We start from the raw sequence: 57,671 nt of genomic DNA, 5'->3' as shown, positions 1-57,671 counted from the left end.
CCCTCTTCGACGAGGACTTCGTCCTCGTCACGCCGCTGGACCATCCGCTCGGCGGACAGCGGGACCTGCCCCGCTCGGTGCTGCGCGAGCTGAACCTGCTGCTCCTCGACGAGGGGCACTGCCTGCGCGACCAGGCCCTCGACATCTGCCGGGACGCCGGGCGCGGGGACGTCCCGGCGACCACCACGGCGGCCGGCCTGTCGACACTGGTGCAACTGGTGGCGGGCGGCCTCGGCGTCACGCTGCTGCCGCGCACGGCCGTCAAGGTGGAGATCTCCCGCTCCAGCGGCCTGCGCACGGCGTTCTTCACCGACCCGGCCCCCACCCGGCGCGTCGCACTCGCGATGCGCACGGGGTCGGCCCGGGCGGCGGAGTACGAGCAACTGGCGGCGGCACTGCGGGAGGCGATGGGGGAACTGCCGGTGCGGACCGTGCCCTGACCGTGTTCCGCCCTCGCCCCCGGCCGTCCGCGGCCCCGGTCGTCCGGCCGTCATGGCCCTCCGGTCGTCCGGCCGTCCGCGGTCCCGGCCGCCCGGTCGCCCGGCCGTCATCGCCCCGGCCGCCCTCGCGCTACTCCGTCCGCAGCCCTTCCGGACGCATCAGGCGGATCAGCGGGGGCAGGCTCAGCAGGGTCACCGCCAGGACGACCCCCGCGCCGATCCCGGTCATGGACAGGACGCTCGACCAGTCGACCCGCACCGTCGTGTCCGTCATCCGCAGCAGCACCGCCCCCAGCGTCAGCCCCACCGCGCACGCCAGGACCAGGCCCAGGGCGATCGGGATCGCCGTCTGCCACAGCACCGACAGGCTCAGCGTCCGGCGCCGCGTGCCGAAGGCGACCAGCGCCGACAGCAGCCTGCGCCGCTCCCGCAACTGCTCCAGCTGGGACACCAGCAGGCTCGCCCCGATCAGCGCCAGCACGCAGGCCGCGCCGACGAGCAGCCCGGTCCGGATCGCCGTGAACCGCTCGGACTCGTTCGCCGCCGACCACGTCATGGGGTACGCCAGCGGGTCGACGGCCGCCGCCGTGTTCCGCACCAGCTCGTGCGCCTCGGGCACCGACCCGTCGAGCCGGAGGTACACCTCCCCGCGCAGAGCGGGCCCGGCCGCCGCGGGCAGCGCCTTCGAGGTGAGCAGGAGCCCGGCCCGCTGGGCGCCGTTGATCCCGATCCGCGCCTCGGCCCGCTTCAGCTCCCGCGGCACGGTCCAGGCCACGGCGCGCCCCGGCGAACCGTCCCCGTAGGACGGGTCGACGTACAGGGTCCGGCCCGGCTTCGCCAGCTTGGGGGTCTCGGTGTCGTACTCCGCGCCCCGCACCGCGAACACGTCGCCGTCCCGGCACGAGGGCAGGTCGGCCATCTGCCGCAGCGCCGCGCAGTTCCCGACGGTCATCTGGACGCTCGCCTCCGGATTGGCGCGCCGGTCGCCGGCGGATCCCTCCGCGTAGGAGTACGCCGCACGCACGCCCCCGGTGGAGCGGAATTTCTCGGTCGCGGGGCCCACGGGGACGCCGGCGGGCAGGGACACCTGCATCTGCGCCCGCGTGAGGTCCAGGCCGGTGTCCTCGCGGTAGTCGCTCTCCACCCCGGCGAACAGCATCTGCAGCGCGATCGCCCCGGCCACCGCGACCGCGATGCCGTTGACCATCCGGGCTGCCGTTCCGCTGCTCAACTGGAGTCGGCGCACGGCCAGTTGCCAGGCGACACCGCCCCCGCCGAGCCGGGCGACGACCGCCTCCACCACCCACGGCAGCAGCGCCGTCACGCCGATCAGCAGCAGCAGGACGCCGCCCGTCACCAGGTACTGGTTGAAGTCGCCGCCCTCGCGGCCCTGGCCGACCATCGGGTACAGCAGCGCGAGCCCGCCCAGCGGCAGCAGCAGCCGCCACCACAGCCGGCGGCGCCGGGGCTTCGCGCTGCGCACCACGCCGAGCGGTTCGATCACCACGCCGCGCAGCGCGAACATCGTGACCAGCGCAGCCGCCGCGGGCACCGCGACCGCGACCAGCAGCGCCAGTGCCGGCGACGGGTTCAGATAGCTCGGGAACACGCTGACCCCGAACACCTCCACCGACCCGGCGACCTGCCGCCCGATCAGGAAGAAGCCCGCGCCGAACACCAGCCCCAGCGCCGCGCCCGCCAGCGCCTCACCGGCCGCGATCCGCCGCGTCATGCGGCTGTCGGAGCCCACCAGCCGCAGCGCCGCGAGCCGCCGGTCGCGCCGCTCGCCACCGAACCGTACGGCCGCCGCGATGAACACAGCGACCGGCATCAGCAGCACCACGAACACGACCAGCACCAGCAGGAGCAGCACCGGGTCCAGCGGTTCCGACGTCGCGTCCGGGTCGCCGAACCGGTCGAGGCGGGACACCAGGCCGTCGCCGACGTGCGGGGCCAAGCCGTCCGCGCCCCGGTAGAAGGCGAGTTCGGCGGAGCCCACCAGGCCCCTCTCGGCGATCGTGCCGACGATCCGCTCCGGGAGCCGCTCCCGCAGCAGCCGGCCGTCGTCCGACGCCAGCAGCCGCTCCAGCGCGGGGGAGACCACCATCTCGCCCACGGCGGGGAAACGCGTCACGCCGGGCGGCAGCGGCGCCCCCGGCCCCTCGGGCTCCAGGCCCCGGCCGCGTACCACCTTGTCGCGGAAGTCCGTCGAGAAGTTCGCGACGAGCAGGGTCCCGGGGCCCTTCGGCACCTGCTCGCCGCCGAGCGTGAAGTCGGTGCGCGCGCTCTCCCGCGCGTCCCGCGCCGCCAGCGCGCTCGGGATCGCCGTCGTCAGCAGCAGCAGCGCCACGCCCAGACCCACGCCGACCGCCGTCAGCAGGGCCCGCACCCAGCCCTCGCGCCCGCCGGTGAACGCGAACCGCGCCCCCATCGCCAGGTCCCTGGACCACTGACGCGCACTCATACGGCGCGCTCCATGTCCCGCGACCTGCCGTCCCGCACGACGATCTCCCGGTCGGAGTACGCCGCCACCCGCGCCTCGTGCGTCACCAGCACCACGGCCGCGCCCGCCGACCGGGCGGCGTCCGTCAGCAGGTCCATGACGCGCTCGCCGTTGAGCGAGTCGAGCGCGCCGGTCGGCTCGTCCGCGAACAGCACCCGCGGCCCGGTCACCAGCGCGCGGGCCACGGCGACCCGCTGGCCCTGACCGCCGGACACCTCGCCCGGCCGCTTCCCGCGCAGGTCGTCGACCTCCAGCCGCTCCATCCAGGCCAGCGCCGCCCGCTCGGCCTCCTTGCGGGGGCGGCCGTTCAGCCGCAGCGGCAGCGCCACGTTCTCCACGCACGTCAACTCGGGCACCAACTGGCCGAACTGGAAGACGAACCCGAACTCGGAGCGCCTGAGCGCGCTGCGCCGGGTGTCGCTCATGGTCGCCATCTCCCGCCCGTCGTACAGGATCGAGCCGGAGTCGGGCGTCACGATGCCGGCGAGGCAGTGCAGCAGCGTCGACTTGCCGGAACCGGAAGGACCCATGACGGCGACGACCTCGCCGGGGTGGATGGAGAAGTCGGCGCCGTCCAGGGCGGTCGTCGGACCGTACGCCTTGCGCAGCTGGTCGGCGACGAGCAGGGAGCCGGGCGGTGGGGTCATCGGGTCACCGCCTGCGCCAGCTTGTCGAGACGCGCGGCGGTCAGTTCCAGCCAGCGCAGATCGGCCTCCAGGTGGAACAGGGCGTGGTCGCAGATGAGTTGGTCGGCGAGGTCGCCCTTGCGCTTGCGGTCGGTGAGGATGCGCATCATGCGCAGGTGTTCGGCGCGCTGCGTGTCGAGGATGTCGGCGGCGTCGCGGCGGGTGAGGAGCGCGAGGACGACCTTGGTGTAGAGGGTCGACTGGAGGTACGGCTCGGGCTTCTCCGGCGTCGCGAGCCACTGCTCGACGTCGCTGACGCCGGCGTCGGTGATGGCGTACCGCTTGCGCTCGGGGCCGCCGCCGGGCTCGATGCCGTCGACCTCCACGAGGCCGTTCTTCAGCAGGCGGGACATCGTGGAGTAGACCTGGCCGTAGTGCAGGGGCCGGTCCTGACCGAACTTCTCGTCGAAGGCCCGCTTGAGGTCGTAGCCGTGGCGCGGGCCCGACTCGAGGAGACCGAGGAGTGTGTGACCGATGGACATGGGGCGCACTCTACACACCGTGTATACGTCGTGTGTATAGAGGGGGGCGAGAAGGCCCGTCCGGCTGGTGCGGACGGGCCTTCGGCGACGCGGCAATTCCTTGGCGACGCGGAGATTCCTTGGTGGCGCGGCGGTTCTTCGGGTTACGCGGCCGGTCAGTCCGGCGGTGTGGCCGGTCGGTCCCGCGGTGTGGCCGGTCGGTCCGGCGGCGGGCCGGAGGGGGAACCGCCCGGCGGGCGGCCCCGTCGCGGCAGCGGGCCCGTCTCCTTCGGCAGCCGGCCCGCGTCGGACAGCGCCTTGCGCAGCAGGAACTCGATCTGCGCGTTGGCCGACCGCAGCTCGTCCCCCGCCCACCGCGCCAGCGCCTCGTACACCGACGGGTCGAGCCGCAGCAGCACCTGCTTGCGCTGCTGCGGCCCGCGTCGCCGAGGAGTGGGCTCCTCGGGCGGATCGGCGTGGGCCGTCACTGGTAGAGGGTCCCGGTGTTGACGACCGGCTGCGCGGCACGGTCCCCGCACAGCACGACCAGCAGGTTGGACACCATCGTCGCCTTGCGCTCCTCGTCCAGTTCCACGATGCCCTCCTGGGCGATCCTGGCCAGTGCCGCCTCGACCATGCCGACCGCGCCGTCCACGATCTGGCGGCGCGCCGCGACCACCGCGCCGGCCTGCTGCCGCTGGAGCATCGCCGAGGCGATCTCGGGGGCGTAGGCGAGGTGCGTGAAGCGGGATTCGATGATCTGCACACCGGCCGCCTCCACACGCGCGTGGAGTTCGACGGCGAGCTTCTCGGTGATCTCCTCGGCGTTGCCGCGCAGCGAGAGGCCGTTCTCGTCGTGGGCGTCGTAGGGGTACTCGATGGCGATGTGCCGGACGGCCGCCTCGGTCTGCGTGGAGACGAACTCGATGTAGTCGTCGACCTCGAAGGTGGCCTGCGCGGTGTCCTCGACCCGCCACACCACGACCGCGGCCAGCTCGATCGGGTTGCCGTAGGCGTCGTTGACCTTCAGGACGGCGGTCTCGTGGTTGCGGACCCGGGTCGAGATCTTGGTGCGCGACGTGAGCGGGTTCACCCAGCGCAGCCCGTCCTGCCGGATCGTGCCCCGGTAGCGGCCGAAGAGCTGCACGACGCGCGCCTCGCCCGGCGCGACCATGTTCAGTCCGCACATCGCGAGGAACGCGGCGATGCCGATCAGGACGCCGCCGATGATCAGGGCGGCCTTGGCGCCGGTCGCGGAGACCGCCGTGGCGCCCACGATCATGCCGATCGCGACCAGCAGCCCCACCAGCCCCAGCAGCAGGGCGAGTCCGCCGCCGATGCTGTGGGCCTGCGTCTCCCGCACGCGCGGCGCCGGCATCTCCGGCACATCGGCGCCGACCTGGGTGTTCTGTGTGGACATGGAAGGTCCCCCGTTCCCGCACCGACCGTCGGTGCGTCATCGTCGTTCTATCTAAGTGATATCACTTTTCCTGTGCATGGCAACCCTGAAGCCCTCTCGTACGTCGGTTCCGGTGAGACGGGTGCTGATTGTCACGTCCGTAAAGGACGGGATCGGCAACCCTGTGCCACATCTCCCGGTGTTAGCTTTCTGAGCTGACCTGAGCGGCCAACCTGTGTGACTCCTGATCGCACATGAGTGAAGCGGAGCGGATCGGACCCATGGGACGAGCGGAAGACAGACGAGCGCGGCAGCGCGGCGGCCGTCGCGCCGCGCCCAGGCGCTCGTCCGGGACCCCGTCGGCCGGCGTCGGAGGCCGGGCGGCGGCCCGGCGGGCGGCGCGGGGCGGCGGCAAGAGCGGCATACGCAGGCTGTTCACCTGGAAGAAGATCCTCGGGACCTTCTTCGGCATGTGCCTGCTCGGCATGGGCGCCTTCATCGTGCTGTACATGATGATCGGCATCCCCCAGGGGAACGCCGACGCGGAGCTGCAGAGCAACGTCTACAAGTACAGCGACGGCTCGATGATGGCCCGCTCCGGCGAGCGCAACCGCGAGATCGTCGACCTGGCCAAGGTCCCCAAGGACGTCCGGTACACCTTCGTCGCCGCCGAGAACAAGACGTTCTACAAGGACGCCGGCGTCGACCTGAAGGGAACCGCGCGCGGCGTGTTCAACACGCTCGCCGGCCGCGGCGCCCAGGGCGGCTCGACCATCACCCAGCAGTACGTCAAGAACTACTACCTCTCGCAGGAACAGACCGTCTCCCGCAAGCTCAAGGAGCTGGTCATCTCGCTGAAGGTGGACCGCGAGAAGTCCAAGGACGAGATCCTCGCCGGCTACATCAACACCAGCTACTACGGCCGCGGCGCCTACGGCATCCAGGCCGCCGCCCAGGCCTACTACCGCGTCGACGCCGAGGACCTCGACGTCGCGCAGGGCGCGTACCTCGCCGCGCTGCTCCAGGCGCCGAGCCAGTACGACTGGGCGGTCGCCTCGGACACCGGCAAGGCCCTGGTCACGGACCGCTGGAACTACGTGCTGGACAACATGGTCGAGGAAGGCTGGCTGGACAGCGCCAAGCGGCAGGAACTGAAGTTCCCCAAGCCCGAGGAGCCGCGGGGCGCGCCCGGCATGGAGGGCCAGACCGGCTACCTGGTGAACGCGGCCAACAACCAGCTGGAGAGGCAACTGGTCGCCGAGGGCGCCGCCGAGAACCTCAAGCAGGCCGAGACGATGGTCAACGCCGGTGGCTGGACCATCACCCTCAACATCGACAAGAAGAAGCAGAAGGCGCTGGAGAAGGCCGCCAAGACGCAGCTCACCAGCAAGCTGGACCCGAAGAAGCGCAAGGTCGACCGGAACGTCCAGGCCGGTGCCGCCTCCGTGGACCCGAAGACCGGCAAGGTCGTCGCCATGTACGGCGGCGTCGACTACTTCAAGCACTACTTCAACAACGCGACCCGCACCGACTACCAGCCGGCCTCCACCTTCAAGCCGGTCATCCTGGCCGCCGCCGTGGAGGACGACGCCGAGACCCAGGACGGCACGCCGATCACGGCCGACACGATCTACGACGGCACCAGCAAGCGCCCCGTCGTGGACAACGGCACCAAGGTCGGCTTCGCCCCCGAGAACGAGGACGACCGCAGCTACGGCGACGTCACCGTCCAGACGGCGATGAACAAGTCCATCAACTCCGTCTTCGCGCAGATGGGCGTCGACGTCGGCATGGAGAAGGTCGTGGAGACCGCCGGCAAGCTCGGCATGGACATCGAGGGCATGGAGGCCGTGCCCGCGCAGACCCTGGGCAGCATGGGCGCGAGCCCGCTGGAGATGGCCGGGGTCTACGCCACCCTCGCCAACCACGGCAAGCAGGTCACGCCGACCATCGTGAAGTCCGCCAAGCACCAGACCCGCACGGTCACGATGCCGGACGCGGTCGGCGACCAGGTCATCAGCCGCGAGGCCGCCGACACGGTCACGTCGGTGCTGACCGGCGTGGTCGACGACGGTACGGCCAAGGTGTCCGTGCGCGACAACCCGCTGCGCGGCGGCCAGCAGGTCGCCGGCAAGACCGGTACGTCCGACGACAACAAGTCGGCCTGGTTCACCGGCTACACGCCCGACCTGGTCACCTCCGTCGGCCTGTTCGGCGAGGACGCCAAGACCCACGCGCAGACCAAGATGTACGGCGCCGGCGGCCAGCCCCGCGTCAACGGCGGCGGCTTCCCGGCGCAGATCTGGTCGGCGTACACCTTCGGCGTGCTGGACGAGGTCAGCGAGTTCGACCTGGAGACCAAGCAGGGCGCGGGCGTCGAGCCGACGGAGAGCCCCACGCCCAGCGAGGAACCGTCCAGCGAGGAGCCGAGCGAGACGCCGACGACCGAGGAGCCGAGCGAGACGCCCTCCGGGACGCCGACGACCGAGGAACCCACCGGGACGCCGACCCAGTCCCCGACGGGCCGGCCCACGGCCCCGCCACCGACCGGCGAACCCACCGGCGACATCACCCTCGACCCCGTGGAACCCGGCAGCGACGAGCGGGACAAGGACGAGCGGTAGCCCGCACGGGAAGACGAGCGGCAGCCCGCACGAGAGGAGGGGCGCCCGGCACAGTGCCGGGCGCCCCTCTCCTCGTGTGTCAGCGGCCCCTCAGCCGCGGTTCAGCTCGAACCACACCACCTTGCCGGTGCTCAGCCGGGTCGCGCCCCAGCGCCGGGCCAGCCGGTTCACCAGGTACAGCCCGCGCCCGCCCTCGTCCGTGGCCCGCGCCTGCCGCAGCCGCGGCAGCTGCGGCACGTCGTCGCCGACCTCGCAGCGCAGCACGTCGGTGCGCAGCAGCCGCAGCGTGACCGGCCGCGAGGCATACCGCACCGCGTTGGTCACGACCTCGCTGACGAGCAGCTCCACGGAGTCGGTGAGGTCCTCCATGTCCCAGCGGGCCAGTGCGCGGCGCGCCAGCCGCCGGGCCCGGCCCGGGGCGGCGTCCTCCGGCTCCAGGAACCAGTACGCCACGTCGCTCGGCGCGATCCCGTCGAAGCGGGCGGCGAGCAGCGCGATGTCGTCGTCCCGGTCGCCCGGTCCGAGCATGTCCAGGACCTCGTCGCACAGCGCTTCCAGGGGCGGCGGATGGTCCGGGCCGGTGAGCTGCGCGGTCGCGGCGAGCTTCTCGCGCAGCTGCTCTATCCCGGTCCACACGTCCCGCAGCCGCGACTCCACGAGCCCGTCGGTGTAGAGCAGCAGGGTGCCGCCGGCCGGGGCGTCCAGCTCCACCGCCTCGAAGTCGACGCCGCCGACCCCGATGGGCGCGCCCGCCGGGACGCGCAGCACCTCGGCCCGGCCGCCCAGGTGCAGCAGCACGGGCGGCGGGTGGCCGGCGTTGGCGATGGTGATGCGGTGCGAGACCGGGTCGTACACCGCGTACAGGCAGGTCGCCATGCGGTCGGTGCCGAGCCGCTGCGCCTGCTCGTCGAGGTGGTGCAGCACCTCCTGCGGCGGCAGGTCGAGGCCGGCCAGGGTCTGCGCGGTCGTGCGCAGCTGGCCCATGATCGCGGCCGACGTCATCGAGTGGCCCATGACGTCGCCGACGACGAGGGCGACGCGGCTGCCCGGCAGCGGGATCGCGTCGTACCAGTCGCCGCCCACGCGGGCCGTCTCGGCGGCCGGCAGGTACCGGGAGGCGAGGCGGACGCCGGTCGGCTGCGGCAGGGTCTCCGGCAGCATCGTGCGCTGCAACTCGTCGGCGATGTACGCCTCGCGGCCGTACAGCACCGCCTTGTCGATGCCCAGCGCGCTGTGCGTGGCGAGCTGCGCCGCCACCAGCAGGTCGTCCGTCTCGAACGCCAGGCGCTCGGGGCGGCGCAGGAACAGCGCGGCGCCGATCACCCGGCGCCGGCCGCGCAGCGGCGCGAGGATGGCGCGCTGGCCGCCGGGCACCACGAACTCGTTGCCCTCGCCGAGCAGTTCCGGCAGCGCGGCGCGGGCGGCCGGCGCGTCCGTGAAGACGGGCCGCACCCCGCGCAGCACCTCGGCCAGCGCGCTGCCGGGACGCACCTCGCACAGCTCGCTGCCGACCGTGTCCAGCTCGGACGGCTCCGGCTGCGCGGCGGGCATGAAGCCGCCCTCGGTGTCGCGCTCGGCGGGGATGCGGTCGGTGCGGCGCAGGCGGAGCACCAGCGGCCCGGTGGGCCGCTCGTCGCCCACGGGCAGCGGGTCGCGCAGATAGACGAGGATCGCGTCGGAGAACGTCGGGACGGTCGCCCGGCACAGCCCCATCACGATCTCGTCCAGGTCGATGCCCCGGGCGATCCGGCGGGTCGCCGCGCCGACGAACCGCAGCCGGTCGCCGTCGCGCCGCATCGGCGTGGGACGGCCTCGCTGCGGGACCTGTCCGGTGCGGCGCTCCGGTCCCTCGGGCGGCTGCGGCGCCTCGCCCGGCTGCCCGCCGGGCTGGGCCGGTATGGCCTCCGGGGCGGGGCGCGGCCGGTGCGCCTCGGGCTCCGCGGACTGCTCGGCGCCCGGCTGCGAGTGCTCCGAACCGGCCGGTGCCGGCGCGGCGCCGGACGCCGCGGCGCCCGGCACGGCCGACTCGCCGCCGGTACGGGCCTGCGGCGGTAAGCCGGCGCCGAGCGGCGGCGTCGCGGTATGCAGGAGCGCCCCGCGGGGGTCCGCAGGGTCGGCGCCCGTCTGGGGGCGCTCGTAAGAGGTCGGCTGCTCCGTCACGCGTGTCGAATCCATCCGTCCGGGGCTGCGCGCCGCGCGTGCAGTTCGTCCCGCCGAAATTCCGATACCCGGAATGAGTGCCCCAGGAACGGAATTCCCGCGTGGTCAGAGGTTGCTTCTGTGCGACCGGCAGGCCGGCCGCGGCTCCTGCCGGTGGTGCCCTCGTACCCCTCGCTCACGTCCAGCCGCCCCTCGGTGACGATCGGTCAAGCCCAGCGCGTGCTCCGGTGATTGCCACTGCGCGCCCTTGCGGAGGAAGATCCTACGTTTCTTGCCCGGGGGCGCATCAAGGGTCTCATGAGGACACGTGCGCGGGCGTACGGTCCCAGTCATCCGGCAGAGACGGTACCCCCCAGGACGGATTCGGTCTCCAGTCCTGCCAGCCGTCCGCGAAAGGCGGTCCCCAGGCGCGGATGACCTCGACCGCGTCCCGGCCCGCCCGCCGCACCCGTTCGGCCAGCCGCGCGTCCATCAGGCCGTCCCGCTGGGCCTGCGCGAACTCGTCCTCGTCGCGCCAGTGCCAACTGCGGTCCGGGTGCACGGAGATGTCCAGGAAATGGTCCTCGGAGTCGACGCCGCCCTCCCAACGGGCTAGCGGCTCCTCCAGGTTCACGTACCAGTTCTTGAACCGCCAGCCCGGCTCCCAGAACAGCCACACCGACCACGGATCGCCGGGCCGGGCCAGCTTCAGCACGCCGGTGCCGAACCACCGGTCGCGCTGCACGGTCCGGGGCTTGGTGTAACGGGAGGCGAGCGGCTCCAGATGCGGGGGCGTGCCGTCGGCGAGCGCCGGTTTCACGCACTCCGTGCCGGGCGCCAGCCACACCGCGAGCAGCTCCGCGTCGTCCCGTACGACGGTGACCGGGCGCGCGATGTGGAAGCGCTCGCCGGCGTTCTCCCGGTAGCGCCACAGGATCTGTGTCCCGGGGCTCCAGAAACGCGGGGCTCCGCCCGCTTCCGCTTCCGCGCTCACCACATCACCGTCCGCCATGCACAGATATTAGGTGTCACCGGAAGACGACGCTGCGGCGCGCGTCACGGTTCGCGCGCCGGGGACACCGCGCCGCACGCCGCCGTCACGGCCGGGTCATCCGCAGGACGTCGAGGGCCTCGTCGAGCTGGCGCTCGGTCAGGTCGCCCCGGTCGACGTAGCCGCCCTCCAGGACGACCTGACGGATCGTCTTCCGCTCGGCGAGGGCCTTCTTGGCGACCTTGGCGGCCTCCTCGTAGCCGATGTACTTGTTGAGCGGCGTCACCACCGAGGGCGACGACTCGGCGTACTCGCGGGCCCGTTCGCGGTCGGCGACGATGCCGTCGACGGTGCGGTCGGCGAGGAGGCGGGAGACGTTGGCGAGCAGCCGGACGGACTCCAGGACGTTCTTCGCGATGACCGGCAGCATCACGTTCAGCTCGAAGTTCCCGGCGGCGCCGGCGGTCGCCACGGTCGCGTCGTTGCCGACGACCTGGGCGGCCACCATGAGCACGGCCTCCGGCACGACCGGGTTGACCTTGCCGGGCATGATCGACGAGCCGGGCTGGAGGTCGGGCAGGGAGATCTCGGCGAGGCCGGTGCGCGGCCCCGAGGCCATCCAGCGCAGGTCGTTGGCGATCTTCGTCAGCGACACGGCGATCGTCCGCAGCTGCCCGCTGGTCTCCACGACGCCGTCCCGGGCGCCCTGCGCCTCGAAGTGGTCGCGGGCCTCCGTCAGCGGCAGCCCGGTGACGCGGGCGACCTCCTCGATGACGGCGGCGGAGAAGCCGGGCGGGGTGTTGATGCCGGTGCCGACGGCGGTGCCGCCCAGCGGCAGCTCGGCGAGCCGGGGCAGGGAGGCGCCCAGGCGCTCCACGCCGTACCGGATCTGCGCCGCGTAGCCGCCGAACTCCTGCCCCAGCGTGACCGGCGTCGCGTCCATCAGGTGCGTCCGCCCCGACTTCACGACGTCGGCGAACTCGGCCGCCTTGCGCTCCAGGGACGCGGCGAGGTGCTCCAGGGCGGGGATCAGGTCCCGGGTGACGGCGGCCGTCGCGGCGATGTGGATCGAGGACGGGAAGACGTCGTTGGAGGACTGCGAGGCGTTGACGTGATCGTTCGGATGCACGTCCCGCCCGAGCCGCTCACTGGCCAGGGTGGCGATCACCTCGTTGGCGTTCATGTTGGACGAGGTGCCGGAACCGGTCTGGAAGACGTCGACCGGGAAGTGCTCGTCCCAGCGCCCCTCCGCGACCTCGGCGGCGGCCTCCTGGATCGCCCGCGCGACGTCCTCGTCGAGCACCCCGAGCCGGGCGTTCACCTTGGCCGCGGCGCCCTTGACGCGCGCCAGCGCCTCGATGTGGGCGCGCTCGATCCGCTGCCCGGACACCGGGAAGTTCTCGACGGCCCGCTGCGTCTGCGCCCGCCACTTGGCGTGGGCGGGCACCCGCACCTCGCCCATGGAGTCGTGCTCGATCCGGTAGCGCCCGTCGTCGTCCGTGGTCGTCATCGTCGTACCTCCGAGTTTCACAGCAGCCGTGCCGTTCGAGCGTATTCCCGCGGTGCCCGCGCCCCGCCGAGGTGGAACGGCGGGGCGCGGAACGGGTGCGGGGGCTCGGCGCCGGCTCAGCTGCCCTGGAGGGAGACGTCGTCGAGCAGGAAGCTCGTCTGCAGGGACGAGTCCTCGCTGCCGGTGAACGTCACCGTCACGGTCCGGCCCTTGTACGCGGTCAGGTCGACCGTGCGCTGCACGTAGCCGCTGCCCGCGTTCACGTTGGACAGCGTGACGAGCGTGGTGCCGTCGGCCTTCACCGTGAACCTGTCGTACGCCGTCGAACCGGTCTCGTCGGTGTCGATGTGCAGCCAGTAGGTCAGCGTGGCCCGGGTGCAGCCGGCCGGCACGGCCACCGCCTGGGCGATCGACTCGGTGCGCGTGGTGCCGTACCCGGACAGCCAGGCGTACCGGGTCCCGGTGTGCGCGGACTGGCCCGTGTGGGCGCCGATCGCGCCGGTGGCGCCGGTCCAGGGCGCGGTGCCGCTCTCGAACCCGCCGTTGGCGACGGCGCCGGCGGTGTCGCAGCCGCCGGTCCCGGTCCCCACGGCGCGCTGCCAGAGGGTGTACGCGATGCCGTCGGAGGCGCGGTCGAGGCCGGTGGTGTTGATGTTGGTCAGCGTGTCGCACGACCGGTGGTAGCAGGGGTCGTAGGCGGCGCCGGCCGTCCCGCCCCACTTCGCGGCCTGCGCGGAGGTCTTGCGGGCGCTCGCGCCCATCGCGTAGCCGGAGGTCGGGATGCCGTACTGCTCGAAGGGGTAGTCGTCGCTGCGCCCGGCGCCCTCGGTGTTCTCCTCGGGCTGCAGGCCCAGCGAGTCCCAGTAGGCCTTCATGGGGGCCGCGGCGGCGGAGGTGATGTGGTTGACGAAGTAGCCGCCGTTGACGGAGGCGACCATGTCGAAGTTGTAGTACGCCTTGATCCTGGCGCGTTCCGTCGAGGTCAGCGAACGGACGTAGAAGTCGGACCCGTTGAGGCCCTGCTCCTCGTCGGTCCACCACGCGAAGCGGACCCGGGCCGCCATGGCGGGGTTCTGCTGGGCCAGGGTCAGGGCGTTCTCCAGCAGGGCGGCCGAGCCGGAGCCGTTGTCGTTCATGCCCGGGCCGGCCGAGACGCCGTCGAGGTGCGCGCCGAACATGATCACGTTGCCCGCGTCGCCCTGCGGCCACTCGGCGATCAGGTTGGGCCCGGCGCCGCTGGTGCAGCCGGAGGTGCACGGCTGCTCGGTGACGGTGTACCCGGCGGCCTGGAGCTTGCCCTTCACATAGGCCACGGAGTCGCGGTAACCCTGGCCGGTGGAACGGCGGTTGCCGCCGTTGCGGGCGGCGATGGCGCTCAGTTCGTTCAGGTGCGCCTTAACCTTCGTCACGTCGACGTCGGGTGCGGCGCTCACGGTGGCGGCGGGGGCGGCCGGCGCGGAACCGGCGGCCACGGCGGGGACCGTCCCGCCGAGCAGTGCGGCGAGCGAGACGCTCGCCACGGCCCATCTTCGTATCACCTTGTCTCCTCCGGTGGTGGCTGTGGGGTGGAGCCACGAGAACCCCGACATGGCATGCGCATGTCGGGGCGGCGAGAAGACTCACAGGCGCGGAGGGGGCCGTCAACGCAACGGACGGCGCGTCGGCCAGGTTGTCCGAAAGAAGCACGCGCGTTCCGCTATCCGGATACGCGAGAGGGCGGGGGCGACCGTCGCCCCCGCCCCTGCGGACCCGCTTACACCAGCCCCGGACCCCGCACCGGAATGCTGGTGAACGTCGGCGCCGGAGCCGGGTCCTGGAAGAAGTCGTTGCCCTTGTCGTCCACGACGATGAACGCCGGGAAGTCCTCGACCTCGATCTTCCAGACCGCCTCCATGCCGAGCTCCTCGTACTCCAGGACCTCGACCTTCTTGATGCAGTCCTGCGCGAGACGCGCCGCCGGGCCGCCGATGGAGCCCAGGTAGAAGCCGCCGTGCGCGGCGCAGGCGTCCGTGACCTGCTTGCTGCGGTTGCCCTTGGCCAGCATCACCCTGGAGCCGCCCGCCGCCTGGAACTGCTCCACGTAGGAGTCCATGCGGCCGGCCGTCGTCGGGCCGAAGGAGCCGGACGCGTAGCCCTCGGGCGTCTTCGCCGGGCCCGCGTAGTACACCGGGTGGTCCTTCAGGTACTGCGGCATCTCCTCGCCCGCGTCCAGCCGCTCCTTGATCTTGGCGTGCGCGATGTCACGGGCCACGACCAGCGGGCCGGACAGCGACAGCCGGGTCTTCACCTCGTGCTTGCTCAGCTCGGCGAGGATCTCGTCCATCGGCCGGTTGAGGTCGATCTTCACGACCTCGCCGGACTGGATCAGGTCCTCCTCGGTGGTGTCCGGCAGGAAGCGCGCCGGGTCGGTCTCCAGCTGCTCCAGGAACACGCCCTCGGCGGTGATCTTCGCGACGGCCTGGCGGTCGGCCGAGCAGGACACGGCGATCGCGACCGGGCAGGACGCGCCGTGCCGCGGCAGGCGCACCACGCGCACGTCGTGGCAGAAGTACTTGCCGCCGAACTGCGCGCCGATGCCGATCCTCTGCGTCAGCTCGAAGACCTTCTCCTCCAGCTCCTTGTCCCGGAAGCCGTGCCCGAGCGGCGAGCCCTCGGCCGGGATCTCGTCCAGGTAGTGCGCGGAGGCGTACTTCGCGGTCTTCAGCGCGTACTCGGCGCTCGTGCCGCCGACGACGATCGCCAGGTGGTACGGCGGGCAGGCGGCCGTGCCCAGCGAACGGATCTTCTCCTCCAGGAACTTCATCATGGAGGCCTCGTTCAGGACGGCCTTGGTCTCCTGGTACAGGAACGACTTGTTGGCCGAGCCGCCGCCCTTCGCCATGAACAGGAACTTGTAGGCGCCGCCGTCGGTCGCGTACAGCTCGATCTGCGCCGGGAGGTTGGAGCCGGTGTTCTTCTCCTCCCACATCGTGAGGGGAGCCATCTGCGAGTAGCGCAGGTTCAGCTTCGTGTAGGCGTCGTAGATGCCCTTGGACAGCGCCTTCTCGTCCTCGCCCGCGGTCAGGACGTTCTGCCCGCGCTTGCCCATGACGATCGCCGTGCCCGTGTCCTGGCACATGGGGAGCACGCCGGCGGCGGCGATGTTCGCGTTCTTCAGCAGGTCCAGCGCCACGAACTTGTCGTTGCTCGACGCCTCGGGGTCGTCGATGATGCGCCGCAGCTGCGCCAGGTGCGCCGGCCGCAGGTAGTGCTGGATGTCGTGGATCGCCTCCTCGGCCAGCTTGCGCAGGGCCTCCGGCTCCACCCTGAGGAAGGTCCGCCCGTCGGCCTCGAAGGTGGAGACACCCTCGGAGGTCACCAGCCGGTACGGGGTGGTGTCCTCTCCCATGGGGAGCAGATCGGTGTACGCGAACTCAGGCATCTCGCCCATTCCTCACTCGACGGACTGCGGCTGACCTCCGTTGGCAGCGCCCACCAGCGTAGAACCTGTGGCGGGCGGCGGGCTTGTGAGGTAAGGCTCAGTCGATGACGGCGACCCCTGTTCGCGATCTATCGCGTTTGGGTACGCTGCTGTCGTGGACCTACAGAAGCACGACCCAGCCGCCGACCCGCGACCGGGCTCGGCGGCGCCCCCCGCCGAGATGCGCGCGTCGGACGCCGAGCGCGACCGCGTCGCCGACATCCTGCGCGAGGCCCTGGCCGAGGGCCGGCTCACCCCCGACGAGCACGCGGAGCGGGTGGAGGGCGTGCTCGCCGCCAAGACCGTCGGCGAGCTGGAGGTCTTCGTCCAGGACCTGCCCGCCGCCCACGGCAGACCCGCGGCGCCGGCGTGGAGCCCGGCGCCCAACCGCCCCACGGCCGGTGCCATCCCGGTCGACCCCGACGACAGCGTCGTCGCGGTGTTCAGCGGCGCCGTCCGCAAGGGCCGCTGGCGCACCGGCCGCCGCATCCATGCCTACGCGGTGTTCGGCAGCGTCGAGATCGACCTCAGCGAGGCGCTCTTCGACCACCAGCAGGTCGTGATCAAGGCGATGTCGGTCTTCGGCGACGTCCAGGTCCGCGTCCCGGAGAACGTGTCGCTGCGCGGCATGGGCGGCGGGGTCCTCGGCAACTTCGAGGTGGACACGACGGACTCGCCCGACGCCGAGGCCCCCGTGGTCTACGTCGACGGCTGGGCCGTCCTCGGCAACATCGAGGCGCGGCCCAGGCGCGGCAAGCTCGTCGCGGACATCCTCGACCGCGTGACGGGCAAGCACGCGCCCTAGTGGGCCGCGCCGGGACGTTCCTGGCTGTTTCCGGGCTACGCGGCGGGCCTCACCCCGCAGGACTCGCCGTTCAGCCGGAAGACCCGCGGGTCGTGCACCTGGCCGCTCGACGTGCCGTTGAAGCCGAACCTGGTCGTGGCGCCGGGGGCCAGGGTGGAGTTCCAGCTCAGTGACTTGGCCACGACCTGCGGGCCGGTCTGGGAGACGGTGGCGCCCCACGGGTCCTTCACGCGCTGCGTGTCGCCGTACGTCCACGTCAGCTGCCAGGGGCCGACCGTCCGGGCGCCGGTGTTCTTCACCACGACCTGGCTAGTGAAGCCGCCGTCCCACCGGGTCGAGGTGTAGGTGACCTCACAGACCGGGCTGCGGTCGCCGCCGCCGTCGAGGTCGTCCACGTAGGAGGCCACCCAGGCGAGCGGGGCGTTCCAGTTGATGGTGATCTCGTTCGTCGACCACGACTCGATGTCGTCGATGTAGCACATCGCGGGCGCGCAGCCCTTCAGCTTGCTCTGCGCGACCGGGTCCTGGATGGCGTCGTTCGGGCCGCCGGCCAGCGAACCCGGCGCCGGGTTCGGCAGGGACGGGTCGAGCTGGTTCGCCCAGAAGCGGTGGTGCTGGTTGCGCGAGTCCCGCTCGCCGTATCCGGTGACGTACGACTGGTTGAGCGGGTTGCGGCCCAGCAGGTAGTCGAGCCCGCGCAGCACCGCGTCGCGGTACACGCCCTTGCCCGTCAGGTCGTGGGCCGTGCCCAGGACCACCATGTTGTTGGCGACCTGGCTGTTCGAGCCCCACACGTAGTGCCCGTCGGACGGCGCGTACGGCAGGCCGTACGCGGTGTCGGCAGAGTCGGCCGCGTACCCGTCGGCCGCCCGCGTCACCATGGTCCGCACCGACTGGAGCTGTTCGGCCGTCAGCTTGCTCGGCACGGTCGCCAGGTTCAGCGCGCCCAGGCCCGCCACGGAGCCCCACGAGATGCCGCCGCGCGGGAAGACCAGGCCGGTGTTGCCGTGCAGCGGCGAGCGCAGTACCTCCTGGCGGTAGGTGTCCTGACCGGTGGTGAGGAACAGCTCCGCCGCGGCCCAGTAGAACTCGTCGCGCACGTCGTCGTCGGGGTAGGCGCCGCCGCCCGTGCCGTCATCGGGGTCGGCGTACACGGCCGGGTGGGCCTTGGCCGCGTTCCACGCGGTGACCGCCGCCGTACGGCACTTGGCCGCGAAGCCGGCGTCGTACGGCGCGAAGAGACGGGCGCACTGGGCGGCCGTGGCGGCCACGTTGAGCGTCGCCGCGGTGGTCGGCGGGTGCAGCTCACGGGGCTGCGGGTCCTGGTCGGGGCGCAGCGGCAGGCCGGTCCACGCCTTGTCGTGGAGCTTGTGGTGGGCCATGCCGGCCAGCGGCTCGCCCTGCGGCACCATCATCCGCATCAGGAAGTCCAGCTGCCAGCGGGCCTCGTCCAGGATGTCGGGCGTGGCGTTGCCGTGCTCCGGAAGCTTCAGCCTGCCGTCGCCGAGCGGGGTACCGTCCGCGTGCTCCGCCGTCAGCGTCCGCTCGAAGGTGGACATCAACTGGGCCACGGAGATGCCGCCGTTGACGACGTACTTGCCGTGGTCCCCGGCGTCGTACCAGCCGCCGGCCGCGTTCAGGCGGTAGTCGCACACGCCGGGCTGGCAGGGCACGTCCTTGTCGCCCTGGTTGGGGCTCACGCCCACGTGTCCGGCGGGGCGGGCGTACTTCTCGCCGACGATGTCCGCGTCGATCTCGATGCCGCTGCGGTTGTGGTAGAAGTACGCGAGCGCGTCGGTGCGCAGCGAGTCGTAGAGGTCGTCGCCGATCGAGAACGGCTCGCTCTCGTCCTCCCCGACCGTGACGGTGTAGCCCTCACCGGGGGTGGTCACGGAGCTGAAGTCGAAGGTGTGGACGTTCTGGCGCGAGGTGGGGTCCACGCCGGCCGGCTTGGTGGTGCCGCTCGCCCGCCGGGTCCCGTCGGCCGCGTTGACCGTCCAGGTCAGGGGCTCGGTGGCGTCGGTGACGAGGGTGCCGCTCTTCGGGCCGTTCGTGAGGTAGCCGACCTGGTTGACGCGGACGGGTGAGCCGGTGTCCGGCACGTACGGGGGCGGTGCGGTGCCGCCGCGCAGGGACACGTCGTCCACGCAGAACGTGAACGCCTCGTCGCTGCCGCCGATCTGGAAGGCGAGCTGGGCGGCGTCGTGGTCGGCCGACGCCGTGAAGGTGTGGGTCACGGGCTCGGCGCTCGCCCCCACCTGCTGCGCGGCGGAGAGCTCCGTCGTCCAGGGATCGACGGCCATCTGCACGTTGGTGCGTATGGTGACCGGCACCGTCGACGTCGCCGTGTAGCTGAGCGTGTATCCCTCACCGGCCGTGAGGGCGAGCCCGTTCTGCCCGATGATGGCGTCCCACGGGTTGGCCGTGCCGGCGGGGACGTCGGCGCACAGGCGCCCGTCGACCACGGCGCCGGGACTGTTCTCGGTCCACCACCACGGGGCGGTCCCGGCGCTGAAGTCGCCGTTGACGATGAGCTCCGGTGGCTCCTCGACCGGCTCGGCGGCGGTGGCGGGGGACGCGGCCAGGGCCCCGGCGAGCAGGCCGGCGAGGGCGGTGACGGTCAGCGCGAGGCGGCTGTGCCGGACCGGTCTGCGGGACGTACGGGACGTACGGACCCGATGCGGATGTGGAAGCTGATGAGGCGACACGCCATGGTCCTCTTTGGGGAGTAGGGGTGTGCGACAGCTCTGAGGTACGGGAGCGCACACAGAGATGGGAGCGCTCCCAATGTCGGGAGTGAGGGGTGCGGCGTCAAGACGTCGGACAGCGATCGGCCCGTTTCTTCCCCCAACTCGGCTTCCTCGTGCGGTGAATGCGAACCGTGCGGCTTGTCTTGCCAAGGGGGCGCGGCGGCCCTACAGTCCTGGCCGAAGCGAGGAGTGGGAGCGCTCCCACTCCCGCGCCGCCCGGGAGCGCTCCCGAGTGCGGCGTTCTCGCGGTTCCGGCTCCACGCACGTGCACCTCCCGTTCTCCCGCTCCCGACGGAAAGGCCGGCGCACAGTGAGGCAGTTACGAAGAGACGGACGGCAGCCGCGAGACGGACGGCACCCGCGACGACTCCTGGCCGCGGTGCTGACCGCGGCGCTCGTCGCGGTGGGCGGCCTCGCGGGCGGGGCGGTGGCCCAGGCCGCCCCGGCGGCGGACGCCAGGACGGCCGGGGACGCGACGCACAGCGCCGCCGCCGTGGGCGACGACTGGCTGCACACCCGGGGCAACAAGATCGTCGACGCGAGCGGCAACGAGGTCTGGCTCACCGGGGCCAACTGGTTCGGCTTCAACGCCTCAGAGCGCGTCTTCCACGGACTGTGGTCCGCCAACATCACCGACCTCACCAAGTCGATGGCCGGCCGCGGCATCAACATCGTCCGGGTGCCGATCTCGACGACGCTCCTGCTGGAGTGGAAGGAGGGCCGGGCGGCCGTCCCGTCCGGCATCAACACCTACGCGAACCCCGAGATCGCGGGCAAGACCTCGCTGGAGATCTTCGACTTCTGGCTGCGCCTGTGCGAGCAGTACGGCATCAAGGTGATGCTGGACGTGCACAGCGCGGACGCCGACAACTCCGGTCACACGTACCCGGTGTGGTGGAAGGGCTCCATCACCTCCGAGCAGTTCTACAGCGCGTGGGAGTGGGTGGCGGCCCGCTACAAGGCCGACGACACGCTCGTCGCCATGGACGTCAAGAACGAGCCGCACGGCAAGGCGAACGAGACCCTCCGGGCCAAGTGGGACGGCTCGACCGACCAGGACAACTTCAAGTACGCCTGCGAGACCGCGGGCAAGCGCATCCTGGCGATCAACCCGAACGTCCTGGTGCTGTGCGAAGGCATCGAGGTCTACCCCAAGGCCGGGGTGAGCTGGACCTCCACGACGCCGACCGACTACCACTCCACCTGGTGGGGCGGCAATCTGCGCGGCGTGCGCGACCATCCGGTCGACCTCGGCGCCAACAGCGACCAGCTCGTCTACTCGCCGCACGACTACGGCCCGCTCGTGTTCGCCCAGCCCTGGTTCACCGGCAACTGGGACCGCACGACCCTCGAACGGGACGTCTGGGACCCCAACTGGCTGTACCTGCACAAAGAGAACAAGTCGCCGCTGCTCATCGGCGAATGGGGCGGATTCCTCGACGGCGGGCCGAACGAGAAGTGGATGACGGCGCTGCGCGACCTCATCGTCGAGCACCGCATCCACCAGACCTTCTGGTGCGTCAACCCCAACTCCGGTGACACCGGCGGCCTGTTGCTCGGCGACTGGAAGACGTGGGACGAGGAGAAGTACGCCCTGCTGAAGCCTGCCCTGTGGCAGCACGGCGGCAAGTTCGTCGGCCTCGACCACGAGGTGCCGCTGGGCGGCGCGGGCAGCACCACGGGCATCAGCGTGGCCGACGTCTACGGCGGCGGGACTCCCGACCCGAGCGACACCACCGCGCCGAGTGTGCCGGCCGGCCTCACCGCCACCGCGAAGACGGCGAGCAGCGTGTCCCTCTCGTGGTCCGCCTCGACGGACAACGTGCGCGTGACCGGGTACGACGTCTACCGGGGCACGACGAAGGCGAACGCCACGCCGGTGACCGGCACGTCGTTCACGGACACGGGCCTCACGCCCTCGACGGCGTACCGCTACACCGTGCGGGCGCGGGACGCGGCGGGCAACGTGTCGGCCGCGTCGGCGGCGCTGAGCGTGACGACCGAGGCGGACGGCGGTGGCGGCGACCCGTCGGGCGCGGTGAAGGTCCGCTACAAGAACAGCGACGCCTCCGCGACGGACAACGCCGTCCGCCCGTCCCTCCAGATCGTCAACTCCGGCTCCGCGGCGGTCGATCTGAGCAGGGTGTCGGCGCGCTACTACTTCACCCGGGACGGCGGGTCCCCGTCGGTCAGCGCGTGGTGCGACCACGCGGTGGTCGGATGCGCGCAGGTGAAGCTGAGGGTCGTCGCCCTGACCACGCCGGTCGCGGGCGCGGACGCCTACCTGGAGGTGTCGTTCGCCGGCGGCTCGCTCGCGGCCGGCCGGGACACCGGGGACATCCAGCTGCGGATGAGCAAGTCGGACTGGTCGAACTTCAACGAGGCCGACGACTACAGCCGGTCGACGGCCACGGCGTACGCGGACGCTCCGAAGATCCCCGCGTACACGGCCACGGCCCTGGCCTGGGGCGCACCGCCCGCCTGACGGGCCGGCACGTCCCCACCACCCACCCCCTGGCCGACGAGCGGAAGGGACTGTTCCGTGCGCGCGATCACCCTCCTGAAACCCGGAAGAGACCACAGGACCCCACGGCGCTCTCGCCGTGTCACCGCATACGCCGTGGCGGGGACGGTCGCCGCCGGGCTGCTCCTTCCGCTGTCACAGCCGACCACCGCCTCCGCGGCGCCGGCCTTCAACTACGGCGAGGCGCTCCAGAAGTCCCTCGCGTTCTACGAGGCGCAGCAGTCGGGCGAGATCCCCGGCTTCAACCGCATCGGATGGCGCGGCGACTCCGGCCTGGACGACGGCAAGGACGCCGGCCTCGACCTGACCGGGGGCTGGTACGACGCCGGTGACCACGTCAAGTTCGGCCTGCCGATGGCCTTCTCCGCGACCATGCTGGCCTGGGGCGGAGTGGAGGAGAAGGCGGCGTACACCTCCTCGGGGCAGCTCGTCCACCTGAAGAACAACCTCCGCTTCGTCAACGACTACTTCATCAAGGCACACCCGGCCCCGAACGTCCTGTACGGGCAGGTCGGCAACGGCGCCGACGACCACAAGTGGTGGGGCCCGGCCGAGGTCATGCCGATGGCACGGCCCGCGTACCGGATCGACGCGTCCTGCCCCGGCTCCGACCTCGCCGGCCAGACCGCCGCCGCCATGGCGTCGTCGTCGATGGTGTTCGCGGACAGCGACCCGGCGTACGCCGCCGAACTGGTCACGCACGCCAAGCAGTTGTACGCCTTCGCGGACCAGTACCGGGGCAAGTACAGCGACTGCATCACCGACGCGAAGTCGTACTACAACTCGTGGAGCGGCTACCAGGACGAGCTGGTCTGGGGCGCGATCTGGCTCTACAGGGCGACCGGCGACGCGGCCTACCTGGCGAAAGCGGAGTCGGCCTACGACAACCTCTCCACCGAGCCCCAGACCAGCACCCGGTCCTACCGCTGGACGCTGTCGTGGGACGACAGTTCGTACGGGGCGTACGCCCTGCTGGCGCAGCTCACCGGCAAGCGGAAGTACGTCGACGACACCAACCGCTGGCTCGACTGGTGGACGGTCGGCGTGGGCGGCCGGCGGGTGCGGTACTCGCCGGGCGGGCAGGCCGTGCTCGACAGCTGGGGATCACTGCGGTACGCCGCCAATACGGCCTTCGTGGCGCTCCAGTACGCGGACTGGCTCAGCGGCGACAGCGAGCGCAAGAGCCGCTACCACGACTTCGCGGTGCGGCAGATCAACTACGCGCTCGGCGACAATCCCCGCAGGTCGAGTTATGTCGTCGGCTTCGGCCCCAACCCGCCGACGAAGCCGCACCACCGGACCGCCCACGGCTCCTGGACGGACCAGCTGAGCAGCCCGGCCGACAACCGGCACACGCTCTACGGCGCCCTGGTCGGAGGGCCGAGCGCGCCGGACGACACCTACACCGACGACCGGTCGAACTACGTGAACAACGAGGTCGCCACCGACTACAACGCGGCCTTCACCGGAGCTTTGGCCCGCCTCTACGGCGAGTACGGCGGCAGCCCGCTCGCCGACTTCCCGAAGGCCGAGCAGCCGGACGGGCCCGAGATCTCCGTCCAGGCGTCGGTGAACGCCACCGGGCCGGGCTTCACGGAGATCAAGGCGTACCTGGTCAACAAGTCGGCGTGGCCGGCGCGGGCGCTGACCGACGCCTCGCTGCGCTACTACTTCACGCTGGAGCCGGGCGTCACCCCGGACCGGATCAGCCATTCCACCAACTACAACCAGTGCGGGAAGGTCTCCGGGCCGACGCGGGCCGCCGAGTACGGGGACGACGTCTACTACGTGACCGTGGACTGCTCGGACACGACCATCGCCCCGGCGGGGCAGTCGGCGTACCGCAAGGAGGTGCAGTTCCGGATCAGCTCGACGGGGGCGTGGGACCCGTCGAACGACTGGTCGTACCCCACGTCGGCGACGACGCCGGGCACGACGCCGGTGGACGCGCCCCGCATCGTGCTGATGGAGGGCGCGGCGAGGCAGTGGGGTTCGGACCCCGACGGCACGACGCCGACGCCGACTCCCACGCCGACGCCGACGCCCACCCCCACTCCCACTCCCACTCCCACTCCCACGCCGAGCCCGGCGGGATCGTGCGTCGTGACGTACAAGGTCACCCAGGCCTGGACGGGCGGATTCACCGCCGACGTCGCGGTGAGGAACACCGGCACCACCGCACTCGACGGCTGGAAGCTCGGCTTCGCCTTCAAGGGCTCCGAGAAGATCGCCGGCGCCTGGAACGCCACCACGTCCCAGAGCGGCGCCGCCGTGACCGCCACCAACGTCGCCCACAACGCCGCGCTCCCGGCGGGCGGCACGGTCGCCTTCGGCTTCCGGGGCACGGGCACGCCCGCGGGCACACCGACGGGCTTCACGCTGAACGGGAGGGACTGCGGGCTCGCCTGAGGCGGTCCGGGGCACTCCCGGGGCACTCCCGGGGCACTTCGGGAACGATCCGGGGGCGCGCCGGGGGTGCTGTTCGAGGGGCGCTCAACTGCCCTTGCGGAACGGGCGGTTCGGCACACTGTGCATAGGCGCGCGCACAGCGGGTAGGCCTTGCTGCATCGTCTCTCGCTCGCGAAGCCGTCGTCAGGAGTAGACCGTGCTGCAACCGCCGCATTCGTCCTTGCAGGCAGCTGCCGTCCCGGCCCAGCGAATGCCCGCGCGCGACAGGGACCAGGACGCTCCCTGGCACACCGAGGCGGTGTGCCGACGCGACGAGGCCGGCCTGTTCTTCGCGCCGTCCAAGGAGCCCACCGCCGCCCGGCTCTCCCGGGAGGAGGCGGCCAAGCGCGTCTGCGCGCGCTGTCCGGTCATGGTCGAGTGCCGCGAGCACGCCCTGCTCCAGCCCGAGCCCTACGGCGTCTGGGGCGGCCTCACCGCCGCCGAGCGCCGCGTGGTCCTCGCCCGGCGCCGCCGCCGCGAGATGGAACTCAAGAAGGCGGCGCGTGCGACGGGCCGCATAGCGGCGGCGGGCTGACACGCGGCGCGAGCAAGCCGGACAAGGACGAGCAGGGCAGAAAAGGACGGGCAGGCCAAGGGAAGGGGCACCCCCTCCGCACAGGGGGTGCCCCTCTTGGTGAGTAACTGCGCTGAGCGGAGTTACTTGGCCCGGTCGAAGTCGATCGCGCTGTACGCCCGCAGCTTGCTCAGCCGGTGCTCGGAGTCGATGCGCCGCACCGTTCCGGACCGCGACCGCATCACGATGGACGACGTCGTCGCCGTCTCGGAGCGGTACCGCACGCCCGTCAGCAGCTCACCGTCGGTGATGCCGGTCGCGGCGAAGAAGACGTTGTCGCCGGAGACCAGGTCGTCGGTCGTCAGGACGCGGTCCAGGTCGTGGCCGGCGTCGATCGCCCGCTGCCGCTCCTCGTCGTCCTTCGGCCACAGCTTGCCCTGGATGGTGCCGCCCAGGCACTTCACGGCACAGGCCGAGATGATGCCCTCCGGGGTGCCGCCGACGCCGAGCAGCAGGTCGATGCCGGTGCCTTCGCGCAGCGCCAGGATGGAGCCGGCCACGTCACCGTCGGAGATCAGCTTGATGCGCGCGCCGGTCTGCCGGACCTCGTCGATGAGTCCCTCGTGCCGCGGCCGGTCCAGGATGACGACCGTGACGTCCTCGGGCGTGGCCCGCTTGGCCTTGGCGACCCGGCGGATGTTCACGGACACGGGCGCGTTGATGTCCACGAAGTCGGCGGCCTCGGGGCCGGTGACCAGCTTGTCCATGTAGAACACGGCCGACGGGTCGAACATCGCGCCGCGCTCGGTCGCCGCGAGGACCGCGATCGCGTTCGGCATGCCCTTGGCGGTCAGCGTGGTGCCGTCGATCGGGTCGACGGCGATGTCGACCTCGGGACCCGTGCCGTCGCCGACGCGCTCCCCGTTGAAGAGCATCGGGGCCTCGTCCTTCTCACCCTCGCCGATGACGACGACGCCGTTCATCGAGACGGTGGAGACGAGCGTCCGCATGGCGCGCACCGCGGCACCGTCGGCGCCGTTCTTGTCCCCGCGACCCACCCAGCGGCCGGCGGCCATCGCGGCGGCCTCGGTGACCCGCACCAGTTCGAGGGCGAGGTTGCGGTCGGGAGCCTCGGAGGGCACGTCCAGTTCGGACGGCAAATGATGATGCTCGGTCATCGGAGCGCACCTTTCTGTACGACGACGGCCGGATGAGGGTGTTGGGCCCGACTCTATCGGCACGCGGACAAAATGAGCAGGGCCCCCCACGGATGAGCGGACCGGGCACCTGCGACGATAGGGGCTGTGGCAGGTAGGAATGGCAAGCAGAAGTCGACCCTGGACATGGTTCTGTCCCTGGGGGTCATCTTGCTCGCGGCGGGAGTGATGTACCTCTTCATCCCGCACGACGACGAGAAGGAACCCGCCGTCGAGCGAGTGGACTACCGCGTCGAGCTGCTCACGGCGCGCAGGGCCGCGTCGTACCCGGTGGCCGCGCCCGTCGGGCTGCCGGACAGCTGGAAGCCGACCTCGGTCCGCTTCGAGGGCGCCAACTCCGACATGTGGCACCTGGGCTTCCACGGCCCCGACGGCCACTACGTGGTGATCAAGCAGTCCACGGCCGAGCCGGGCGAGTTCGTCGACGAGGCCACGCAGGGCTCGGAGGCGACCGACGCGACCGAGGAGATCGACGGCCGCACCTGGACCCGGTACAGCGGCGGGCGGTACGACGCGCTGGTCCTGAAGGGCGAGGACGGCGAGACGACGGTCGTCGCGGGCACGGCTCCGTTCGAGCGGCTGACGACGATGGTCGAGGCGCTGGAGATGAAGTAGCCGCCGCGGCGGCATGGACGTGCGCAGGCCCCCGGCGGTGAGCCGGGGGCCTTTCGTGTGCGCGGGGTCGTGCGCGGGACCGGCGCGAGGCCGGTCGGGCGGTTCAGACGGTGGTGACGACCTCGTCGTAGGCCAGGCGCGGGGAGCGCGGGAACCAGGCGTCCGGGCCCGGCTTGCCGATGTTGACGACCATCAGCGGGGTGTGGTCGTCGTCCAGGAACTCCTTGCGCACGCCCTCGAAGTCGAAGCCCGTCATCGGGCCGGCGGCGAGACCGGCGGCGCGGACGCCGACGATGAAGTACGCGGCCTGGAGCGCGGCGTTCACCGTCGCGGAGCCCTCGCGGACCGGGCGCTCGGAGAAGAACGCGTCCTTGGCGGCCGGGAAGTGCGGGAAGAGCTGCGGCAGCTCCTCGTGGAACTCGTTGTCCGCGGAGAGGATCGCGACGAGCGGGGCGGTGGCGGTCTTGGGCCGGTTGCCCTCGGCCATGTGCTGGACCAGGCGCTCGCGGGCCTCGGGGGAGCGGACCAGGGTGATGCGCAGCGGGCTCTGGTTGAACGCCGTCGGACCGTACTTGACCAGGTCGTAGATCGCCTGGACCTGCTCGTCGGTCACCGGCTCGTCGGAGAAGGTGTTCGCGGTGCGGGCCTCGCGGAACAGCAGGTCCTGGGCGGCGGGGTCAAGAACGAGGGACATGTCTGCACTTTCACTCGATGTCGGTTCCGAAGATCGGCTGACGGCATCGACAGTACGCGATGGAAGTTCAACGTTCAATTAATGAGGTGCGGGGGTGGCCCTTCTCACAACGCCGGGGCGGGCGGGAGCGAGGCCGCGCTACTCGGTCCCCTCGTCGCCCTCGGCCCCGGCCTCCTCCGCCAGCGCCGCGTCCAGCCGCGCCCGCGCCCCGTCCAGCCAGCGCCGGCACACCTTGGCCAGCTCCTCGCCGCGCTCCCACAGCGCGAGGGACTCCTCCAGCGTCGTACCGCCCGCCTCCAGGCGCCGCACCACCTCGATCAGCTCGTCCCGTGCCTGCTCGTACCCGAGCGCCTCGGCCACGGCCGCCGGCTCCGTCACGTCGTCCACCTCGCTGGTCATCCCCTCACCCTATGCATCGACTCGTACGGAGAACTCGCCCTCGGAGACCCGCGCCCGCAGCGCCTCCCCGGCCTCCACCTCACCGGGATCGCGCACCGCGTGCCCGTCCGCCCGCTGGAGCACCGCGTACCCGCGCTTCAGCGTCGCCGCCGGGGACAGGGCCACCACGCGTGCGTGCGTGTGCGCCAGCTCGGAGTCCGCACGGTCCAGCTGGTGCCGCAGACAGCGCCGCCCCCGGTCCAGCAGCGCCGACACCTCGTCGGCCCGCGTGTCGATCATGCGGTGCGGATCCTCTATCGAGGGACGCGCCAGCGCGTGCGCGAGGCCGCGCTCCTCCCGCGCCAGATAGCCCTCCACGCAGCGCCGCGCCCGGTCCCGCAGCATCCGCACGCGCTCGTACTCCTCGCCCACGTCCGGCACGACCTTCTTGGCCGCGTCCGTGGGCGTCGAGGCACGCAGGTCGGCCACGTGGTCCAGCAGCGGATTGTCCGGCTCGTGCCCGATCGCGGACACCACCGGCGTACGACAGGACGCCACCGCGCGCACCAACTGCTCGTCGGAGAACGGCAGCAGGTCCTCCACGCTGCCGCCGCCGCGCGCCACGACGATCACATCGACCTCGTCGAGCGCGTCGAGCTCCTTCACCGCCTGCACGACCTGCGGGACCGCGTGCACACCCTGCACCGCGACGTTGCGCACCTCGAAGCGGACGGCCGGCCAGCGGTGCCGCGCGTTCTCCAGGACGTCCCGCTCGGCGGCCGACGCCCGCCCGCACACCAGCCCGACCAGCTGCGGCAGGAACGGCAGCGGCTTCTTGCGCTCCGGAGCGAACAGCCCCTCCCGCGCGAGCGACTTCTTCAACTGCTCCAGGCGCGCCAGCAGCTCCCCGACGCCCACCGGCTTGATCTCCGCGGCCCGCAGCGACAACTGCCCGCGCGGCGCGTACCACTCCGGCTTCGCGTGCACCACCACGCGCGCGCCCTCGCTCACCACGTCGGCGACCGCGTCGAACACCTGCCGGTAGCAGGTGACGCCGACGGAGATGTCGTACGACGGGTCGCGCAGCGTCAGGAACACCACCCCGGCGCCCGGGCGCCGCGAGAGCTGCGTGATCTGCCCCTCGACCCACACCGCCCCTAGCCGGTCGATCCAGCCGCCGATGAGACGCGACACCTCGCCGACGGGCAGCGGCGCTTCCGCGGACGTGTTGACAGCCATGCCGGTGAGCGTAGTCGGCCCCACCGACAGCGCCCGCGCACCGGCGGCCCTCGCGCACCGGTCCACCCGGAGGCGATCTTCGAGCCGCCCCGCGCGGCCTTACGATGGACCGCATGACTGCTTCGTCTGGCCGCCGTGTCCTGCTCGCCGCCCCCCGGGGCTACTGCGCGGGTGTGGACCGCGCCGTGATCGCCGTCGAGAAAGCCCTGGAGCAGTACGGGGCTCCCGTCTACGTCCGGCACGAGATCGTCCACAACAAGTACGTCGTGCAGACCCTGGAGAAGAAGGGCGCCGTCTTCGTCGAGCAGACGGAGGAGGTGCCGCCGGGCAACATCGTCATGTTCTCGGCGCACGGCGTGGCCCCGACCGTCCACGAGGAGGCCAAGCAGGGCCGCCTCGCCACCATCGACGCGACCTGCCCGCTCGTCACCAAGGTCCACAAGGAAGCCGTCCGGTTCGCGAGCGAGGACTACGACATCCTCCTGATCGGCCACGAGGGCCACGAGGAGGTCATCGGCACCTCCGGCGAGGCCCCCGACCACATCCAGCTCGTGGACGGCCCCGAGGACGTCTCCAAGGTGGAGGTCCGCGACCCGTCCAAGGTCGTCTGGCTCTCCCAGACCACGCTCTCCGTCGACGAGACCATGGAGACCGTCGACGCCCTCAAGGAGAAGTTCCCGCAGCTGATCTCGCCGCCCAGCGACGACATCTGCTACGCCACGCAGAACCGGCAGCTCGCCGTGAAGCAGATGGGCGCCGAGGCCGAACTGGTCATCGTCGTCGGCTCCCGCAACTCCTCCAACTCCAAGCGGCTCGTCGAGGTCGCCAAGCTCGCCGGCTCCCGCGAGGCGTACCTGGTCGACTTCGCCGACGAGATCGACGAGGCCTGGCTGGAGGGCGTCTCCACGGTCGGCGTCACCTCGGGCGCGTCCGTGCCGGAGGTACTGGTCGAGCAGGTCCTGGAGTGGCTGGCCGAGCGCGGCTTCCAGGACGTCGAGCTCGTCAGGGCCGCCGAGGAGTCCATCACCTTCTCGCTGCCCAAGGAACTGCGCCGCGACCTGCGCGAGGAGGCGGCGGCGCTGGTGGCGGAGCGGGGCGGTACGGGTGCGGCGGGCGCCGCGGGCTGACCTGGGCCCGGGGTCGGGTCACGCTGAGCGAGCGGTGACTGTCAGTCGTTCGTCGTAACGTAAGGCCATGCAGATCTTCGGTGTGGACATCGGCGGATCCGGGATCAAGGGTGCCCCGGTCGATCTCGAGCGGGGCGACCTCGCCCAGGAGCGCCACAAGGTGCTGACCCCCCAACCGGCCACGCCGGACGCGGTGGCCGACGGCGTGCGCGAGGTCGTCGAGCACTACGGCTGGACGGGCCCGGTCGGCATCACGTTCCCGGGCGTGGTGACCGGCGGCGCCACGATCCGCACCGCGGCCAACGTGGACAAGTCCTGGATCGACACCGACGCGAGAGCCCTGCTCGGCGACCGCCTCGGCGGCCTGCCGGTGACCGTGGTGAACGACGCCGACGCGGCGGGCATCGCCGAGATGCACTTCGGCGCAGGCCGGGACCGCCGGGGCACGGTCGTCCTGCTGACGTTCGGCACGGGCATCGGCAGCGCGCTCTTCCTGGACGGCGCCCTCGTGCCCAACACCGAGCTGGGCCACCTCGAACTGCACGGCCACGAGGCGGAGAAGCGCGCCTCCAGCAAGGCCCGGGAGGACCACGACCTGTCGTGGGAGGAGTGGGCGCACCGCGTCCAGAAGTACCTCGCCCACGTGGAGATGCTGTTCTCGCCGGAGCTGTTCATCATCGGCGGCGGCGTCAGCCGCAAGGCCCACAAGTTCCTGCCCCACATCGAGGGCATCAAGGCGGAGATCGTCCCGGCGCAGCTGCAGAACAACGCGGGGATCGTGGGGGCGGCGATGCGGGCGGCGGAGGGTCGGTAGGCGGTAGGCCGGGCGTAGGCGGCCGGGCTTTGCGGGAGGTGCTCGCGGGGGGTGTCGCGGGGGCGGCTCCTGCCCGGGAGCGATCAGCGTCGGGCGCGGTCAGCCGGTCGTACGAGCGCGGGCGGCGGCGCGGCGCCGGACGAGGCGGATCCGGCGGGTGATCACGATCACGCCGGCGACGAGCGTCCCGCCGTACAGCCAGCCCGCCTCCGTGGCCAGCGCGGACACGAGCCCCATCAGCCGGTCCCCGGCCCCGTCGCCGCGCGGCGCCACGGGCAGCAGCCCCAGCGCGAAGGCGATCGGTACGACGACGGGCGCGGTCAGCAGATCGCTGGGCCGCACCCACAGTGAGGTCAGTACGCACACGGGCAGGAACAGCACGCCGTAGACGGTGAGCGAGGCCCCGAACAGCACCTGGTCGAGCACGCCCAGCAGGAACATCACGGCGACACAGAAGAGACCGCCACCGAGGCCGGTCAGCCGGGGATCGGGGAAGCGCAGCCCGGCACCGGGGGTGGGGGCGGGGGTCCGGCGGACGTCGGCGGTCCGTCGGGTTTCGGGGGCCCGGCGGGTCTCGGCGGGGCGGCGGGTGTCGTCGGCCGGGCGCCGGACGCCGGCCGGGCGGCGAGCGTCGGCGGGCCGCCGGGGCGTGCCGGGGCGGGGTTCGGAACGGGGCTCGGAGCGGGGCTCGGAGCGGGGCCGGGGCGGGGATCCGCCGACCGACCCGGACCGGGTCCCGGAGCCGGTCCCTTGGCCGGGGGAGCGGCTCCCTTGGCCGGGGCCGTCTGCGGCACCGGCGGGATCGGGGGCCGGCCGGGCCGGGCCCTCGCCCGTTGCCCCATCCCTCGTCGCCCCGCCGCCGCCCGTGGCCCGGCCCGTTTGCGGGGGCAGCGGCGGGTGGCCGCGTCGCGGTCCGTACTGCGCAGGTCGCGTCCTGTGTTGCTCCACTGGACCAACTTAGGTCGGTTTATGTGCCGAATCACCCATCAGACACGCCGACGGGACCGCTTGGCCAGGCGTTCGACGGGTCGCCGGGAGGGGGTGCGGCACGCCGTAGACTGGTGGATCGGCCCCCAGCCCACTTGGCCACTCCGTCCCTCCTCCTCACGTACGGGAAGTCGCAACGTGTCGCTCACGATCGGAATCGTCGGTCTGCCGAATGTCGGCAAGTCGACCCTGTTCAACGCCCTGACCAAGAACGACGTGCTGGCGGCCAACTACCCGTTCGCCACCATCGAGCCGAACGTCGGCGTGGTCGGCGTCCCCGACGCCCGCCTCGCGAAGCTGGCCGAGATCTTCGGCTCGCAGCGCGTCCTGCCGGCCACGGTCGACTTCGTCGACATCGCGGGCATCGTGCGCGGCGCGTCCGAGGGCGAGGGCCTGGGCAACAAGTTCCTGGCGAACATCCGTGAGTCCGACGCGATCTGCCAGGTCATCCGGGCCTTCAAGGACGAGAACGTCGTCCACGTCGACGGCAAGGTCTCGCCGAAGGACGACATCGAGACGATCAACACCGAGCTGATCCTCGCCGACCTCCAGACCATCGAGAAGGTCCTCCCGCGCCTCCAGAAGGAGTCGCGGATCAAGAAGGACCTGGCGGCCAAGGTGAAGGCGGTCGAGGAGGCGAAGGAGATCCTCGAGAAGGGCGACACGCTCTTCGCGCACGGCATCGTCCAGGGCACGGAGCGCAACGAGCTCCTCCATGACCTGCACCTGCTGACGACGAAGCCGTTCCTCTACGTCTTCAACGTCGACGAGGACGAGCTGGTCGACGAGGACTTCAAGAACGAGCAGCGCGCGCTGGTCGCCCCCGCCGAGGCGATCTTCCTCAACGCCAAGCTGGAGGCCGACCTCGCCGAGCTGGACGAGGCCGACGCCATGGAACTGCTGGAGTCGGTCGGCGCGGAGGAGCCCGGCCTCGCCACGCTCGCCCGGGTCGGCTTCAACACCCTCGGCCTCCAGACGTACCTGACGGCCGGCCCCAAGGAATCCCGCGCCTGGACGATCAAGAAGGGCGCCACGGCCCCCGAGGCCGCCGGTGTCATCCACACCGACTTCCAGAAGGGCTTCATCAAGGCCGAGGTCATCTCCTTCGACGACCTGATCGAGACCGGCTCGGTGGCGGAGGCCCGCGCGAAGGGCAAGGCGCGCATGGAGGGCAAGGAGTACGTGATGCAGGACGGCGACGTGGTGGAGTTCCGCTTCAACGTGTAGCCGGCGAGCGCGCACGTCAACAGGGGTCGGCTCCTCCGGGGTCGACCCCTCTGCGTGGTGGCGGCCTGTGTTTTGACAAGGGTGTCGAATATGTCTGCGCCAAGCAGGTCACTAATATCGACGTTACTAACATCGACGTTAGTGTCGTGGGTGGAGGCGCAGGCATGGTGGACTTCGTGGGTCGTCGGCAGGAACTGGCGACGTTGGAGCGAGAGCTGCGGAAGGTGGCGGCAGGGGTCGGTGGGGAGCGGCCCGGTCGGTGCGTGATGTTGCGCGGGCGGCGCCGGGTGGGCAAGTCGCGGTTGGTCGAGCGGTTCGCGGAGCACTCCGGGGCTCCGTTCCTGTTCTACGCGGCGACTGGTGCGTCTCCTAAAGATGATCTTGCGCGGCTGGCCCGGGACGCCCAGGCGTCGACGTTGCCGATGGCACGACTCGTGGCCGCCGCACGGCCGGACAGCTGGGACGCCGCGTTCGACGTTCTGGCCGCGGCGCTGCCCGCAGACCGTGCGAGCGTGCTGGTCATCGATGAAGTGCCGTACTTGATGGATGCCGAAGGTGCATTTGAGGGGATCCTGCAGCGGGCCTGGGACCGGGTGCTGGAAACCAAGCCGGTGTTGCTGGTCCTCATCGGCTCCGATCTGTCGATGATGGAGGCACTGAACGGCTACGGGCGCCCCTTCCACCAGCGCGGCCGGGAGATGGTGCTGGGACCGCTCAACCCTGCCGAAGTGGGGCAGATGCTCGGGCTGGAGCCTGCGGAGGCCTTCGACGCGGCGTTGGTCACCGGCGGGCTGCCACTGATCTGCGCGGAGTGGCCGCGAGGCGCAGGGTTGTGGGACTTCCTCGGCGAGGCGTTGAGTGATCCGGTCTCGGCTCTGCTCGTGTCGGCCGAGCGCTCACTCGCTGCCGAATTCCCCCCGCAGGCCCAGGCGCGTAAGGTGCTGGCGGCCATCGGCAGTGGCGAGCGGACATTCACCAACATCGCCCGCGCAGCCGGCGGGATTGGGGCCACGCCCTTGCAGCGTGCGCTGGAACTGCTCATGGACAAACGGGTCGTCGCCGCGGAACTGCCCGTATCGCTGCGCCCGTCGAAGGATCGCCGCTACCGGGTGACAGATCCCTACCTGAGGTTCTGGCTGCACCTGCTCGGCCCTTCCATGGAGGAGATCGAGCGGGGACGGGGCGATCTGACCCTGGCACGCATTCGGGAGAACTGGACCAGCTGGCGTGGCCGGGCGATCGAGCCGCTCATCCGCGAGGCACTTGCCCGGATACTGCCCGACGACCGGCTTCCCGCCGCCCCCGTTGTGGGCGGATACTGGACCCGCTCGAACGACATCGAAATCGACATCGTCGGAGCGGACCGTGCCCCGGTCGCCAAAAGGCTGTTCTTCGTGGGCTCCATCAAGTGGCTGGAGCAGTCGCCCTTCGACCGGCACGACCTGGCAGCTCTTTATCGGCACCGGGCCGCACTCACCGACGAACTCGTTCCCGCCGTGGCGGTCTCACGGAGCGGCGTCGGTTCTCCGGGTCCCGATGCCGCATACGGTCCCGGCGATCTGCTCGCCGCGTGGCCGTTGTGAGTGGCGGAGGAAGGAACCTCGGGAAGCCGACGCCCACAAGGGTCAGCTTTCGTCCTCACCGTCCTCGTTCCGTGCACCGGGTGTGGCGGGCCCGTGCGGGCTTTGCCAGGTATCCCGGTGGTACAGAGGCGTCATGTCGTCCTCGTTCGCCTCGTACCGACCTTGATTCGGTTCACCTGAGCCGCTTGCCGCCGTCCTCGGCGTGAACGTGTCCTGGCCCACCGTTGCCTCTTCTGCTCCGCCTGCGGCCTTGTCTCCGGGTCCTCTACCGTGACCGTCACGGAGTCAACAGAGCATGAACGCAAGGGGGTTCAGTGGAGGCCGAACTGGCTGCGCTGGTGGCGTCCGGGGCCACCACGTTGGTGGGGCTCATGGTGTCGGAGACCTGGACACAGGCGCGAGAGCGGGTGGTGCGGTTCTTCGCGCGTGGTGGGGACGAGGAGGCGGTCGAGGAGGAGCTGGACGTACTTCAGGGGGAGTTGGTCGCCGCCCGGGACGCGGAGGACGCGATTGCCGTCGCGGATCTGGAGGCGGAGTGGCGCGCACGGCTGCGGCGTGCGGTGCAGGCCGATCCCGGGGCCGCTGAGGAACTGCGGGCGTTGCTCGCGGAGTTGGCGCCGACAGGGGCGGTCACCAACAACATCAGCGGCGGTACGCAGTACGGGCCCGTCTTCCAGGGGCAGCGGATCGACCTGTCCGGCGTGACGTTTCACAGCGGTGGCGCGCAGGATCCGCACGTGGGGCGGGGCGAGGCTGAGGAGTAGGGTCCCGCCGTCCCAGCAGGCCGTATGAATATGCCTCCAGCATATTCATACGATTTTACTACCGGACCTCGGCGTCGTTACTCTCTCCTGCCCGGTCGATCTTGGGTGATCGGCCATCGTTGACGTACCGAGGAAGTGCACGTGTACAAGGGCTTCTTGAAGAAGACGGTCGTCCCCTTCTGCGTCCTGGCGGTCTCCTACGGAACCGCGGAAGTGCTCCGTTGGATGTGGGTGACGCCCGCAGGCGCGTAAGCGTCCCGGAGCAGCGGGCGGTCACGGGCCCGCCGCCTCCTCCGCGTGGTGGCGGGCCCGGTCCGGGCCGGTGCGGAGACGGATGGTCCGGGCCAGGCCCGCCAGGGCGTCCGCCACGCCCATCGGGTGGTCGATGTTCCGGGCCACCTCCAGTGCTTCCTCGTATTTCCTCAGCGCCGCGTCCAGGCGGCCCGACTCGCGCTGGACGTCCGCCAGGCCGAGGAGGGCGCGCAGGCGCTCGAACGGGTTGTCGATGTCCGACGCGACCCGCTCCGCCATCGTCAGGTGCAGCAGTGCCTCTCCCCGGCGTCCGGACTGCGCGTAGGCCGTGCCCATGCTGATCAGCACGTCGGCCACGCCGAGCGCGTCGCCGCCGGCGCGATGCGCGGCCAGGGCCCACTGGAAGCAGGCGAGCGCGCGGTCCGTCTGGCCCTTCGCCTGGTACACGACGCCGACGTTGGTTTCCAGAGTGGCCAGATCGCCGCGACCGCCGTGCTCCAGCATCAGCTTCCGGGACTGTCCGTAGCACTCGAGGGCCTCGTCGTAGCGCTCCTGGCGGCACAGGAGTTCCGCCCGATTGTTCAGCGCCTGCGCCAATCCGTAGGGGTCCGGCAGCTTTTCGTAGAGGTCCTGCATGAGCCGGACGCGTTCGTCGGCCGCGGCATACTCGCCGGCGTAAAACAGCACGGCTCCCTGAACGTTGAGGCATTCGGCCTCGCCCGCCCGGTCGCCGATCTCGCGGTACAGGGCGAGGGACTGTTCGAGGTCCTGCATCGCCCTGCCGCCGTGGCCGCCCGCGAGGTGGGCGCGTCCCGACTGGAGGAGCGCGTCGGCCCGGCCGCCCGTGTCCCCGGCTTCCCGGTAGAGCGCCAGCGCCTCGGTCGCGCAGCGCAGGGCCTCGCCGTGGTTCCGCTGGGCCAGCAGGTCCGCGCGGTCGGTGAGGGTGCGGGCGAGCGCGGAACGGTCGCCGCAGGCGCGCAGCACCGGTACGGCGGCGTCGAAGAGTTCCGTCGCGATGTCCGGCGTGCCCCACAGCTTGAGGGTTCTCGCCAGCACGCGCGGGAACAGCGCCGCGTACGCCGGGTGTCCGGCGGCGGCCGTGCGCGCGGCGGCCAGCAGGTTGGGGCGCTCGACGGTCAGCCACACCGTGGCCTCGTCCTTGTCGGAGAAGGTGAGGGCGTAGCGGGAGTCCGCGGTCTCCGGTGTCGGCGGGAGCGGTCTGCGGTGCGGGTGGGTCAGGCGGTCGGCGCGGTGGGCCGTGGTGAGGTGGTGGGCGACGAGGCGGCCGGTCGCCGCGTGCCGGGTGTCCTCGGGATCCGTGAGCCGGCCGACCCGCAGGCCGAAGGCGCGGGTGAGGTCGTGCAGCCGGTAGCGCCCGAGCACGGGTTCCTCCAGCAGGCTGGCGTCCAGCAGTTCCTCGACGCACCTCTCCAGCGGGCCCATGTCCGTGCCGAGGTCCCGGCCGGCCAGCGCCGCCGCCGCGGGGAGCGTGATGTCGGGGCCGGGGTGCAGGGCGAGCCGGCGGAACAACCGCTGCGCGGGCGCGCCGAGTTCCTCGTACGAGAAGTGGAACACCGTGGACATCAGGCCGTCGAACTCGTTGAGCGGGTCGGCCGCGCGGGCCAGCCGGTCGAGAAGGTGCCGCAGGTCCCACGCGTGCCGGTGGCGGAAGCGGCTCGCGAGGAGCTGCACCGCGAGCGGGAGGCAGCCGCAGGCGTCCACGATGTGTTCCAGTACGTCCCGTTGGCCGGACACGCGTGAGGCGCCGACGATCCTGGTGAACAGGGCGCTCGCCTCCGCCCGGGACAGGGCCTCCACGGGCAGGGACGACGCCCCGTCCAGCCCGGCCAGCCTGCTGCGGCTCGTCACGATGACGCGGCAGCCGGGCGATCCGGGCAGCAGCGGCGCGACCTGGGACGCGTCCCGGGCGTTGTCGAGGACCACGAGCGCGCGGTGCCGGGCCGTCCACTCCCGCCAGCGGGCGGCCCGCTCGTCCGGGGTGTCCGGCAGTTCGCCGGTGTACCCGGCCGACTGCAACAGGGTGGCCAGGGCGTCGGCCGGGTCGAGCGGCTGCTGGCCGCTGAAGCCCCGCAGGTCGACGTAGAACTGCCCGGCCGGGTACGCCCCGGTCCCGGACAGCCGGTGCGCGGCGTGCAGGGCCAGCGCGGTCTTGCCCACGCCCGGCATGCCGTGAACGACCGTGATCGGCAGCGCGGTCGGGGGCGTCGAGGGCGTTGGGGCGGTCCCCCCGAGCGTGTCGAGGAGGATGCGCAGCTCCGCCGTGCGGCCGGTGAAGTCCCGGGTGTCCCGGGGGAGGCAGTTGCGGGGCGCCGGGTCGACCGGCGCGGGCGGGCCACCGCGTACGGGCGCCGCTCCAGGATGCGGCGGCCCTGCCTCGGTCCGGGTCACCGGGTGGGGTTCCGTCTCGGTTCCGGTCATCGGGTGGGGTCCCGTCTCGGTTCCGGTCATCGGGTGGGGTCCCGTCTCGGTTCCGGTCCCCGCATGGGGTCCCGTCCCGGTCCCGGTCCCCGTGTGCGGCCCTGTTCCCCCAGTCCCGGCCCCGCCCCCGCCCCCGCCCCACATCAACGTGGCGTCCTGTTCGAGCATGCGGACGTGGAGTTCCCGGAGTTCCTTGCCCGGCTCGATGCCCTGGTTCTCCCGGAGGCCGGCACGCGCCTTCCGGTACGCCTCCAGTGCCTCGTCGTGCCGTCCGGAGCGGTACAGGGCCAGCATCAGGGAGCTGATCACCCGCTGGGCGAACGGAGTCTGCGCGGCCAGTTCCCGGAGTTCGCCGACGAGGTCCGCGTGCCGGCCCAACTCCATTTCCAGGCCGATGCGTTCCTCCCGTACCCGGCGGTGGTCCTCGACCAGCCGGGCGCGCACCGCCATGGCCCACGCGTTGTCGGCGAACTCGGTCAGCGGCTCGCCCCGCCACAGGGATTCGGCGGTGCGCAGCATCGCCACGGCGACGTCCAGCTCGCCCCGCGCGGCGGCGGCCGACGCGTCCTTCCGCAGCCCCTGGAAGCGCAGCAGATCGAGGTGTTCCGGCGCGGCCCGCAGCTGGTACAGCCGTGCCGAGGGCCGGTGGACGCTCGCCAGGTCCTCGCCGACCGCCCGCTTCAGCCGGCCGCGCAGCCGGGACAGGTAACTGTGCAGGGTGTCCACGGCCGTCGGCGGCGGCTCGCCGTTCCAGAGGCGGTCCATCAGGGTGTCCGCGGTGACCGGTTCGCCCCGGGCGTGCACCAGTACGGCCAGCACGCAGCGCTCTTTGAGCGAACCGAGTCCGTGTTGCCGACCGCCGTGCCACAGTTCGAGAGGTCCCAGAGCAAGAAGGTCCACCATCACCCCCGACGGGCGTGCTTCTTCCTGCCGGCTTCGGCAGTGCCCGCACGTGTGTGCGGCACTCGGTTCACTGTTCTGCGGGTGCAGGGGCGGTGGACAGGGGCGCACCGAAGCGCGACGGGCGCACGGGCCGTGACGCGCCGCGTCCAGGGCTTCCACCGGAGTGCAGGATTCCTGCAAGCCCGCCGTCCACCCCCCGGGGCACATCCCCCGCACGGCGGCGAAACGTCGCCGCCGCGGTCGTCACGAAGAAGAACCACACGAAGAAGAACCGCACGCAGAAGAACCGGGGGAGTTCAAGGATGAGCGTGACAGTGCCCGAGCCGCTCTGGCGCCATGTGCCGGTCCGTCTGGACGTCGAGCGGTGGGCGACCCGCCGGACCCGCAAACGGGTCCTGGTCGTGGTGCACACGGTGATCGCGGGTCAGCGGCTGCTCGACGCGATACGCCTGCTGGAGGGGGACATCAGGGTGCAGACCTTCTTCACGCAGGCACCGGACGTGTTCGGCAACGGGGTGGCGGAGTTCCTGGACCGGCTGGGGGGTCTGGTCCTGCCGTGGAGCCAGGCGGTCCAGACGACCTTCGACCTGGCGCTGGCCGCCAGCTACGGCAGTCTGCACGAACTGCACGCGCCCGTGGTGGTCCTGCCGCACGGCGCCGGGCACAACAAGGTCACCCCGGCGGGGCAGGCGGGCCGGCCGGTGGCCCAGCGGGGTGTGTACGGGCTGAGCAGGCAGCGGCTGGTGCGGGACGGCGCGGTGGTGCCGGAGGTGATCGTGCTGGCCCATCACGAGGAGGTGACCAGGCTGGGCCATGAATGTCCCGAGGCGGTGCCGGTGGCGGAGGTGGTGGGCGATCCGTGCTTCGACCGCGTCGCCGCCAGCATGTCGTCGCGGGCGCTGTACCGGGAGGCGCTGGGTGCCGGGGCGGACCGGCGGCTGGTGCTCGTCTGTTCCACGTGGGGGACCGACTCGCTGCTGGGGCAGGGCTGGGAGATCCTCGAACGCCTGGTCGCGGAGCTGCCGGCGAGCGAGTACCGGGTCGCCGCCCTGCTGCACCCGCACATCTGGAACGCCCACGGCTACTGGCAGGTGCGCTCCTGGCTGGCCGAACTGGCCCGCTCCGGGCTGGTCCTGGTCAGTCCGTACGCGGACTGGACCGGCGCCGTCGTCGCCGCCGACTACGTGGTGGGCGACCACGGGTCCGTCTCGCTCTACGGCGCCATGACGGGCGTACCCGTGCTGATGGCGGGCCGGCCCGACGCCGACGTGGACCCGGGTTCGCCGCTGGCCGAGCTGATGTCGTTCGCGCCGCGGCTGCGCGGGGACCGGCCGGTCTACCACCAGCTCAAGCGGAGCACCGCGGCCTGCGGTGCGCACCGGTACGAGCGGGTCGCCGCCCGGATCACGTCGGAGCCCGGCCAGTTCTCCCGCAAGATGCGCGCGCTGCTCTACCGCAAGCTCCGGCTGCGCGCGCCCCGCAGGCGGACGACCACCGAACCGGCGGGCCTGCCCCGCACCGTGCGCTACGACGCGCCGGGCAGCGTGGCGGCGCCGTGGTGACGCCGACGGCCGCACCCCGGGTGGCGGACGGGGGGCCAGGCTTACGAGGGCCTCTGCGCCGGGTCCGTACGGTGCTGCACCCCGTCACCGGGAAGGCGGCGGTCGACGAGCACGTCCGGGTCCGGCTGACCCCGGGGGAGGAGGAGCAGCGGGCCGCGCCGCTCGGCGACGTGCTGGTCGCGCACGCAACGGGTGGTGCGCGCAGGGCCGCGGAGGTGGCGGCCGCCCATCCCGGCGCCCTGGTCGTGGCGGTTCATCGCGGCGGCCGCTGCTGGATACGGCTGAGCCCGGACGGAACCGTGCTGCACCTCGAAGTCCGGGGCGGCCAGGGCCCGCCGGAGGAGGTGTGGGAGGGCCTCGCCTCGCTGGCGCACTCCTGGCTGGCGGCCGGACTGACGGGCGCGGCGCTGCGGTCCGTGACCCGCTTCGTGGTTCACGCGTCGGGCGCGTCGCCCTCCAGCCGCAGCAGGCACCGCCGGGTGGCCTCGGCCTCCTCCGAACTCGCCCTGCCCACCGAGGAGTAGAGCTCCAGCGCCTCCCGGCAGTGGTCGCGGGCCACGTCCCGCTGCCCGCGCCGCTCGGCGAGTTCGGCGAGGCCGCCGAGGGCGCGGGCCGTCTCGTAGTTCGCGGCCATCGCACGCAGGGTCCCCAGGGCGGAGGCCAGCAGGCCCTCCGCCTGGTCCAGACGGTCCAGACGGTCCAGACGGTCCAGACGGTCCAGACGGTCCAGACGGTCCAGGCGGTCCAGGCGGTCCGGGCCGTCCGGGTGGTCAGGGTGGTCAGGGTGGTCAGGGCGGTCGGGACCGTCCAGATGGTCCGGGCGGTCGGGGCCGTCCCGGCCGTCCAGACCGTCCCGGCGTTCCGAGCCGTCCCGGCCGTCCCGGCCGTCCAGTGCGAGGTGCGCGCGGCCCAGTGCCAGGGCCGCGCGTGCGGCGTTGTACGTGTCGCCCGCCTCGTGCAGCGTCGCGCGGGCTGCGTCGGCCTCGGCGACGGCTTCCTCGGCGCGCCCCGCGGCGAGGGCGACGTCGGCGAGGTTCAGCCGGGCGAGACCGCCGGCCCGCCGGTCCCCGCACTCCGGCAGTTCGGCGGCGGCCCGCGCGAACAGGTCCGCGGCCTCGTCCAGGCGCCCCAGCCGCTGGAGCGCGAGGCCCCGGTAGTTGAGCGTGCGGGCCCGGCCGAGGCGGTCGCCGCTGTCCCGGAACAGCCGCGCCGCGCGCTCGAACATCAGTAGGGCACGGTCGTGGCGCCCCGCGCCCAGCTCCCCGACCCCGCCCGACGTGAGCATCCGGCACTCGGCCGCCACGTCCCCCAACTCCTCGGCCGCCGCCAGCCCTTCCTCGTGCGCCGCGCGCCAGTCGTCGTAGAACTTGCGCCGCAGGAACAGCGGCCACAGGGCGTCGGCGAGCTGCCAGGCGACGGTCGGGAAGCCCTCGGCGCGGGCCCGGCGGAGCACCGCCATCAGGTTGGGCAGTTCCCGCTCCAGCCAGTCGAGGGCGGCCTCGGCGTCGTCCCCGACGTCGGCGGCGGCCACCGGCGGCGACGCGTAGTCGCGGGCCATCGTGCGGTGCTGCGGGTCGACGATCTCCTCGGCACGGGTCGCCCCGGCCAGGTAGTGGTCGGCGATGCGCCGCAGGGCGTCGGCGCGCTCCGGCGCCGGCTCGTGCTCCTCGGCCTTCGCCACGGCATGCAGGCGGACGAGGTCGTGGAAGCGGTGCCGCTCCTCGCCGGCGGCGAAGAGGAGGCTCGCGTCGTGCAGCGTCTCCAGCAGGTGCTCCGCGTCCCCGTCCGACGACGCGAGCACCGCGGCGGCGACCGGGCTCCCGAACTCCGGGCCCGGATGCAGCCCCAGCAGCCGGTAGAGGCGGGCGGCCGGGGCGGGCAGCGCCTCGTACGACAGGTCGAGCGCCGCGCGCACGCTGTGGTCGCCGTCGATGGCCAGGCCCTCCAGCCGGTCGTGCTCCGCGGTGAGCGCCCGGACCATCGTCGTGATGCGCCGCTCCGGACGCGCCGCGAGCCGGGCTCCGGCGACCCGGACCGCCAGCGGCAGCCCCGCGCACAGCTCGACCAGGGCACGCGCGTCCTCGGGCTGCGCCGCGACCCGGCCGTCGGCGAGGGTGTCCGCGAGGAGTTCCACGGCCGCCTCGTGGTCGAGCGGCTCCAGGTGGAGGGGGCAGCAGCCGTCGACGGTCAGCCCCGGCATCCGGCGGCGGCTCGTCACCGCCGTCACGCTGCCGCCCGCGGGCAGCAGCGGTCTCACCTGGGCGGCGGACGCGGCGTCGTCGAGCAGCACCACGAGGCGCCGCTCGGACGTCAACGACCGGTACAGCGCGACCCGTTCGGGAAGCGACGCGGGAACCTGCGGGGCCGGCACCCCCAGGGCGCGCAGGAAACGGGCCAGCACCTCCGCCGGGGACGTCGGCCCGGCCGGCGACTGGTCGCCCAGGTCCGCGTACAGCTGCCCCGCCGGGAACTGCGGGCGCAGGGAGTGCAGCCACTTCAGCGCCACGGCCGTCTTGCCGACCCCGCCCAGTCCGCTCAGCGCGGCGAGCGCGGGCCGTCCCGACCGCGCGGCGTCGGCCCGGTGCCGCTCCAGGGCGGCGAGTTCGCGTGTGCGGTCGACCACGTGCACGGTCGCCGGCAGCTGCCACGGCGTCTGCGGCGCCGGGCCGGCCGCCTCGGAGACGACGCGGATCCCGCCGTACACCGTGCCCGCCTGGATGGCCGGGCCGTGCACCGTGCCGCTCAACTCGTTGTGGGAACCCAGCTCGTGGCGCCGCACCCGTCCCCCCAGCCGTGTGTAGGTGCCCGTTCCTCGGAGAGATCCTTTCCGCACACCTGCTCGATATCCATGGATCGAGGAACTCGCCGCGGAGGGATCGGGGGAAAGGCCGCCCCGGCACCGGCCGTTCGCCCGGTGATCATGCCGGGAGACTATGCCAATGGAATGACCCGACCTTCCCGCGAAGGCCCGCCGCCCGGTCGGCGGGCTCCGCGTCCGGCCGGTGTCGGTGGGCAGTGGGACGATGCCGGGAGCAGATGAGGCACCAGGAGTGAGGCGGGGCGCATGGGGCGGGACGAGCGCGAGGTGGTGGGGCGGGGCGCGCGGCTGGCCGAGGCCGCCGGGCGGGTCGCCGGGGACCACGAGCGGGCCCTCGCGGACGTGCGGGAGGCGCTGCGCCCGATCCACGACGGGCTGGCCGAGGAGGAGCTGCGCCGGATACCCGTCGCCCGGCTGAGGGACGTCACCGAGGGGCGGCTGCGGCTCGGGGAGCTGGAGAAGGGCGGCTTCGGGACCGTCCAGGACGTGCTGGCCGCCGGGGCGTACCGGCTGCGGCAGACCCCCGGCGTCGGACAGCGCACCGCCGAGCAGGCGGTCGCGGCGGCCCGGCAGATCGCCGACGCGGTACGGGACTCCGTCGCCGTGCGGATCGACGTCGACCATCCCGAACCGCGCACCACCGCCCTCGTCGTCGCCCTGCACGTCCTGGTCGAGGCCGGCGCCCAGGCCCGGCGTGCCGCCGAGACGGGTGCCGCGCTCGCGGCGCGGCTCGCCCCGCTGCTGGCCGACGCCCGGCCGCTCACGGGGCGCTGGCGGTCGCTGTTCGCCGGGAGCGAGAAGCGGGAGCGGGCGCGGGCGGCCGTCGCGGAACTGCGCCGGATCTGCGAGGAGGCCGAACGGGACGGCGTGCCCGGGCAGGTGGCGCAGGCCTCCGTCGACCTGCTGCGCCGGCCCGACAGCGACCTCGCCGCCTGGGTCGACTTCGAGCTGCGCTCCGCCGAGTACTACAGCCTCCTCGCGGAGATCTCCGGGCGCGGGCCCGACAGCGCGGCGGCCGAGGGCTTCCTGCCCGACGACGTCGCGGAGCGGGTGCGGGAGCAGCGCCTGAACGACGCGCACTGCTCCGTCTCGCTGCGCGGCTACCAGGCGTTCGGCGCCCGGTTCGCGCTCGCGCAGCGCCGGGTGCTGCTCGGGGACGAGATGGGGCTCGGCAAGACCGTGCAGGCCATCGCCGCGCTCGCGCACCTCGCGGCGGAGGGGCGGAGCCACTTCATGGTGGTGTGCCCGGCGAGCGTCCTGATCAACTGGACCCGGGAGATCGAGACCCGCAGCATCCTGCGGGCCATGCCGCTGCACGGGCCCGACCGGCAGGAGGCGTTCGCCGACTGGAAGGAGCGCGGCGGCGTCGCGATCACCACCTTCGACGCGCTGCGCGGCTTCCCGACGCCCGGCGGCGGCGAGATCGGCATGCTCGTCGTGGACGAGGCGCACTACGTCAAGAACCCCGAGACCCGGCGGTCCGCCGCCGTCACCGCGTGGGCCGGAGTCTGCGACCGGGTGCTGTTCCTGACCGGCACGCCGATGGAGAACCGGGTCTCCGAGTTCCGCAACCTCGTACGGATCCTGCGGCCCGACTTCGCCGACTCCGTGGACGACCAGGACTCGGTGGCCGGGTCCAAGGCCTTCCGCAAGGCCGTCGCCCCCGTCTACCTGCGCCGCAACCAGCAGGACGTGCTGACCGAACTCCCCGTGCTCCAGCACACCGACGAGTGGGAGGAGCTCAGCGCGGCGGACGAGGAGGCGTACCGGGAGGCGGTGCGCGCGGGGAACTTCATGGCGATGCGCCGTGCCGCGTACGCCCGCCCCGAGCGGTCGGCGAAGCTCGGGCGGCTGCGGGAACTGGTCGAGGAGTCGGCCGAGAGCGGCCTGAAGGTCGTCGTCTTCTCCGCGTTCCGGGACGTCCTCGACGCGGTGCGCGGCGCGCTCGACACGGGGTCCGGGCGGCTGCACGGGCCGATCACCGGCAGCGTGCCGCCCGCGCGGCGCCAGCAGTTGGTGGACGACTTCTCCGCCGCCGACGGCCACGCGGTGCTGCTTGCGCAGATCGAGGCGGGCGGCGTCGGGCTCAACATGCAGGCGGCGTCCGTCGTCATCCTCTGCGAGCCGCAGATCAAGCCGACCATCGAGCACCAGGCCGTGGCCCGCGCCCACCGCATGGGGCAGGTCCGCTCCGTGCAGGTGCACCGACTGCTCGCCACCGGCGGCGTCGACGAGCGGATGGTGCGGATGCTGGAGAACAAGACCCGCCTCTTCGACGCCTACGCCCGCCGCAGCGCGGTGGCCGAGTCCACGCCGGACGCGGTCGACATCTCGGACGTCTCCCTGGCCCGCCGCATCGTGGAGGAGGAACAGGCCCGCCTGGGCGTGACGGTGCCGGTGCCGGCCCAGGACGCGGCACCCTGACCACCGGGCCGCGTCGACCATCTCGACCAGGTTCGGGCCGATGTGACGGCGTGGCAGAAGCGCAGCCGGAGCACCGCGTTCGACGCGTGAGCCGCAGGTCACTGGGCCGGTGCCGCACGCGCGGGCACCGGCCCGGGCTGTCGTGGCGGTGTGGCATGTCTGTTAAGTCCGTGCACGGCCCCTTGTGCAATTCCTGTGGAAGCCTCAATCTTTCGGCTGACGCACAGGCGCGTCCGGCACACGGCGTTGACATGCCCCTGCCATGCGCGCCTGTTCCGTCGTGCGTTGATCAACCGCACCATCCCCACACCCAGCGCAGCACCGATTGAGGAGGACCCCTCAGATGGCAGTGATGCGTCACGCCCGGCGAAGACTGACCGCTATCGGCGCGGTGGCCTCGGCGGCACTCGCCGCGAGCCTCGTCTCCGCCCTCCCCGCCGGGGCCGCCCCGGCCGAAGGCCGCATCCAGTACGAGGGCGCGGCGAACGCCGTCGCCGACAGCTACATCGTGACCCTCAAGGCCGACCGGGCGAAGTCCGGCTCCGCCGAGGGCCGCGCCGTGGCCAAGAAGTACGGCGCCGCGATCGAGCGGACGTACACCAAGGCCCTGAACGGCTACGCGATCGAGGCCTCCGAGACCGAGGCGAAGCGCCTCGCCGCCGACCCGGCCGTCGCCTCCGTGGTGCAGAACCGCACGTTCACCATCGCCGGTACGCAGCCCAGCCCGCCCTCCTGGGGCCTGGACCGCATCGACCAGCGCAACCTGCCGCGGGACAACTCCTACACCTACCCGGACTCCGCCGGGCAGGGCGTGACGGCGTACGTCATCGACACCGGCGTCCGCATCACCCACAGCGACTTCGGCGGCCGTGCCTCCTACGGCTACGACGCCGTCGACAACGACAACACCGCCCAGGACGGCAACGGCCACGGCACGCACGTCGCCGGCACGGTCGCGGGCAACGCGTACGGCGTCGCCAAGAAGGCGAAGATCGTCGGCGTCCGCGTGCTGAACAACTCCGGTTCCGGCACCACCGCCGGTGTCGTCGCCGGCATCGACTGGGTGGCCCGCAACGCGGTCAAGCCCGCGGTCGCCAACATGTCCCTCGGCGGCGGCGCGGACAGCACCCTCGACGCGGCCGTGCGCAACGCCGTCGCCTCCGGCATCACCTTCGCCGTCGCGGCCGGCAACGAGAACACCAACGCCTCCACCAAGTCCCCGGCCCGGGTGACCGAGGCCATCACGGTGGGCGCCACCACCTCCACCGACGCCCGCGCCAGCTACTCCAACTACGGCACGGTCCTCGACCTGTTCGCCCCGGGCTCGTCGATCACCTCGGCGTGGCACACCGGCGACACCGCCACCAACACGATCTCGGGCACGTCGATGGCGTCCCCGCACGTGGCCGGCGCGGCGGCGCTCTACCTGGCCGACAACCCCGCGGCCACGCCCGCCCAGGTCTCCTCGGCGCTGACGTCCGCCGCCACCACCGGCGTCGTCACCAGCCCCGGCACCGGCTCGCCGAACCGCCTGCTGTACGTCGGCAGCGGCGGCACCACCCCGCCGCCGACCGGCCCGCGCTTCGAGAACACCGGTGACTACGCCATCAACGACAACGCCACCGTCGAGTCCCCGGTGACCGTCTCCGGCGTGTCCGGCAACGCCCCCTCGGACCTGGCCGTCGAGGTCAACATCGTCCACACCTACATCGGTGACCTCCAGGTCCAGCTCGTCGCCCCCGACGGCACGGCCTACACGCTGAAGGCCTACGGCACCGGCGGCAGCGCCGACAACATCAACACCACGTACACCGTCAACGCCTCCTCGGAGCTCGCGAACGGCACGTGGAAGCTGAGGGTCAGCGACAACGCCTCGTGGGACACCGGCCGCATCGACGCCTGGGCGCTGCAGTTCTGACGCACCCTCGCCCCGTGAGGCCGTCCCTCACTCCGTGAGGCAGGCCTTCCCTCCGTGAGGCAGTCCCCGGCTCCGTGAGCCGGCCGCCTCGTCCCCGCGCTCCGGGCTCCGGCCCGGCGCGGGGGCGGGGCGCACTTGTTGGTGGTGTGACGGCGCTTATAGCGGGGAGAAAGTGCCTGCGTAAAGGGTGTGGTGGGCGCAAGTCATCACATCGGGTGATTCTCTGGCCTTTACTTGCATGGCACAACCTACGGTTGCCAGGCTGTTGCTGTCTGTACAACCTGATGGGAGCGGCCAGTGACATTCGGTGAGCAGCCGGCGTATCTGCGTGTCGCGGGTGATCTCCGCAAGAAGATCGTCGACGGCCTGCTGCCCCCGCACACCCGCCTCCCGTCGCAAGCCAGGATCCGCGAGGAGTACGGCGTCTCGGACACGGTCGCGCTGGAGGCCCGCAAGGTGCTGATGGCCGAGGGCCTGGTCGAGGGGCGCTCCGGCTCGGGGACGTATGTGCGGGAGCGGCCCGTGCCCCGCCGGATCGCCCGCTCCGGGTTCCGCCCCGCCGGGGGTGCCACGCCGTTCCGGCAGGAGCAGGCCGACCTCGGCGTGCGCGGCACCTGGGAGTCCAGCAGCGAGCAGACCGGGGCCTCGCGGGGCGTCGCCGAGCGGCTCGCCATCAAGCCCGGCGACCGCGTGATGTGCACGAGGTACCTGTTCCGGGAGTCCGGCGAGGCGACGATGCTCTCCACCTCCTGGGAGCCCCTCGCCGTCACGGGCCGCACGCCGGTGATGCTGCCCGAGGAGGGCCCGCTCGGCGGCACGGGCGTCGTCGAGCGCATGGCCGCCATCGACATCGTCGTCGACAACGTCGTGGAGGAGGTCGGCGCCCGCCCCGGCCTTGCCGAGGAACTGCTCCTGCTCGGCGGCGTCCCCGGACACGTCGTCCTCGTCATCCAGCGCACCTTCTACGCCTCCGGCCGTCCCGTGGAGACGGCCGACGTGGTGATCCCGGCGGACCGGTACCGGGCGGCGTACCACCTGCCCGTGAAGTAGGCGCGTACCTCCTGCCCGTGAAGGCGTACCCCTGCTCCGCAGGGGGCGCGTTCCGGGGTGCGCCGGGTGGCGCGTGAGCGTGACGCAGCCCACTCCGCGCGCCGGACCGTCCGTCGCCCCCGGGGCGCCCGCCCGGCCCCTTCGCTCCCAACTCCGTTGAGATTCCGCCGTTTTCGCAGGTCCGTCCCGACGCGGGCGGCATGCCGCTGACCAAACGCGTCGCCCTTCCGGGGCGGCGCATTCGGCGTTGTGCGCCCCCTGGTGCCTGGCCGGTTGCGTACCTCTTTGTGAGAAGCCGTATTCGCTCCGTGAAGGTTGGGCGTAGGCTCGGGCATATGCGGGTTGCGGTTTCCGTATCGGGCGGGGCGCGGCGTGGGCCGCGGGCGGGAAATGGAGGGGCGCGATGAACGAGGGCACGGTCACTCTGCCCTGGCTCGTCGTCCGGCAGGACGACAACGGCAATCGCTACCGCGTGGGCAGATACGCGACCCGGGCGGAGGCCCAGAAGATCGCCGACAGCCTCGACGCGCGCGGCCACAAGCGGCTCTACTGGGTCGAGAAGATCGGCCAGAGCGACGCGGGCGACAGGCTCTGAGCGCCGGCCCGCCGGATCGGCCCGAGCCCGGAACCGACCGCACATCGGCTCCCCGTAGGCTCGCGGCATGACCGAACGGATCGTGGTGGCCGCCGCCCTGCTCGACGGCGGCCGGCTGCTCGCCGCCCGTCGCAGCGCCCCCGCCGAGGTGGCCGGACGCTGGGAACTGCCCGGCGGCAAGGTCGAGGACGGGGAGACCCCCGACGCGGCCCTGGTGCGCGAACTGCGCGAGGAACTGGGCGTCGAGAGCGAGACCGGCGCGCGCGTCCCGGGGCAGTGGCCGCTGAAGCCGCCCTACGCCCTGCACGTCTGGACCGCCCGGCTGCTGCCCGGTTCGCCCGCGCCCGAGACCCTCGAGGACCACGACGAGCTGCGCTGGCTCGGCCCCGACGAGATCTGGTCCGTCGACTGGCTCGACCAGGACGTGCCCGCCGTCCGTGCCGCCCTCGCCCACCTCGGCCCGGACGCGCAGTGATCCTCGCCCACACCGGCCCCGACGGGTAGGGGCGGACGGGGGGCCGGACCTCGGACGGGAGCACGCCGGGGGCGTGCCCGTGAGCACGTCGTACGCCGTTCGTGCCACAGTGCGCCCTCTTGCGCGGTACCCGCGCCCGGATATCGGGTATGTGGCCATTAACCCCACGAAACCGGACATGGGTGGGCTTGCTGGCCTGGGAAGTGATCGGCGTGATCGACACCGAAGGCGACTGCGCCGAGTGGACCTTTGCCGCGGACCCGGGCGCGGTCCGCACCGCTCGCGCCGTCGTGCGCGGCCAGTTGCGCGACTGGCACCTCGACAGCGTCGCCGACATGGCGGCGCTGCTGGTCAGCGAACTGGTCACCAACTCCCTGCGGCACGCCGCGGGCCCCATCGGAGTGCGCCTGGTCCGCCGCCCCTCCGGCCTGCCCGGCGTCATCCTCGTGGAGGTCTCCGACCCGCTGCCCGACCTGCCGCGCCGGCGCGCCGCCCGGCCCGACGACGAGAGCGGGCGCGGGCTGGAACTCGTCGCCATCTCCTCGCGCCGCTGGGGCACCCGCCCGGACGGAGCGGGAAAGACGGTGTGGTTCGAACTCGCGGTGCCCTGAAGGTCGCACGACCGGCGCACGCCGGCAGTCGGTGCCCCGCCGGGTGATTCGGCGACGTGTTCCCTGGTTAGAAGACTGGAAGTGTTGTCGCAGCCGGGTCCGAAAACCGCCGGAACCGTGCTGTGATCGTGAACACCGTGTCGCGCGGCGCCGTAGTGCTGGATACTGCGGGCAGCCGCCCCCGGTGACCGGTGCCGGACGCGGTGAGCTGGAGGGGACGGTTCGCGTGAGCGAGATACCAGCGAAGGCCACGGAGTCCGAGGACCCGGCGGGCGGCGCGAGAGGACGGGCCGCCGACGGCCTCGTCTCCGGCGATGCCCCGACCGGTGACGCGATGTGGCAGAGCAGCCCGCCCGGCTCGATCTACGACTACATCAAGGTCGCGTCCTTCTCCATCGGCGCCGACGGGCTCGTCGACCAGTGGAGCCTGCGCGCCGAGCAGATCTTCGGCATCCCCGCCGAGCGGGCCGTCGGCATGGACCCCATCGCCGTCTTCGTCGACCCCGACAAGCGGGCCGAGGGCCAGCGCAAGATGGCCGAGATCCTCGACGGCCGCGAGTGGACCGGCGTCGTCCCCTTCAAGGCGCCCGGCATCGGGCCCCGCGAGTACGGCGACGCCCTCGCCGAGGTGTACGTCATGCCGACGCGCACCGAGGACGGGGAGAAGGCCGCCGTCTGCATCGTCGTGGACGTCCGCACGCTGCGCAGCATCGAGACCGACCTCGCCGCCTCGCAGGCCATATTCGGTCAATCTCCGTTCGGCTTCCTGCTGATCGACACCGAGCTCAAGGTGCGCCGCGCCAACCAGCGGTTCGCGTCCGTCTTCGGCGGCTCCCCCGACGACCACCGCGGCCAGGGCGTCCACGACTATCTGCCGCGCGGCGAGGCCGAGCGGGTCGCCGCCACCCTGCGGCGCGTCCTGGAGACCGGCGAGTCCATCACGGACATGCACGTCACGGGCTTCGTGCCGGGCTCCGACGAGCGCCGCCACTGGTCCGTCAACCTCTACCGCGTGCACAGCGGTTCGGGCCGGCCCATCGGCGTCGCCTGGCTGGGAACCGACATCACCTCACGCCGCGCCGCCGCCCGCGAAGCCGCCGCCGCACGGCGCAATCTCGCCCTCCTCAACGAGGCCGGCGCCCGCATCGGGAACTCCCTCGACCTGGAGACCACCGCGCGCGAACTCCTCGACGTCGTCGTCCCCGGCTTCTGCGACGTCGCCACCGTCGACCTCTACCAAGGGCTCCTGGCCGGCGACGAGACACCGCCCGGCCTCGCCGACGGCAGCGCCGAACTGCGCCGCGTCGCCTTCGCCAGCGCCGTGGCCGACGCGCCGTTCGGCGGCACCGGCGACCACGTGGCCGTCGGCGCCGTCCACCACTACGCCTTCACCTCGCACTGCGCGGACGCCCTGCGCACCGCCCGGCCGCGCACCGTCCCCGGTGAGGACGGCGGACTCGTGCAGTCCACGCTCGCCGTGCCCATGGTCGCGCACGACACCGTCGTCGGCCTCGCGCAGTTCGCCCGGACCAAGGGCAGCGAGCCGTTCGGCGACCGGGACCGCGACCTCGCCGTGGAACTCGCCGCGCGGGCCGCCGTCTGCATCGACAACGCGCGCCTCTACCGGCGCGAGCACGAACGGGCGTTGATACTGCAACGGTCCCTGCTCCCGCCCGGCGACCCGGAGGCCTCCGGCCTCGACATCGCCTGCCGCTACCTGCCCGGCAGCGCCTCCACCGGCCGGCCCAGCGAGGTCGGCGGCGACTGGTTCGACGTCATCGAACTGCCCGGCCACCGCACGGCGTTGGTGGTGGGCGACGTGATGGGCCGCGGTCTGCGCGCGGCCGTCGCCATGGGCGAACTGCGCACGGCCGTCCGCACGCTGGCCCTGCTCGACCTCGAACCCGCCGAAGTCCTCTCCCAGTTGGACGAGATCGCCCGCGGCCTCGGCGCACCGGGCGGCGTCCAGCAGGCCACACGCGCGGCCCGGCGCCCCCGCGAGGCCGACCTGTCCGAGGTCTACCTCGCCACCTGCATCTACGCCGTCTACGACTCCGTCACCCGCCGCTGCACCTTCGCGAACGCCGGCCACCTGCCGCCCGTGCTGGTCGAACCCGGCGAGTCCGCGCTGATGCTCGACGTGCCGCCGGGCATGCCGCTCGGCGTGGGCGGGGAACCCTTCGAGGAGGTCGAGGTCGAACTCCCCGAGGGCGCGCTGCTCGCCCTCTACACGGACGGCCTCGTCGAGTCCCGCGACCACCCCCTCGACGAGGGACTCCAGGCCTTCGTCGGAGCGCTCACCGACCCCACCCGGCCCCTGGAGGACGTCTGCGACCACGTCCTCAACACCCTCGACACCCACCACGGCGAGGACGACATCGCCCTGCTCATGGCCCGCGTGCAGGGGCTGCCCGCCGAGTCCGTCGGCGACTGGACGCTGCCGCGCGAGCCCCGCAGCGTGGGCCGGGCCCGCGAGTACGCCCGCGCGCAACTGCTCAGCTGGGACATGGAGCCGCTGGTCGACACGACGGAACTCCTGGTCAGCGAGCTGGTCACGAACGCCCTGCGCTACGGCGAGGGCGACATCCGCCTCCGGCTCCTCCTCGACCGCACCCTGGTCTGCGAGGTCTGGGACTCCGGCCTGGTCCAGCCCCGCCGCCGCCGCGCCCGCGACACCGACGAGGGCGGCCGCGGCCTCCAACTCGTCGGCCTCCTCAGCGCGGCCTGGGGCTCCCGCCGCACCCCCCGAGGCAAGACGGTCTGGTTCGAACTCCCCCTCCCGGACGGCGAGACCAGCCTGACGGATCCGGCGGAGGCGTTGCTGAGTCTGTTCTGAGCGCCGGGACCCACCACGCTCGGGGTCAGGTGTCGAATTCGCCGAGCCAGCTGCGCCGGAGCAGGTGGTGGGGCAGGTACTCCGACTCGACCTCGACGGGGATGCCGCCGTCGTGGGCCAGGCAGGCGATGGCGAGGGGGCCGAGGGCGATGCGGCCCTCGGGGTCCTTCTCGCGGTCCTCGTCCGCCGTCCAGTACAGCTTGTGCAGGGTCAGGGCCTGGGCGAGCGCCTCGTTGAAGCCCTCGTGGTCCTGGCGCAGGAAGCGGTGGAAGAGGTCGATCGGGGGATACAGGACCTGTTGCAGCAGGTCGCGGGGAGCGGTCGTGGCGACGTCGGGGCTGGAGCCCTCAATGGTGGCGGTGAGTTTCTCCACCAGTCCCGGGCGCTGCAGCCAGTAGGTCTGGAGCGCGTCCACCCAGTGGTGGACGTACGCGTCGTACGCGCCGTCGGGGGAGCGCAGCCGGTCGAGGGGGATCTCGCAGAGGCCGGTCATGCGCTTCTGGTCGCGGCAGACGATGGCGAGCCAGAAGGCCGTGAGCCAGTTGCCGGCGTCGGCGTAGGGGCGCGGGCCGATCTCCGGGATCCGTCGCACCTCGTGGTCGACGCGGGTCTCCACGGCACCGCCGGTGCCGCCGGTCACGGCGAACATCACCGAGCCGAGCTGCATGGCGGCGACGACCGACTCCCACGTCTCCAGCTTCGCGGCCCGGGCGTCCACCGTGCACTGCGCGCGCACGTTCAGCAGGGACTTGGTGAACGTCGCGTCGATCATGGCGGGCGCCGACTCCAGCCGCTCGATCGACGCGGCCGTGCTCCCGCGCAGAGCCTCGGCGAACCGCTCGGCGTTGGGCCCGGGCGCCCCGTGCCGGGCGATCGTGACGGTCACTGTGCTCGTTCTCCTCGGAGCAACCCGCCGGTCAGTAGTCGATCTCGCCGATCCAGGCGTAGTCCAGGAGCGCCTTGGGCAGGTACTCGGACTCGATGTCCACGGTGATGCCCTGGTCGCGGGCGAGGCAGGCCATGGCGAGCGGGCCGAGGGCGACGAGTCCGTCGGCGCTGGTGGCGCGGGCCTCGTCGGCGGTCCAGTACTCCTTGTGCCACCGCAGGGCGTCCGACAGTGCCTTGCCGAACTCGGCGGAGTCGCGGCGGATCACGCGGTAGAGCAGGATCATCGGCGGATAGAGGATCTTGGACATCAGGTCGGCGTCCGCGTACCGCAGTGCCTCCGGGGCGGAGCCGTCGACCGCGGCGACGAGCTTCTCGCCCACGTCCTGGCGGCCGAGCCAGAAGCTCTGCAGCGCCTCCACCCAGGAGTACACGTACTCGTCGAAGACCGCGCCGGAGTCACGCAGCAGCGGCACGGGCACCTCGGCGAGCCGGCGCAGGCCGTCGTTGTCGCGGCAGATCATCGCCAGGTAGAAGGAGGTGACCCACGTCCCCGCGTTCAGATGGGACTCGGGCCCGGTCGCGGGGAGGGTGCGCTCGCGCTCGCCGATCCGGCAGGTGACACTGCCGCCCTCGGGCGCGGTCGCCGCGGCGAACAGCGCGGACCCGGTCTGCATGGCCGTGACCCACGCCTCCCACGTCTCGAACTTCACCGCCTGCGGGTCAACCGCACAGCGCTGCTGCGCCAGCGTGAGCGCCGTGCTCAGCGCCTGCGGGCGCAGAACGGGGGAGTCGGGGAACTCCTCGAGGATCCACTTCGCGGTCTCGCCGAGAGCGTCCAGAGTGTCCGGCACGTCGTCCATCGGAAACTCGTGGCGGGGAACGGTGGTTGCCACTGACGCTCTCCTCTAGTCGATCTTGTAGTTGATCGGGAACTCCTCCAACGTGGCCCCGGCGTAACTGCCGGTGTTCTCGTTGGCCTTCACCAGGACATAGTCCAGCTTGCCACTCTGCCACGCCTTCAGAAGGTCGCCGGCGATGCGTACGTCCGCGGCGCTGCGCCCCATCATCTCGGCGATGATCGTGTGGACGTACTCCGAAGTGCCCTGCCGTACCATCCAGCCCTTCGCGGGGCCGGCGCCCTGGCGCCAGATCAGGTCGCTCTTGGGGGCCTTCGCCTCGACGATCAGATAACTGCCGTCGTCCCGCTTGTACAACTGGTCGAACATGTTGGCGCCGTTGGGCGTCTTCGGCAGCGTCACCGGCTGGTAGTCGGCGAACCGCTCGGGAACGACATGGACGCGAGCGGCCTCCTCGCCGAGGCGCTCGGGTATCGCGCTGTTGTTGGGCGTGCCGGCGAGGCGCTGGTCGTACGCCTTCTGCGCCTCGGCGAGCGCGTCCTGCAGCGCCGTGTCGGCCGGGTTGGCCTTGGCCGCCTTCTCCGCCGCGGTGAGTTCCGCGGCGACCTGGCGGTCCTTCGCCACGCTGTCGAGGTGATCGATCTGCGTCTTGTTGAGGGAGTCCATGCCGACCGGGACCGGGTCGAGCCTCGGGGGCGGCTGCTTGGACGGCATGGAATCCCGGGCGATCCAGTTTCCGTCCGAGTCCTTCGCGAGGATGGGCAGCGGATCGCCGTTCTCGTCGACCAGCTGTGTGCTGTGCCGGTGGCCGTCCGTGCGGTAGTAGTCCTTGAACCAGTCCGGGTCCGTGTTGGCCTTGTGGACCTGCTCCTCGATGATCTTCTGCTGTTCCTCGGGCGTCCGCGCCGGGCGGGACTCGTCGGCGGCTCCCGTGCCCTCGTCCGCCTGGTTCGCGGGAGTGCTCGCCTCGTCGGCCACATTCCCGACGTCTCCCAGGTCGTCGCCGGTACGGCCCAGGCCGCCGAGGCCGTCGTCGCCGAACCGCCCGGCCAGTTCGTCCAGGGCACCGGGGGAGATCGGGCCGCCCGGGCCACCCGGACGCAGCCCCGCGTCCGGGGTGCCGGACACGGCGTTGTCCACGCTGTTGGACGGGACCTGGTTGCCAGGACCGCCCGGCACGTTGTCGCCCACGCCGGTACCGGGAGCGACGCTGTCCACACTGTTCGTCGGCAGGTTGTTGCCGGCGGTGCCGCCGGGGAGATTGTCCGCCATGCCGCCCGGGCCCTCGACCCGCGTGCCCGGGTTGTTCAAGTCGTCGCCGACCCGGCCCAGGTCGTCCAGGCCGTCGCTGCCCAGCCGGACCGCCTGGCCCGCGTTGTCCACCGTCGCCGCACCCGCGCCCACCAGGGCCGGCTCGCGGACCGGGGAGTCGACACGCGGATTGTCCGCGCCCGACACGGGCGGGGTCGTGTCGGGCTGGTCGACGATGTCGCCCGGGCCGTCCGCGCCCTTCTGCACGACATTGCCGCCCTCGTCGAGGAGGTTGCCGTCCGGATCCATGTACTGCGCCGGCACACCGTCCTCGGTCGGAAGCTTCACCGTCCCCGGCGGAAGCACGGTGACGTCGTCCGGGAGCTTCACGTTCCCGTCCGGCAGACGCGTCGCGCCGTCCGGCAGGGCCGCGCCCTCCGGCAGGTTCACCGTCCCGTCCGGCAGGCGCACCGCCCCGTCGGGGAGGGTGAACGCGTTCTCCGGGATCGCCGGGATGTCGATGTTCCCGACACCCTTCAGCGCCGCACTGATGTCACCGATCTTCGACAACCCCGCGCCCGCGCCCTTGGCGATGTACGTCATCGGGTCGATCGCCTTGCCCGCCGTGCCCAGCACCTTCGCCACCGCACCGGCCTTGCCCGCACCCGCGACCGCACCACCCGCACCACCGGTGAACACGGTCGTCAGCACATTGAACGTGACCGCGCCCGCCGCGCGGGCCGGGTTCTTGCCCCACTGGTCCCACGCCACCAGCGCCTTGCCCGTCTCCTTCATCGCGGTACGCGAATCACGGATCCAGGACGGGAGTTGGTTGTCGGGGAGCGTCCAGAACATCGCGCCCACGCCCGGGATCGACGTCAGCACCAGGCCGG

At 72.2% G+C, this 57,671-nt stretch carries 42 protein-coding genes (2 of these 42 only partly in view); 21 read left to right on the top strand and 21 right to left on the bottom strand.

Annotated features, from left to right (window positions below; genetic code table 11):
- A protein-coding gene (locus ACZ7D7_RS01985) for a LysR substrate-binding domain-containing protein (RefSeq protein ID WP_470821560.1) crosses the window boundary here: on the top strand, positions 1-440 show its final stretch. The gene continues 499 nt to the left of window position 1, outside the view; 440 of the gene's 939 nt are visible here — the last part of the coding sequence; its start codon lies off the left edge, out of view; the stop codon is at positions 438-440.
- A gap of 130 nt (positions 441-570) precedes the next feature.
- Here ACZ7D7_RS01985 and ACZ7D7_RS01980 read toward each other — a convergent pair whose 3' ends face one another.
- From ACZ7D7_RS01980 to ACZ7D7_RS01960, 5 genes are all read right to left on the bottom strand, one after another.
- A complete protein-coding gene (locus ACZ7D7_RS01980) occupies positions 571-2,904 on the bottom strand; it encodes an ABC transporter permease (RefSeq protein WP_470821558.1) in 2,334 nt (777 codons plus the stop codon).
- Positions 2,901-3,590 carry an ABC transporter ATP-binding protein gene (locus ACZ7D7_RS01975; RefSeq protein WP_470821557.1) on the bottom strand — a complete coding sequence of 230 codons (690 nt, stop codon included), beginning with the start codon at positions 3,588-3,590 and terminating at the stop codon, positions 2,901-2,903. The genes ACZ7D7_RS01980 and ACZ7D7_RS01975 overlap by 4 nt, the downstream gene beginning before the upstream one ends.
- Entirely contained in the window at positions 3,587-4,111 is a 525-nt protein-coding gene (locus ACZ7D7_RS01970; RefSeq protein WP_470821555.1) for a PadR family transcriptional regulator, read from the bottom strand. Before ACZ7D7_RS01970 ends, ACZ7D7_RS01975 begins: the two co-directional genes overlap by 4 nt.
- Before the next feature lie 155 nt (positions 4,112-4,266).
- On the bottom strand, positions 4,267-4,578 hold the full coding sequence (locus tag ACZ7D7_RS01965) for a type II toxin-antitoxin system antitoxin (protein WP_470821554.1): 312 nt from the start codon (positions 4,576-4,578) through the stop codon (positions 4,267-4,269).
- Positions 4,575-5,510, bottom strand: a complete 936-nt coding sequence (locus ACZ7D7_RS01960) for an SPFH domain-containing protein (RefSeq protein WP_470821553.1) — start codon at positions 5,508-5,510, stop codon at positions 4,575-4,577. Before ACZ7D7_RS01960 ends, ACZ7D7_RS01965 begins: the two co-directional genes overlap by 4 nt.
- A 260-nt stretch (positions 5,511-5,770) precedes the next feature.
- On the opposite strand from ACZ7D7_RS01960, the gene ACZ7D7_RS01955 reads away from it, so the two are divergent.
- Complete coding sequence (locus tag ACZ7D7_RS01955) at positions 5,771-8,113, top strand: transglycosylase domain-containing protein (protein ID WP_470821552.1); 2,343 nt, start codon at positions 5,771-5,773, stop codon at positions 8,111-8,113.
- Between the two features lie 90 nt (positions 8,114-8,203).
- On the opposite strand, the gene ACZ7D7_RS01950 is transcribed toward ACZ7D7_RS01955, so the two are convergent.
- The 5 genes from ACZ7D7_RS01950 to ACZ7D7_RS01930 form a co-directional block, all read right to left on the bottom strand.
- A complete protein-coding gene (locus ACZ7D7_RS01950; RefSeq protein WP_470821551.1) occupies positions 8,204-10,288 on the bottom strand; it encodes a SpoIIE family protein phosphatase in 2,085 nt (694 codons plus the stop codon).
- Between the two features lie 280 nt (positions 10,289-10,568).
- Complete coding sequence (fomD, locus tag ACZ7D7_RS01945) at positions 10,569-11,264, bottom strand: cytidylyl-2-hydroxypropylphosphonate hydrolase (RefSeq protein WP_470821550.1); 696 nt, start codon at positions 11,262-11,264, stop codon at positions 10,569-10,571.
- An 85-nt stretch (positions 11,265-11,349) separates the two neighbouring features.
- Positions 11,350-12,753, bottom strand: a complete 1,404-nt coding sequence (locus tag ACZ7D7_RS01940; RefSeq protein ID WP_470821549.1) for a class II fumarate hydratase — start codon at positions 12,751-12,753, stop codon at positions 11,350-11,352.
- 116 nt (positions 12,754-12,869) lie between these two features.
- Positions 12,870-14,291, bottom strand: coding sequence for a M28 family metallopeptidase (locus ACZ7D7_RS01935; RefSeq protein WP_470821547.1), 1,422 nt, complete (start codon positions 14,289-14,291; stop codon positions 12,870-12,872).
- Between the two features lie 215 nt (positions 14,292-14,506).
- A complete protein-coding gene (locus ACZ7D7_RS01930) occupies positions 14,507-16,183 on the bottom strand; it encodes a fumarate hydratase (RefSeq protein ID WP_470821546.1) in 1,677 nt (558 codons plus the stop codon).
- A gap of 145 nt (positions 16,184-16,328) precedes the next feature.
- On the opposite strand from ACZ7D7_RS01930, the gene ACZ7D7_RS01925 reads away from it, so the two are divergent.
- On the top strand, positions 16,329-17,018 hold the full coding sequence (locus ACZ7D7_RS01925) for a DUF1707 SHOCT-like domain-containing protein (RefSeq protein WP_470821545.1): 690 nt from the start codon (positions 16,329-16,331) through the stop codon (positions 17,016-17,018).
- Between the two features lie 35 nt (positions 17,019-17,053).
- On the opposite strand, the gene ACZ7D7_RS01920 is transcribed toward ACZ7D7_RS01925, so the two are convergent.
- Positions 17,054-19,642, bottom strand: coding sequence for a glycoside hydrolase family 9 protein (locus tag ACZ7D7_RS01920; RefSeq protein WP_470822418.1), 2,589 nt, complete (start codon positions 19,640-19,642; stop codon positions 17,054-17,056).
- 505 nt (positions 19,643-20,147) lie between these two features.
- Between ACZ7D7_RS01920 and ACZ7D7_RS01915 the strand changes: the two genes are divergently transcribed.
- From ACZ7D7_RS01915 to ACZ7D7_RS01905, 3 genes are all read left to right on the top strand, one after another.
- Positions 20,148-22,253 (top strand): cellulase family glycosylhydrolase, encoded by a 2,106-nt coding sequence (locus tag ACZ7D7_RS01915; protein ID WP_470821544.1) that lies wholly within the window; start codon positions 20,148-20,150, stop codon positions 22,251-22,253.
- 135 nt (positions 22,254-22,388) lie between these two features.
- A complete protein-coding gene (locus ACZ7D7_RS01910) occupies positions 22,389-24,701 on the top strand; it encodes a glycoside hydrolase family 9 protein (protein WP_470821543.1) in 2,313 nt (770 codons plus the stop codon).
- A 196-nt stretch (positions 24,702-24,897) separates the two neighbouring features.
- Entirely contained in the window at positions 24,898-25,275 is a 378-nt protein-coding gene (locus ACZ7D7_RS01905) for a WhiB family transcriptional regulator (RefSeq protein WP_470821541.1), read from the top strand.
- Positions 25,276-25,397: 122 nt separating this feature from the next.
- Here the strand turns inward: ACZ7D7_RS01905 and glpX are convergent, their stop codons facing one another.
- Positions 25,398-26,432 carry a class II fructose-bisphosphatase gene (glpX, locus tag ACZ7D7_RS01900; protein WP_470821540.1) on the bottom strand — a complete coding sequence of 345 codons (1,035 nt, stop codon included), beginning with the start codon at positions 26,430-26,432 and terminating at the stop codon, positions 25,398-25,400.
- A 126-nt stretch (positions 26,433-26,558) separates the two neighbouring features.
- Here glpX and ACZ7D7_RS01895 point away from each other — a divergent pair, with 126 nt between their 5' ends.
- Positions 26,559-27,086: a DUF4245 domain-containing protein gene (locus ACZ7D7_RS01895; protein WP_470821538.1), complete on the top strand. Its 528-nt coding sequence runs from the start codon at positions 26,559-26,561 to the stop codon at positions 27,084-27,086.
- 103 nt (positions 27,087-27,189) lie between these two features.
- Here the strand turns inward: ACZ7D7_RS01895 and ACZ7D7_RS01890 are convergent, their stop codons facing one another.
- From ACZ7D7_RS01890 to xseA, 3 genes are all read right to left on the bottom strand, one after another.
- On the bottom strand, positions 27,190-27,780 hold the full coding sequence (locus tag ACZ7D7_RS01890) for a malonic semialdehyde reductase (RefSeq protein ID WP_470821536.1): 591 nt from the start codon (positions 27,778-27,780) through the stop codon (positions 27,190-27,192).
- 138 nt (positions 27,781-27,918) lie between these two features.
- Positions 27,919-28,179: an exodeoxyribonuclease VII small subunit gene (locus tag ACZ7D7_RS01885; RefSeq protein WP_470821535.1), complete on the bottom strand. Its 261-nt coding sequence runs from the start codon at positions 28,177-28,179 to the stop codon at positions 27,919-27,921.
- A 9-nt stretch (positions 28,180-28,188) separates the two neighbouring features.
- Positions 28,189-29,397, bottom strand: a complete 1,209-nt coding sequence (gene xseA / locus ACZ7D7_RS01880) for an exodeoxyribonuclease VII large subunit (RefSeq protein WP_470821534.1) — start codon at positions 29,395-29,397, stop codon at positions 28,189-28,191.
- Between the two features lie 104 nt (positions 29,398-29,501).
- Here xseA and ACZ7D7_RS01875 point away from each other — a divergent pair, with 104 nt between their 5' ends.
- Entirely contained in the window at positions 29,502-30,524 is a 1,023-nt protein-coding gene (locus ACZ7D7_RS01875; protein WP_470821533.1) for a 4-hydroxy-3-methylbut-2-enyl diphosphate reductase, read from the top strand.
- Positions 30,525-30,591: 67 nt separating this feature from the next.
- On the top strand, positions 30,592-31,338 hold the full coding sequence (gene ppgK / locus ACZ7D7_RS01870) for a polyphosphate--glucose phosphotransferase (RefSeq protein ID WP_470821531.1): 747 nt from the start codon (positions 30,592-30,594) through the stop codon (positions 31,336-31,338).
- 99 nt (positions 31,339-31,437) lie between these two features.
- Here ppgK and ACZ7D7_RS01865 read toward each other — a convergent pair whose 3' ends face one another.
- Positions 31,438-31,779 carry a DUF6542 domain-containing protein gene (locus ACZ7D7_RS01865; RefSeq protein WP_470822417.1) on the bottom strand — a complete coding sequence of 114 codons (342 nt, stop codon included), beginning with the start codon at positions 31,777-31,779 and terminating at the stop codon, positions 31,438-31,440.
- Between the two features lie 684 nt (positions 31,780-32,463).
- On the opposite strand from ACZ7D7_RS01865, the gene ychF reads away from it, so the two are divergent.
- The 3 genes from ychF to ACZ7D7_RS01850 all read left to right on the top strand — a co-directional run bounded on the left by ychF (position 32,464) and on the right by ACZ7D7_RS01850 (position 35,899).
- Positions 32,464-33,552 (top strand): redox-regulated ATPase YchF, encoded by a 1,089-nt coding sequence (gene ychF, locus ACZ7D7_RS01860; protein ID WP_470821530.1) that lies wholly within the window; start codon positions 32,464-32,466, stop codon positions 33,550-33,552.
- A gap of 164 nt (positions 33,553-33,716) precedes the next feature.
- Positions 33,717-35,135 (top strand): ATP-binding protein, encoded by a 1,419-nt coding sequence (locus ACZ7D7_RS01855; protein ID WP_470821529.1) that lies wholly within the window; start codon positions 33,717-33,719, stop codon positions 35,133-35,135.
- 314 nt (positions 35,136-35,449) lie between these two features.
- Positions 35,450-35,899, top strand: coding sequence for a hypothetical protein (locus ACZ7D7_RS01850; protein ID WP_470821528.1), 450 nt, complete (start codon positions 35,450-35,452; stop codon positions 35,897-35,899).
- Between the two features lie 273 nt (positions 35,900-36,172).
- Here the strand turns inward: ACZ7D7_RS01850 and ACZ7D7_RS01845 are convergent, their stop codons facing one another.
- The gene (locus tag ACZ7D7_RS01845; protein ID WP_470821527.1) at positions 36,173-39,493 is read right to left on the bottom strand and encodes an AfsR/SARP family transcriptional regulator; all 3,321 of its coding nucleotides are present in this window, start codon (positions 39,491-39,493) and stop codon (positions 36,173-36,175) included.
- A 302-nt stretch (positions 39,494-39,795) separates the two neighbouring features.
- Here ACZ7D7_RS01845 and ACZ7D7_RS01840 point away from each other — a divergent pair, with 302 nt between their 5' ends.
- Together ACZ7D7_RS01840 and ACZ7D7_RS01835 are read left to right on the top strand one after the other, a co-directional pair.
- Positions 39,796-41,055 carry a hypothetical protein gene (locus tag ACZ7D7_RS01840; protein WP_470821525.1) on the top strand — a complete coding sequence of 420 codons (1,260 nt, stop codon included), beginning with the start codon at positions 39,796-39,798 and terminating at the stop codon, positions 41,053-41,055.
- 71 nt (positions 41,056-41,126) lie between these two features.
- Positions 41,127-41,579 carry a hypothetical protein gene (locus tag ACZ7D7_RS01835; RefSeq protein WP_470821524.1) on the top strand — a complete coding sequence of 151 codons (453 nt, stop codon included), beginning with the start codon at positions 41,127-41,129 and terminating at the stop codon, positions 41,577-41,579.
- Here the strand turns inward: ACZ7D7_RS01835 and ACZ7D7_RS01830 are convergent.
- Complete coding sequence (locus ACZ7D7_RS01830; protein ID WP_470821523.1) at positions 41,489-43,834, bottom strand: ATP-binding protein; 2,346 nt, start codon at positions 43,832-43,834, stop codon at positions 41,489-41,491. The genes ACZ7D7_RS01835 and ACZ7D7_RS01830 overlap by 91 nt on opposite strands.
- 285 nt (positions 43,835-44,119) lie before the next feature.
- On the opposite strand from ACZ7D7_RS01830, the gene ACZ7D7_RS01825 reads away from it, so the two are divergent.
- From ACZ7D7_RS01825 to ACZ7D7_RS01795, 7 genes are all read left to right on the top strand, one after another.
- The gene (locus ACZ7D7_RS01825) at positions 44,120-46,297 is read left to right on the top strand and encodes a DEAD/DEAH box helicase (protein WP_470821522.1); all 2,178 of its coding nucleotides are present in this window, start codon (positions 44,120-44,122) and stop codon (positions 46,295-46,297) included.
- A gap of 343 nt (positions 46,298-46,640) precedes the next feature.
- Complete coding sequence (locus ACZ7D7_RS01820; RefSeq protein ID WP_470821520.1) at positions 46,641-48,215, top strand: S8 family peptidase; 1,575 nt, start codon at positions 46,641-46,643, stop codon at positions 48,213-48,215.
- Between the two features lie 297 nt (positions 48,216-48,512).
- Positions 48,513-49,265, top strand: a complete 753-nt coding sequence (locus ACZ7D7_RS01815) for a GntR family transcriptional regulator (RefSeq protein ID WP_470821518.1) — start codon at positions 48,513-48,515, stop codon at positions 49,263-49,265.
- Positions 49,266-49,668: 403 nt separating this feature from the next.
- Positions 49,669-49,860: an SPOR domain-containing protein gene (locus ACZ7D7_RS01810; protein WP_470821516.1), complete on the top strand. Its 192-nt coding sequence runs from the start codon at positions 49,669-49,671 to the stop codon at positions 49,858-49,860.
- Positions 49,861-49,927: 67 nt separating this feature from the next.
- A complete protein-coding gene (locus ACZ7D7_RS01805; RefSeq protein ID WP_470821515.1) occupies positions 49,928-50,335 on the top strand; it encodes a (deoxy)nucleoside triphosphate pyrophosphohydrolase in 408 nt (135 codons plus the stop codon).
- Between the two features lie 182 nt (positions 50,336-50,517).
- Positions 50,518-50,946 carry an ATP-binding protein gene (locus ACZ7D7_RS01800; RefSeq protein ID WP_470821514.1) on the top strand — a complete coding sequence of 143 codons (429 nt, stop codon included), beginning with the start codon at positions 50,518-50,520 and terminating at the stop codon, positions 50,944-50,946.
- 226 nt (positions 50,947-51,172) lie between these two features.
- Positions 51,173-53,782 carry a SpoIIE family protein phosphatase gene (locus tag ACZ7D7_RS01795; RefSeq protein ID WP_470821512.1) on the top strand — a complete coding sequence of 870 codons (2,610 nt, stop codon included), beginning with the start codon at positions 51,173-51,175 and terminating at the stop codon, positions 53,780-53,782.
- Between the two features lie 25 nt (positions 53,783-53,807).
- Here ACZ7D7_RS01795 and ACZ7D7_RS01790 read toward each other — a convergent pair whose 3' ends face one another.
- The 3 genes in view from ACZ7D7_RS01790 to ACZ7D7_RS01780 are tightly spaced (at most 31 nt apart) and all read right to left on the bottom strand, a layout consistent with a single transcriptional unit that may run on beyond the window.
- Positions 53,808-54,668 (bottom strand): immunity 49 family protein, encoded by an 861-nt coding sequence (locus tag ACZ7D7_RS01790; protein WP_470821510.1) that lies wholly within the window; start codon positions 54,666-54,668, stop codon positions 53,808-53,810.
- Between the two features lie 31 nt (positions 54,669-54,699).
- The gene (locus ACZ7D7_RS01785) at positions 54,700-55,563 is read right to left on the bottom strand and encodes an immunity 49 family protein (RefSeq protein ID WP_470821509.1); all 864 of its coding nucleotides are present in this window, start codon (positions 55,561-55,563) and stop codon (positions 54,700-54,702) included.
- Positions 55,564-55,575: 12 nt separating this feature from the next.
- Positions 55,576-57,671: the 3' portion of a hypothetical protein gene (locus ACZ7D7_RS01780; RefSeq protein WP_470821508.1), read on the bottom strand. 739 nt of this gene lie beyond the right edge of the window; 2,096 of the gene's 2,835 nt are visible here — the last part of the coding sequence; the start codon falls outside the window, past its right edge; its stop codon occupies positions 55,576-55,578.

It is taken from the genome of Streptomyces sp. NPDC037054 (genome assembly GCF_055606745.1).
The sequence above is the reverse complement of the archived record's forward strand: the minus strand, read 5'-3'. Positions and strand labels throughout refer to the sequence as shown.

Excerpts from the sequence above, each read along its gene's own strand:
- ACZ7D7_RS01825 (WP_470821522.1), top strand. The coding sequence starts at position 44,120 with ATGGGGCGGGACGAGCGCGAGGTGGTGGGGCGGGGCGCGCGGCTGGCC.
- fomD (WP_470821550.1), bottom strand. The coding sequence starts at position 11,264 with ATGGCGGACGGTGATGTGGTGAGCGCGGAAGCGGAAGCGGGCGGAGCC.
- ACZ7D7_RS01940 (WP_470821549.1), bottom strand. The coding sequence starts at position 12,753 with ATGACGACCACGGACGACGACGGGCGCTACCGGATCGAGCACGACTCC.
- glpX (WP_470821540.1), bottom strand. The coding sequence starts at position 26,432 with ATGACCGAGCATCATCATTTGCCGTCCGAACTGGACGTGCCCTCCGAG.
- ACZ7D7_RS01805 (WP_470821515.1), top strand. The coding sequence starts at position 49,928 with ATGACCGAACGGATCGTGGTGGCCGCCGCCCTGCTCGACGGCGGCCGG.
- ACZ7D7_RS01955 (WP_470821552.1), top strand. The coding sequence starts at position 5,771 with ATGGGACGAGCGGAAGACAGACGAGCGCGGCAGCGCGGCGGCCGTCGC.
- ACZ7D7_RS01845 (WP_470821527.1), bottom strand. The coding sequence starts at position 39,493 with ATGGTGGACCTTCTTGCTCTGGGACCTCTCGAACTGTGGCACGGCGGT.
- ACZ7D7_RS01885 (WP_470821535.1), bottom strand. The coding sequence starts at position 28,179 with ATGACCAGCGAGGTGGACGACGTGACGGAGCCGGCGGCCGTGGCCGAG.
- ACZ7D7_RS01810 (WP_470821516.1), top strand. The coding sequence starts at position 49,669 with ATGAACGAGGGCACGGTCACTCTGCCCTGGCTCGTCGTCCGGCAGGAC.
- ACZ7D7_RS01950 (WP_470821551.1), bottom strand. The coding sequence starts at position 10,288 with ATGGATTCGACACGCGTGACGGAGCAGCCGACCTCTTACGAGCGCCCC.
- ACZ7D7_RS01980 (WP_470821558.1), bottom strand. The coding sequence starts at position 2,904 with ATGAGTGCGCGTCAGTGGTCCAGGGACCTGGCGATGGGGGCGCGGTTC.
- ppgK (WP_470821531.1), top strand. The coding sequence starts at position 30,592 with ATGCAGATCTTCGGTGTGGACATCGGCGGATCCGGGATCAAGGGTGCC.
- ACZ7D7_RS01855 (WP_470821529.1), top strand. The coding sequence starts at position 33,717 with ATGGTGGACTTCGTGGGTCGTCGGCAGGAACTGGCGACGTTGGAGCGA.
- ACZ7D7_RS01930 (WP_470821546.1), bottom strand. The coding sequence starts at position 16,183 with ATGGGCGAGATGCCTGAGTTCGCGTACACCGATCTGCTCCCCATGGGA.
- ACZ7D7_RS01875 (WP_470821533.1), top strand. The coding sequence starts at position 29,502 with ATGGACCGCATGACTGCTTCGTCTGGCCGCCGTGTCCTGCTCGCCGCC.
- ACZ7D7_RS01890 (WP_470821536.1), bottom strand. The coding sequence starts at position 27,780 with ATGTCCCTCGTTCTTGACCCCGCCGCCCAGGACCTGCTGTTCCGCGAG.
- ACZ7D7_RS01975 (WP_470821557.1), bottom strand. The coding sequence starts at position 3,590 with ATGACCCCACCGCCCGGCTCCCTGCTCGTCGCCGACCAGCTGCGCAAG.
- ACZ7D7_RS01865 (WP_470822417.1), bottom strand. The coding sequence starts at position 31,779 with ATGTTCCTGCTGGGCGTGCTCGACCAGGTGCTGTTCGGGGCCTCGCTC.
- xseA (WP_470821534.1), bottom strand. The coding sequence starts at position 29,397 with ATGGCTGTCAACACGTCCGCGGAAGCGCCGCTGCCCGTCGGCGAGGTG.
- ACZ7D7_RS01820 (WP_470821520.1), top strand. The coding sequence starts at position 46,641 with ATGGCAGTGATGCGTCACGCCCGGCGAAGACTGACCGCTATCGGCGCG.
- ACZ7D7_RS01840 (WP_470821525.1), top strand. The coding sequence starts at position 39,796 with ATGAGCGTGACAGTGCCCGAGCCGCTCTGGCGCCATGTGCCGGTCCGT.
- ACZ7D7_RS01970 (WP_470821555.1), bottom strand. The coding sequence starts at position 4,111 with ATGTCCATCGGTCACACACTCCTCGGTCTCCTCGAGTCGGGCCCGCGC.
- ACZ7D7_RS01960 (WP_470821553.1), bottom strand. The coding sequence starts at position 5,510 with ATGTCCACACAGAACACCCAGGTCGGCGCCGATGTGCCGGAGATGCCG.